Origin of the sequence: Hydrogenophaga sp. (genome assembly GCF_030158645.1) — a bacterium.
GTDB lineage: Bacteria > Pseudomonadota > Gammaproteobacteria > Burkholderiales > Burkholderiaceae_C > Hydrogenophaga.
In genome coordinates, this window is record NZ_JAOASO010000159.1 from 1 (window position 1) to 53667 (window position 53667).

A 53667-nucleotide genomic window follows, 5' to 3' on the forward strand; every position below is an offset into this window, starting at 1 on the left:
GCTTGCTGCCGCTGTTCTGGGGCATGGGCACCGGCAGCGAGGTGATGCAGCGCATTGCAGCGCCCATGATCGGCGGGATGATCAGCGCGCCGCTGCTGTCTTTGCTGGTGGTGCCGGTGGTCTACCGGTTGATGCGCAGGCCGCAGCGCTGATGAAGGAGCGCACATCTGGACCTGAACCAATGAGAATGCTCTTCATCCACATGCAGCGGCAGCAGAATTTATCGGTGTCGCCTTCAAGGGTGTAATCACGCGCATCACCTGCGTGATCTCACCATGTTGAAGTGCTCACACCACATTGCGGGGCCACCCATGGCCGGACAATGGAAAGCGATTCACCTGCACTTGCGAAACATTGTGCTGCGACTGACAAATGTCCAACGGTAGCGCGTCGTCGTCTGCAAAAGCGATTTCGTTGAACCGTTCAGGCAACGTCTGGCCCTGCTGTAGCTGAGGCAGCTGAATGTCCGCCTTTCTGGAATACAGGCCAACGACTGCAATGGGCCCAGCTGACAGTACCTTGAGGCTCGTTCCGTTCCACCGAGGGGGCAGGGGGAAAGGCAGCAAAAGAACCAGACGCAGGCTTGAACGAATCTCGGATGAAGGCAGTTTCTGCTGTTCCTTTATGGGGACGCGACTGCCCGAGAGTCAGGGGATTGGTCGAGCATCAAATTGCTAACTAGGCCCGATCGGGCAGCTTCGGTCCACTGTTGAGAGAGGAAATGCTTGCCCACCAAATCTCTTATTTCGATCTCAAAGTCAACGAGATGACTTGCCGTCTGTGACGAACTGGGGGCGCGCTGATGGTAGCGCGGACATGCGTCCTCGGTTCAACCCGTTGTTGTGCAACCGATGCCTCAAACCTTACGATGCCGTTCGACCTTAGCAACTTGAAAAAGCAGAGCAGAGTGTCTCCTCCTTCGAGCCCTTTCTTGGCCACGATAAGATATAGTTATTAACACTTATCTCCCCGACAGCTCAGAAGGAGCGAGCGCATTTTTGTCGCTTCACAACTCTCACCGGGCGACTGCTCACGCTACAGAAAACGTCTGCGCCCCGTTCGCAGAAATTGGTCGATGTGTCTTCGCACGCAATTTCTCTGCGGGACTTTTGCGGGACTGGGCTCTGAAATACATGTCTAAACAGGGTAGTTTTGGTACAATGAGCGGTCACAGAGCCTATATAAATCAACAACTTACAGATGATCTGGTAGCTACGAACCAAGGGGTCGTGGGTTCAATTCCTGCCAGCCGCACCAAACAAAAAACCCTGTAGCCACAAGCTGCAGGGTTTTTTCATTTCTGCCCCTGAAAACGCGCAGGCCGCCAGCGAAAGGCTCACCATGAGCAAGGCATTCACCAAAGAATCGGATCAGGACGAAGACGACGAGCTACCCGCACCGCCGCCGGTGCCGGGAGGGAAGAACTACATCACCCGCACCGGCTACGACCGCCTTCGTGCCGAGCTTTTCACCCTGATCGACGACGAGCGGCCCAAGATCGTCGAGATCGTGCACTGGGCTGCCAGCAATGGCGACCGGTCGGAAAACGGTGACTACCTCTATGGCAAGAAGCGCCTGCGCGAGATCGACCGGCGCATCCGCTTTCTCACGCGTCGGCTGGAAATGGCCGAGGTGGTCGATGCCTCGCTGCACCACGGTGGCGACCAGGTGTTTTTTGGCGTGACCGTGACCTACGCCGACGACACCGGCCTTGAAACCACCGTCACCATCCTCGGCGTGGACGAAGCCGACAGCTCTCAGGGTCAGATCAGCTGGGTGTCGCCCGTGGCGCGCGCCCTGCTCAAGGCCAAGGTGGGCGAGGTGGTTCGCCTGGTTGTGCCCGGCGGCGTTCAAGAGCTGGAGGTGCTGTCGGTGAGCTACCCCGCACCCCTGAGCAGCACCTGATCAGGCTTTGACGGGCTTGAAGCGCTGTGCCTTGATCACCGAGGCGGTGCGCTTGAGGCTGCGCAACACATCGGCCAGGTGCTGGCGGTCTCGCACCGAGACCGAGAAGCGGATGTCGGTGGCGGTCTGGGCGGGTTCGTCGCCCATGTCCACGTGCGTGATGTCGGCCTCGGCTGCCGCAATGCTGGAAGCCACGCGCGCCAGCACGCCTTTGCCGTTGGTGACAGTCACCACGACCGTGGTCTCGAACGAGCGCACAGGTTCGTCGGCCCATTCCACCTCCAGGAACCGCTCACTGTCGCGCAGCAACAGGCGCTTGCCGGTCGGACAGTCTTCGGCGTGCACGACCAAGCCTTCGCCGCGGCCCAGGTAGCCCACGATGCGATCGCCCGGAATGGGCTTGCAACAGGGCGCGTACTGCACCGACAGGCCTTCGCTGCCATCGAGCGTGACCACGCCTTGTGAGGCCGATTCGTCTCGGCCACTCGCGTAGCGCTCGGTGCTGATCAGCAGCGCATCGGGCTTGAGCCCCATTTCAGACAACAGCACCGCCAGTTTCTTGCCCACCATGCTGGCGATGCGTTTGCCCATGCCGATGTCCGACAGCAGCTCATCGCGTGTCTTGTTGCCGGTGAACCGCAGCAATTTTTCCCAGGTGCTCTGGTATTCGCCGTCTTCGGCTGGCAGGGCGGAGAGACCCTCGGAACGAAGCGCCTGGCTCAGCATGCGCTCGCCCAGCTCGTGCGACTTCTCCTGCGCCAGGGTTTTGAGGTGGTGGCGGATCTTGGAACGCGCCCGCCCGGTCTTCACGAACGAAAGCCAGGCCGGGTTGGGTTCGGCACTCTCGGCCGTGATGACTTCCACCACGTCGCCGTTGGCCAGCTCGGTGCGCAGCGGGCGCTGCTCGCCATTGATTCGGGCCGAGACCGTGCGGTTGCCCACGTCGCTGTGGATGGCGTAGGCGAAGTCCATCACCGTGGCCCCGCGAGGCAGCGCCATGATCTTGCTCTTGGGTGTGAACACGTAGACCGCATCGGGGAAGAGGTCGATCTTGATGTGGTCCCAGAACTCGCCGGCGTCGTGCGTTTCCTGCTGGATGTCGAGCAGCGACTGCAGCCATTGCGTGCCCAGGCGTTGCGACATGTCGCTGCCCGGTTCGCTGGCCTTGTAGAGCCAATGCGCCGCGACACCGGATTCGGCCACGACATCCATGGCGTGCGTGCGCAACTGGAATTCGATGTTGGTGCCGAACGGACCGATCAAGGTGGTGTGCAGCGACTGGTAGCCATTGACCTTGGGAATCGCCACGTAGTCGCGGAACTTGCCGGGCAACGGTTTGTACAACTGGTGCAGCACGCCCAGCCCGGTGTAGCAGTCGGTCAGATCGGGCACGACGATGCGAAAGCCGTAGACATCGGTGACCTGCGAGAACGACAGGTGCTTGTTGTCCATCTTGCGGTAGACGGAATACAGCGTCTTCTCGCGGCCCATGATGCGCACGGTCATGCCCTGCTGTGCGAACACGGCTTCCACTTCTTTTTGCACCCGCGAGATCAGGTCGCGTCGGCGGTTGCGCGACTTGTTGAGCGCCTTGGACAGCACCTCGTAGCGCCAGGGATGCAGGAAACGAAATGCCAGGTCCTGCAGCTCACGGTAGGTGAAGTTCAGGCCCAGACGGTGCGCGATCGGAGCGTAGATTTCCAGCGTTTCGCTGCTGATGCGCTGCCACTTGCTGCGGGGCATGTCGCCCATGGTGCGCATGTTGTGGGTGCGGTCGGCCAGCTTGATCAGGATGACCCGCACGTCCTTGGCCATGGCCAGCAGCATCTTGCGAAACGACTCGGCCTGGTTCTGCTCGCGGGTGTCGAACTCCAGCTTCTCCAGCTTGGTCAGACCGTCCACCAGATCGGCCACCGGTGCGCCGAAACGCTCCACCAGTTCTTCTTTGGTCACGCCGCAGTCTTCGATGGCGTCGTGCATCAACGCCGACATCAGCGCCTGTGCATCCAGCTTCCACTCGGCGCACTGGGCCGCCACCGCGATCGGGTGCGTGATGTATGGGTCACCGTTCTTGCGCAGCTGCCCGAGGTGCGCTTCGTCGGCAAACCGGTAGGCCTGCCGAATGTTCTCGATATCGCCTGCGCTCAGGTAGTCAAGCTTGGCCAAAAGCCCGGCGAAGCTGGCCGCGGCTGCGCTGGCGGCTGGGTGCGCCTGATCGTCAGAAGACAAAAGTGAGCCGGTCTCGGCTAGGCTGGACATTCGGGTACTTTAGCCTGTGATGGCACATGCCGTGGAGCGCAAGGCCCACGATGTGCGCTTTGCTGTGTGGGAATGATGACAGGCCGACTCGCAGGCGAAAAAAAACACCGCGGTGCGGTGTTTTTTTTGAGGTCCAGGCTCGGATCAGAGCGGAACCTTCTTGAGCATTTCCAGGCCAACCTTGCCTTCGGCGATCTCGCGCAGCGCGGTCACGCCGGGCTTGTTCTTGCTTTCGATCTTCGGGGCATGACCCTGGCTCAGCATGCGCGCGCGGTACGTGGCAGCCAACACGAGTTGAAAGCGGTTGGGGATTTTTTCCAGACAATCTTCGACGGTGATGCGTGCCATGGGCGGGCTCCAGTAAACGGGCTTGGGGTCAGAGGATGTTGAGCGCTTTGAAGGTATCGCCGCGGGCGATACGCTGGGCGGCGAACTTGAGCCGCTGGGCATGGACGATGGCCTTGAGGTCAAACAGGGCCCGCTCGAACAACTCGTTGATTATAACGAAGTCGAACTCCCGGGCATGGGCCACCTCGGATGCGGCGTTCTGCAAGCGGAGTTCGATCACCTCGGCGCTGTCTTCTGCCCGGCGCTCCAAGCGCGACCGCAATTCTTCCCAACTGGGCGGCAAGATGAAAACCAGCACCGCGTTGGGGAAGATGCGCTTGACCTGGATGGCCCCCTGGAAGTCGATCTCCAGCACCACATCCGCGCCCTGCGCCATGCGCTGCTCAATGGCCATCTTGGAGGTGCCGTAGCGGTTGCCGTGGACCATCGCCCACTCAAGGAAGGACCCCTGGATGACCATGTGATCGAAGGTTTCCTTGCTCACAAAGTAGTACTCGCGTCCGTGCAGCTCCTGTCCCCTGGGTGGGCGGGTGGTGTGTGAGACCGACGGCGCGACGCGCGAGTCGAGTTCCATCAAAGCCTTGACCAGGCTGGACTTGCCGGCCCCGCTGGGGGCTGCGACGACGAACAGGTTTCCGGGATATTCCATGCTCACTCGATGTTTTGTACTTGTTCGCGCATCTGCTCAATGAGCACCTTCATGTCCACCGAAATGCGCGTCAGCTCCAGATTGGACGACTTCGAACCAAGGGTGTTGGCCTCGCGGTGCAGTTCCTGGATCAGGAAATCCAGCCGCTTGCCCACCTCGGCCCCTTTTTTGATCAGCCGCTCGATTTCGGTGAGGTGCGAGTCCAGTCGCGTCAGTTCTTCGGCCACGTCGATGCGGATCGCGAACGCGGTGGCTTCGGTGAGCGCACGGTCGTTGGCCATGTCGGACGTGACCGTGTTGCCCGTGGCCGATGGGCCACCGGCGGCCAGTGCCTCGTTCCAGCGGTCGATGAAGCGCTGACGCTGCTGGGCGACCAGTTGCGGAATGAGCGGTTGCGCATCCTTGGCCAGTTGACGAAGCTGACCCAGTCGGTCGAGCAGCATCGCAGCCAGGCGTTTGCCTTCGCGCTCGCGCGCTTCGATGAGGTTGTTGATGGCCGTTTCGGCCAGCGCCTGAAGTCCTTCGTTGAGCTCGCCGGCATGGCCCTGCTGGCGCGAGGTGAGGCCCAGCACTTCGGCCACCGACAGCGGCGCTGCGGTGGGGAGCCAGGCGCGCACGTTGTCTTGCAGGCCCACGAGCTTCTGCAGTTCGAGTGCGCTGGGTGAGCGAGGGCTCGCGTCGCTGCGGCCTTCGATCCACGCGCGAACCTCGACCTTGCCGCGTTTGAGGCGTGCGCCCAGAAGCTCACGGAGCGCGGGCTCCGAACCCCGAAGGTCGTCCGGCAGCTTGAATGTGAGGTCGAGAAAGCGGCTGTTGACGGATCGAATTTCCAAACCCAGGCCAGGCTTGGAATCTCGCGCCGGCTCTGCGTTTGGGGCCGTGGACGGGCCACCCAACTGGGCCGTCGCATAGCCGGTCATGCTGTAAACTGCCATTGCACTTTGCCCGTCTGGTTGAGTGGTCCAAAACGAGGCGTTCCGGAAACCATCCGAATTATGTCAAAGGTCAAACCCGCTCCGCTCCCGCCGGACACCGTGATCGGTGGTTACCGCATTGTTCGCAAACTGGCGGCCGGGGGATTCGGTGTTGTTTACCTGGCGGTGGACACCGAAGGCCAGCAGGTCGCCGTCAAGGAATACCTGCCTTCATCGCTCGCTTCGCGCGGTCCCGGCGAACTGTTGCCGCAGGTACAGCCCGAAAAACTTTCCCTGTATCGCCTGGGGTTCAAGAGCTTTTTTGAGGAAGGTCGGGCGCTCGCCCAGATCTCACACGCTTCCGTGGTGAGCGTGCTCAATTTCTTCCGCGAGAACGAGACCGTGTACATGGTCATGAACTTCCTGGAAGGCGCCTCGCTGCAGGAATTCATCATCACCGCGCGCGAGCAGAAGAAGCAAAAGGTCTTCCGCGAATCGACCATCCGCTCGCTGTACGACGAAGTCTTTCGCGGATTGCGCATCGTGCACCAGCACAAGATGCTGCACCTGGACATCAAGCCCGCCAACATCTTCGTGACCGACGACAACCGCTCGGTGTTGATCGACTTTGGCGCCGCGCGCGAAGTGCTGAGCAAAGAAGGCAATTTCATCCGCCCGATGTACACCCCAGGCTTCGCCGCACCCGAGATGTACCGGCGCGACTCCAGCATGGGCCCCTGGACGGACATCTACGCCATTGGCGCCTGCATTTACGCGAGCATGCAGGGATATCCCCCGAACGACGCGCCCCAGCGTCTGGAAAAAGACCGCCTGTCGTTGGCGCTCTCCCGCTTGCGCGGCGTCTACTCCGACAACCTCATCGAGGTGGTCGAATGGTGCATGTCGCTGGATCCTTTGTCGCGTCCGCAATCGGTGTTTGCGCTGCAGAAAGAGCTCAGTCGCGAAACCGAGCGCAGTTACACCAAGCTCACGGTGGCTGAAAAAATGCGGCTGCAGTTTGACAACATCGTGTCGGATAACAAGAAATCCCTGCGCAAATCCACCAACGCCGGCACCAAGTTTCGATGAAATTTTCGGTCTATCAGATCAGCCGCCAAGGTGGGCGGGAGCGCAATGAAGACCGCATGGGCTATGCCTACACCCGGGAGTCCGGCCTGTTCGTGCTGGCCGACGGTATGGGTGGACACCCTGAAGGCGCCATGGCCGCGCAGCTGGCCTTGCAAACCTTTTCTGCTTACTTTCAGAAGGCGGCCAATCCCACCGTGCGGGAAGTGCCCGAGTTCCTCTCCAGCGCGCTCATGGCCGCGCACCACCAGATCATTCGCTACGCCGCCGAGAAAGGCATGCTGGACACGCCCCGCACCACGCTGGTGGCGTCCGTCATGGAGCGGGGTCACGTGTACTGGGTGCATTGCGGCGACTCGCGCTTGTATGTGGTGCGCAACGGCGAAATGCTGACACGCACACGCGACCACTCCTACATGGAGCAGCAAGCCCATCTGGGCAGGGCCACCGAACACATCAACCGCAACATCCTGTTCACCTGTCTGGGCTCACCGGCCAAGCCGGTGTTTGACCTGTCGGGCCCGGTGCAACTGATGCGGGGTGATCGCGTGCTGCTGTGTTCCGACGGCCTGTGGGGCACGGTGGCCGACGAGGAGATCACCGCTGAGTTGTCCAAGCGCCCGCTGGAACAGGCCGTGCCCGAGCTGGTGGAGCTGGCGCTCAAACGTGGCGGCCCGCGTTGCGACAACGTGACCGTGCTCGCCATGGAGTGGGAGACGGCCGACGAATTCCAGAGCACCCGCGTGTCCACCGAGGACATCGAGGACGGTGTGTTCGCCTCCACCATCCAGTCGGGCACACCCGACTCGACCATGGAAGATCTGGACGACGCGGCGATCGAAAAATCGATTGCCGAGATCAACGAAGCGATTCGCCGCACGGCCGAACGCAACACCTGAGGTTTCCCCATGAGCGATGTTTCCCGACCCGGCCAACGGGCCGTTGATGCCCTGCGCCCTGTGCGCATCACCCGCAGCTACACCATGCACGCCGAGGGCTCGGTGCTGATCGAGTTTGGTCACACCAAGGTGCTGTGCACCGCGTCGGTGGAAGAGAAGGTGCCACCGCACAAGCGCGGCAGTGGCGAAGGCTGGGTGACGGCCGAGTACGGCATGCTGCCGCGCGCCACGCACACCCGCAGCGACCGCGAAGCCGCCAAAGGCAAGCAGAGTGGCCGCACGCAGGAAATCCAGCGCCTGATCGGCCGCTCGCTGCGCGCGGTGTTCGACCTCAAGGCGTTGGGCGAGCGCACGATTTCGCTGGACTGCGATGTGATCCAGGCCGACGGCGGCACCCGCACCGCGAGCATCACCGGCGCCTTTGTGGCTGCGCACGATGCGGTGAGCAAGCTGATCGCCGACGGCAAGATCGCAGCGTCGCCCATCAAGGACCACGTGGCCGCGATCTCGGTGGGCATTCTGCAAGGCACGCCGCTGCTCGACCTGGAGTACGTGGAAGATGCCGCCTGCGACACCGACATGAACGTGGTGATGACCGGCGCCGGCCATTTCGTGGAAGTGCAGGGCACGGCAGAGGGCGCGGCCTTCACGCGCCGTGAGATGGACGCGCTGCTGGCATTGGCCGAAAAGGGCATTGGCGAACTCGTGACCCTGCAGAAGCAAACGCTGGGTACCAACAAGGCATGAAACTCGTCCTGGCGTCGAACAACAAGGGCAAGCTGGCCGAGCTGCAGGCCCTCTTTGCGCCGCTGGGCATCGAGCTGGTCCCGCAAGCCGACCTGAACGTTCCCGAAGCCCCCGAGCCGCATCGCACCTTCGTGGAAAACGCGCTGGCCAAGGCCCGCCACGCCGCGCGGTTGAGCGGCCTGCCGGCGCTGGCCGACGATGCCGGTTTGTGCGTCGAAGCCTTCGGCGGACTGCCCGGCGTCGACACGGCGTTTTATGCCACGCAGTTTGGCTATGAAAAAAGCGACGACAACAACGTGCGCGCCCTGCTCGAACAAATGCAGGGCATTCAGGACCGCCGCGCGGCGCTGGTGAGCACGCTGGTGGCCCTGCGCAGCGCCGACGATCCCGAGCCGCTGGTGGCGACCGGTCGCGCGCCCGGCCTCATCACGCCGCAGCCCATCGGTGAACAGGGTTTCGGCTTTGACCCGGTCATGTTTCTGCCGGCCTTTGGCAAAACCTTCGCCGAGTTGCCCACCGAGGTGAAGAACGCCAACAGCCACCGCGGGCGCGCAGCGCAACACATGCTGGAACTGATGCGCGAGCGCTGGTTCGCGCCGGCACCATGACCCCCGGCCAGCCGGTGTCCTGGCCGGGCGGCTTGCCCGGTGAAAAGCCTGCCCAGCCCGCAGCGCCCTGGAACGACGTGCGCCACTGGATGCGCCCCGGCACGCTGCAGCTGCAAAGCCTGCCCCCCCTCTCGCTCTACATCCACCTGCCTTGGTGTCTGAAGAAATGCCCGTATTGCGATTTCAATTCGCACGAGTGGAGCGCCACATCCGAGCCGGGCCAACCCCTGCCCGAGACGCGCTACCTCGACGCCCTGCGCGCCGACCTCGAGGCTTCCTTGCCCCTGATCTGGGGCCGCACGGTGCACAGCGTGTTCATCGGTGGCGGCACACCCAGCCTGTTTTCCCCCGCAGCCATCGACCGCTTGCTGGGTGATGTGCGCGCGCTGCTGCGGCTCGATGCCGATGCCGAGGTCACGCTGGAAGCCAACCCGGGCACCTTCGAGAAAGACCGTTTCCGCGCGTTTCGCGAGGCGGGTGTGACGCGTCTCTCCATCGGCGTGCAGAGCTTCAACGACGCACATCTCAAAGCTCTGGGCCGCGTCCATGACCGTGACCAGGCCATGGCCGCGGTGGAAGAGGCCGCGCAGGCCTTCGACACCTTCAACCTCGACATCATGTACGCCCTGCCCGGGCAGACGCTGGCCGACTGCGAGGCCGATGTGCGCACCGCGCTGTCGTTTGCGCCGCCGCACATCTCCATCTACCACCTCACGCTGGAGCCCAACACCTACTTTGCCAAGTACCCGCCGGCCCTGCCGCCCGAGGATGAGGCATGGGACATGCTCGACCGCATCACCGAACTCACGGGCGACGCCGGGCTGCAGCGCTACGAGGTATCGGCCTATGCGCGCGCGGGGCACCGCAGCTGGCACAACACCAATTACTGGCAGTTCGGCGACTACCTGGGCATTGGCGCGGGTGCGCACAGCAAGCTGAGCTTTGCCCACCGCGTGGGGCGCCCGGTGCGTGTGCGCGAGCCGCGCCTGTACATGGAGCGCGCGCTGGCGGGCGACGCGGTGGTGAGTGCCGACGAGGTCCCGCGCAAAGCGCTGCCGTTCGAGTTCATGCTCAACGCACTGCGCCTCAAGGAAGGCTTCGGCCTGCAGCAGTTCATGGAGCGCACCGGCCTGCCGCTATCCAGCATCGAGGCCGGGCTCGCGCTGGCCGTGCAGAAAGGCTTGATCGAGCGCGATGCGGCCCGCGTGTGGCCCACCGAGCGCGGCTTCGATTTCCTCAGCGACCTGCAGGAAATCTTTCTCGCGGATTGAGGCCGCGGCGGCTCAGGCGGCGTTCAGGCCCGTGGTGCCGGTTGCTCGTCCACCACCTCAGCGGTTACCAGCGCCGCCGTCACATACCCGCCCGCTCCAACGGCACTGCCCCTCGGCGGTGAGCCACGGGTGGGCATGCCCCGCGCAACCGGTCTGGCAGATGGCCTGTCGGGCGGCTTCCATCTCGGGCGCAGGCCCCGTTCCCACCAGCTCAGAGGCCGAGTTGCGCTGGCGTTGAAACATGCGCACCGGTGGTGGCAACGCGCCCCACAGCAGGCAAGTCCGTGCCACCACGAGCTGCCCGCGCAACCGCACGACTTCGCTGGTCAGGGCCGTCAGCGCCTTGTCTTTCTCCAGCATGAGCCTGGACACCCGGTCCTGAACGCCGCCCAGGTGCCGGCACAGCGCCGCGTGTTCATGCGCCCCAACCGCCTGCAGGGCGCTCATTGCACCAGCGATGCCGTGGTGTGCCAGAGGCGCCGCTCGGGCAACAGGTCATCGGTGTTCAGCGCGGATCGCTCAGGCGGGCCATCACACGACTTCAGCAGCACGTCCCAGTGCTGGTGCATGCGTTGCACCACCGTGCGAAAGCTGGGCGAGAGCCCCGGGTGCTGGCCCAGAAAAAACAGGTTGGAGCGGATCTTGCGCCCCATCAGGTCACGCTGCGTGGCGCAGGTGCTCTGGGCGTGGCCCGTCATCAGCGCCAGCGTGCCCGCGAGCATGGCCTCGGCGCAGGGCATCACGTGTTCTTCGTCCTCGTGCGGTTCGGGTTGGGTGTTCACAGCGGTCTCCAGACAGGGGTGTGGATGTCGCGCCCGGGTGGGTGCGGTGCTGGCTACCGATCGGACCTGGTGTGTGGTGAAGGTCCCGGGCTGGCTTGCTGGCCCCATATTAAATGAGAATCGATCGCATTTGAAGGGGGTTGGCTCGAATGTTTGCAAGCGGGTGTTTCGGCGGGTCGTGACGCGCGCCGAGCGCGCAAGAAAAAAGGGCCTTGATTGCTCAAGGCCCTTGAATTCGTTGGCGGAGACGGTGAGATTCGAACTCACGGACCCTTGCGAGTCGGCAGTTTTCAAGACTGCTGGTTTAAACCGCTCACCCACGTCTCCGGATGCGGTTGCAACGCGTGGATTTTAGCCTGCGGTCTCAGGCGGGCAGCGCTGCCGTTTGGGGTTGTGGTTTGGGCAGCATGCCGCGCGTCTCGATGAAGCGCACCACTTCGTCCACGCCCGCGAGGGTCTTGAGGTTGGTCATGACCCAGGGGCGGCGCGCGCTGTCGGGGCGCATGCGCGCGGTGTCGGCCTTCATCACTTCCAGATCGGCGCCCACGTGCGGGGCCAGGTCGGTCTTGTTGATGACGAAGAGGTCGCTCTTGGTGATGCCGGGGCCGCCCTTGCGGGGGATTTTTTCGCCGGCGGCCACGTCGATCACGTAGATGGTGAGGTCGCTGAGCTCGGGGCTGAAGGTGGCGGCCAGGTTGTCGCCGCCGCTTTCGATGAACACCACATCGGCATCGGGGAACTCGCCGAGCATGCGGTCAATGGCTTCGAGGTTGATGGAGGCGTCTTCGCGGATGGCGGTGTGCGGGCAACCGCCGGTTTCCACGCCCATGATGCGTTCGGCCGGCAGCGCGCCGCTCACGGTGAGGATGCGCTGGTCTTCCTTGGTGTAGATGTCGTTGGTGATGGCGATCAGGTCGTAGCGCTCGCGCATGGCCTTGCACAGCATTTCCAGCAACGTGGTCTTGCCCGAGCCGACCGGGCCGCCGATGCCCACGCGCAGCGGAGGCAGGTGTTTGGTACGACGGGGAATGTGGTGCAGGGGGGTCATGAGCGGAACAGGCGTGAGTACTGGGTTTCGTGGCGGGCGGAGTGGATGGCGAGCAGGGGCGTGAAGGCTTGCCGGTCGTCGTCGTGCAGGGCGATGGCGTGGTCCACCGCAGCGGGGATGCGCTGAGCCAGGCGCGCGAGCATGCGCTGGCCGGCGCTCTGGCCCAGCGGCACCGATTTGATGGACGCCTGCACCATGTTTTCGCACCAGCCGAACGCATAGCCAACCAGGCTGTCGTGAACGCTGGCGCCGGTGCTCGCGGCGGCGCACGCGCAGGCCACCGGGTAAGTGGGTGGGTCCAGCCGGGCGCTGTGCAGCTGTTCGAACACGCCGGTGCCCAGCTCGCCGAGCTGGCGCGCCCACTCCATCAGCGAGCGGCCCATCTGTTCGCTCTGCAGGCGAAATTCGAGGGTCTCGCGGGTCTGCAGCACCCAGTGATTGAGGGCGGTGATGCGCGCCAGGTCGTTGGCGCGCCAGGCGGGGATGGCCTGCGCCACCACCGCCAGGTCGCTGCGCGCCAGGCTCAGGTGCAGCTGGTCGGTGAGCCAGGCGGCGGCGCTGGTTTCGTCGTGCACGAGTCCCGCATCCACCGCCGATTCGAGACCTTCGGAATACGAGAACCCGCCCACCGGCAGGGCGGGCGAGGCAAGCCAGAGGATCTGCAGCAGGCTGGCGGCCGTGCGGGGCGCCGCCAGGGCGACGTCACCCGTGGTCATGGTTGTGGTGGGTGTGACCGTGCCCATGGTGGTGGCCGTGAGCTTCTTTTGCGCCTGGCGCTTGTGCGTCGCCAGCGCCATGCACTCCATACGCTCCCGCCTCGGGCTCGAAGGGCTCGCGCACTTCCACCACCGTGAGGTGCATGGCGTGCAGCATCTCGGCGAGCACGTGGTCGGGTTCGATCTTCAGGTGGTCGGGTTTGAGCTCGATGGGCACGTGGCGGTTGCCCAGGTGGTAGGCCGCGCGCATGAGGTCGAAAGCCTGTTCGTGGGCCGGGTGGTCGGGGCAGGCGGTGATGCGCAGCACCGCCTGGGGGGCGGCCACCACGCGCAAGAGCGAACCGTCTTGCGTGATGAGCACGTCGCCCCCGCGCACCACCGTGCCGCGCGGCAGGAACACGCCCACGTGGCGCTCGTCGGACGCCACGGTGTCGAAGCGGCTCTTCTGGCGCACGTCCCAGTCCAGCTCCAGGTGCGCAGCGCGTTGCACCATGGTGCGGGCCAGGCCCTGACCTTGCGGGATGAGTTTGGAGGCTTGCAGCATGGGAACGTTGTTCAAAACAGGAAGTAGCGTTGTGTCATGGCCAGGCGTGTGGCGGGCTCGCAGGTGAGCAGCACGCCATCAGCGCGCACGGCGTAGGTCTGCGGGTCGATCTCCATTTTCGGCAGCAAGCTGTTGTGGACCATGCTGGCCTTGGTCACGCTGCGGCAGCCGCGCACCGCGTCCAGCGTCTTGCGCAGGCCGTAGCGCTCGCCCACACCGGCGGCCAGCGCAGCCTGCGAGACGAAGGTGAGGCTGCTCTTCGCCATGGCGCCGCCGAAGCTGGCAAACATGGGCCGGTAGTGCACCGGCTGCGGGGTCGGAATGGAGGCGTTGGGGTCGCCCATGGCGGCCAGCGCGATGCTGCCGCCTTTGAGGATGAGCGCGGGTTTGACGCCGAAGAACGCGGGCTTCCACACCACCAGGTCGGCCCACTTGCCGACTTCAAGCGACCCCACGATGTGCGAGATGCCGTGCGCAATGGCGGGGTTGATCGTGTACTTGGCGATGTAGCGTTTGACGCGGAAGTTGTCGTTGCGCGGGCCATCGCCGGGCAGGCTGCCACGCTGGCTCTTCATCTTGTCGGCTGCCTGCCAGGTGCGGATGATCACCTCGCCCACGCGGCCCATGGCCTGGCTGTCGCTGCTCATCATGCTGATGGCGCCCATGTCGTGCAGGATGTCCTCGGCCGCGATGGTCTCGCGGCGGATGCGGCTCTCGGCGAAGGCCAGGTCTTCGGGAATGCCGGCGTCCAGGTGGTGGCACACCATGAGCATGTCCACGTGCTCGTCCAGCGTGTTGACCGTGTAGGGCATGGTCGGGTTGGTGGAGCTGGGCAGAAAGTTGGCTTCGCCCACCACGCGCAGGATGTCGGGCGCATGCCCACCGCCCGCGCCTTCGGTGTGAAAGGCACAGAGGCTTCGGCCCTTGGTGGCCGCGATGGTGTCTTCCACAAAGCCCGACTCGTTGAGCGTGTCGGAGTGGATGGCCACCTGCGTGTCGGTGGCCTCGGCCACATCGAGGCAGTTGCTGATGGCGCTCGGCGTGGTGCCCCAGTCTTCGTGCAGCTTCAGGCCGATCACACCGGCGTTGATCTGCTCAAGCAGCGGGGCTGGCTGGCTGGCGTTGCCCTTGCCCAGGAAGCCCAGGTTCATGGGCAGGCCATCGGCGGCCTGCAGCATGCGTTCGATGTGCCACGGGCCGGGTGTGCAGGTGGTGGCAAAGGTGCCGGTGGCCGGGCCCGTGCCGCCGCCGAGCATGGTGGTGATGCCCGAGGTGAGTGCCTCGTCCACCTGCTGCGGGCAGATGAAGTGGATGTGGCTGTCGATGCCGCCGGCGGTGACGATGTTGCCTTCGCAACTGATGACCTCGGTGCCCGGGCCGATGACGATGTCCACGCCGGGTTGGGTGTCGGGGTTGCCGGCCTTGCCGATGGCGACGATGCGACCGTTTTTCAAACCAATGTCGGCCTTGACGATGCCCCAGTGGTCGACGATGACGGCGTTGGTCATCACCGTGTCCACGGCGCCTTCAGCGCGCGTGCGTTGGCTCTGGGCCATGCCGTCGCGGATGGTCTTGCCGCCGCCGAACTTGACCTCTTCGCCGTAGCCGCCCGCGGCCAGGGTGAAGTCTTTTTCGATCTCGATCATGAGACCGGTGTCGGCCAGGCGCAGCCGGTCGCCCACGGTGGGGCCAAACATGTTGGCGTAGGCGCTTCTTGAGATCGTGCTCATGCGAGCTTTCCTTGAACCAGGCCGCGAAAGCCGTACACGATGCGGTCGCCCGCGTAGTCCACGAGCTCCACCGTGCGCTGCTGGCCGGGCTCGAAGCGGACCGCGGTGCCGCTGGCGATGTTCAGTCGCATGCCCTGCGCTGCGGCGCGGTCAAAGTCGAGCGCGCCGTTGACTTCGGCAAAGTGGTAGTGCGAGCCGACCTGGATCGGGCGGTCGGCGGCGTTCTTCACCACCAGGGTGAGCGTGCGCCGGCCGGGGTTGAGGGTGTGCTGGCCCTCGTCGGTGAAGAGTTCGCCGGGGATCATGGGCCAGGCCTCAGTGCTTGCCGCTGGACCACCACAGCGCCACGGCGATGGCCAACACCACGCCGACGAAGCCCAGCGTGTCGGTGGCATGCCAGTGGGCGCCGAACAGACCGTGGCCTTCGTGGGCGAGGGCGGGCGCGCAGAAGGCAGCGGCGGCGAGGAGGACGGGGGTGATGCGCATGGCGTTCTCTCAGGGAATGGGTTGGTGCACGGTCACGAGCTTGGTGCCGTCGGGGAAGGTCGCTTCGACCTGGATGTCCGGGATCATCTCGGCGATGCCCTCCATCACATCGGCGCGGGTCAGCACGTTGCGCCCCTCGCTCATGAGTTGGGCCACGGTCTTGCCGTCGCGCGCGCCTTCCATCACGGCCGCGGTGATCAATGCCACGGCCTCGGGGTAGTTGAGCTTGAGGCCGCGCGCCTGTCGCCGTTCGGCCAGCAAGGCTGCGGTGAAGATCAGCAGCTTGTCTTTTTCTCGGGGCGTCAGTTCCATGGTGGTGCGTGCGTTCTCGGTGGTGCCTGGGTGGTCTGGTCAGCAATTCCCGTGCCCTGGGTGGGCTCAACCGGCAGCGTGGCACGAAAGCTGCAGAAATGCCGTGTGACAACCATCCCCATCGTCCCCATCAGAACCGCTGCCGCGCCCACCGCAGGGCAGGAGCCCGGGCTGGACGCACCCCAGCGCATCACCCGCGTGCGCCGCGACTACAACAGCTGGGTCGGCAGCGAGACGATGGAAGACTACGCGCTGCGCTACACGCCGCAGCGCTTTCGCAAGTGGAGCGAATGGCGCGTGGCCAACACCGCGTTCGGCGCGGCCTCCTTCCTCATCCTGGAGGCCGTGGGCGCCACCTTGTTGGTGCAGTACGGGTTTGTGAACGCCGCGCTGGCCATCCTCTGCACCGGGTTGATCATCTTTTTCGCGGGCCTGCCCATCAGCGTGTACGCCGCGCGCTACGGGGTCGACATGGACCTGCTCACGCGCGGCGCGGGCTTCGGCTACATCGGCTCCACCATCACCTCGCTGATCTACGCCACCTTCACCTTCATCTTTTTCGCGCTCGAAGCGGCGGTGATGGCCTATGCGCTGGAGCTCGCGCTCGACATCCCGCCCGCCTGGGGCTACCTCATCTGCGCGGTGGTGGTCATCCCGCTGGTCACGCACGGGGTGTCGGTGATCAGCCGCTTCCAGGTCTGGACCCAGCCGCTGTGGCTGGTGATGATGGTGGTGCCTTTTGGGGCGGTGCTGGTCATGGCGCCCGAAACTTTCACCAACGTGGTGCGTTATGGGGGCGAGTCCGGTGCGGGCACGCTGTTTGATTGGCACTTGTTTGGTGCGGCGCTGACGGTGGGCATCGCGCTCATCACGCAGATGGGCGAGCAGGCGGACTACTTGCGCTTCATGCCCGCCAAGGAGCCGGGCAAAGGGCTGCGCTGGTGGGCGGGCGTGCTGGCCGGGGGGCCGGGCTGGGTGGTGCTGGGCGTGGTGAAGATGCTGGGCGGCGCGGTGCTGGCGTATCTGGCCATCAGCCACATGGTGCCCCCCGAGCGCGCGGTGGACCCCAACCAGATGTACCTGGCGGCCTACGAATTTGTCTTTCCCGACTACGGCTGGGCGGTGGCCGCCACGGCCTTGTTTGTGGTGGTCTCGCAGCTCAAGATCAACGTGACCAACGCCTACGCCGGCTCGCTGGCCTGGAGCAACTTCTTCTCGCGCATCACCCACAGCCACCCCGGGCGCGTGGTGTGGGTGGTGTTCAACACCTTCATCGCCTTCATGCTGATGGAGATGAACGTGTTCCAGGCGCTGGGCCAGGTGCTCGGCGTGTACTCCAACATCGCGATCGCCTGGATCATGGCGGTGGTGGCCGACCTGGTGATCAACAAGCCGCTGGGCTGGAGCCCCAAGGGCATCGAGTTCAAGCGGGCGTACCTGTACGACATCAACCCCGTGGGGGTGGGCGCCATGGTGCTGGCCTCGGTGCTGTCGATCACCGCCCACATGGGTTTGATGGGGCCCACAGCCGAGGCGTTTTCGGCGGTGATTGCGATGGTCACGGCGTTTGTGACGGCGCCCTTGATTGCGTGGGGCACGCAGGGGCGGTATTACATCGCCAGAGCCGCCGGTCCCGAAGGTGCCGCAGGCAGTGCCACATTGCACACCTGCGTCATCTGTGAGCGTGAATACGAAGCGCCCGACATGTCGCACTGCCCCGCGTACCAAGGCCACATCTGTTCGCTGTGTTGCACGCTGGACGCGCGCTGCGGCGACCTGTGCAAACCGCACGCCAAGCTCTCCGAGCAATGGATGGGCGCGCTGCGGCGTGTGTTGCCGCGCTCCATCTGGCCCTATCTGGAGGCGGGCCTGGCGCACTACCTGCTGCTCATGCTGGTGATGGCGCCGGTGCTGGCGGCGGTGCTCGGGTTGTTGTACCGGCAGGAGGTGCAGGCGCTGGCGTCCCGCATGGGCTTGTCGGCCAATGCCGGCTTGCTCGACGCCGCGCTGCGTTCCGGATTTGTGCGCGTGTACGCCGTGCTGCTGCTCATCACGGCCACGGTGGCCTGGTGGCTGGTGCTGGCGCACAAGAGCCGCGAGGTGGCGCAGGAAGAGTCGAACCGGCAGACACGCTTGCTCCTGCAGGAGATCGAGTCGCACCGCCTCACCGACGAAGCCCTGCAGCAGGCACGCCTGGCGGCTGAGCACGCCAACCAGGCCAAGACCCGCTACATCAGCACCATCAGCCATGAGCTGAGAACGCCGCTCAACAGCATCCTGGGCTACGCGCAGCTGCTGCAGGAAGACACCGGCATGGCGCCGCACCGCGCGCAGGCCATCCGCGTGATCAACCGGGGCGGCGAGCACCTGCTGTCGTTGATCGAAGGCACGCTGGACATCGCGCGCATCGAGTCCGGCAAGCTCGCACTCGATGTGCGGCCCATGGCCTTTGCCGGCGCCATGCAGGAGGTGGCCGGCATGTTCGAGTTGCAGGCCAGCGCCAAGGGCCTGCGCTTTGTGTTCGAAGCCGGCAGCCGCCTGCCCGACACGGTGCGCGCCGACGAAAAACGCCTGCGCCAGATCCTCATCAACCTGCTGGGCAACGCGGTGAAGTTCACGCAGGTTGGCCAGGTGCGGCTGCGCGTCACGCATGCGCGCGAGATGGCGCAGTTCGAGGTGCACGACACCGGCCCCGGCATGCGCGCGCAAGACCTGGAGCGTGTGTTTGAACCTTTCGCACGCGGGCAGAACGAAACGGCGCCCGGGCCCTCCACCGGCACCGGCCTGGGCCTGACCATTGCCAAGATGCTCACCGACCTCATGGGTGGCGAGATGACCGTGCGCAGCGCACCCGGCGAAGGCTCGGTGTTCACCGTGCGCCTGTTTTTGCCCGAGGTGCACGGCGCGGTGCTGCCGCGCCCACTGGCCCTGCCCGGCCACATCGGCTACGAAGGCGCGCGCAAACGCGTGCTGGTGGTGGACAACGAAGAGGCCGACCGCGAACTCATCCAGCGCTGGCTGGCGCCGCTGGGCTTCGAGGTGATGCTCGCCACCAGCGGGCTCGATGCGCTGGCCCTGCTCGAAGGGTTGCACCCCGGCGACGCGGGCGCGCCCGACGCCGTGTTCATGGACCTGGCCATGCCCGGCATCGACGGCTGGGAAACCATGCGCCGGCTGCGCGCCAGCGGCTGGGGCACGGTGCCGCTGGCCATCGTGTCGGCCAACGCGTTCGACAAGGGCCTCGACAACGATCTTGGTCACCGGCCACAAGACTTCTTTGTGAAACCGGTGCGCCGCGACGATTTGCTCGGCTGGCTCGGCCAGCGGCTGCAATTGGTGTGGATCGAATGGCCGGCGACCGAGCCAGCCACCGTTGCGGCACCTGCCGCCGCAGCCCGGCCGACGCACGCAGTCACCAGCGGTCGCGACTTCGAACCCCTGCTCGAACTCGTGCGCCTGGGCTACTACAAGGGCATCGTGCAGTGGCTCGACGAGTGGGTGCAAGACCACCCCGAGCAAGCGGCATTTGCCCAGCAACTGCGCACGCTCGCGCGCGAATTCCGCTTTGACGCCATCGAACAGCAGCTGCTGCAGCGCCATGTCTGAATTCATGCGGCAACAGGGCGACCAGCTCATCGTGCTGATCGTGGACGACGTGCCCGACAACGTGGCGCCGCTGCACGATGCGCTGGACGATGCTGGGTATACCGTGCTCGTGGCGCTCGACGGCGAAAGCGCCATCCGCCGCGCCACGCAGGCTCTGCCCGACGTGGTGCTGCTCGACGCGGTGATGCCCGGCATCGACGGCTTCGAGGTGGCGCGTCGCCTGAAAGCGCAGCCCGCCACCGCGCACATTCCCATCATCTTCATGACCGGCCTGACCGAGACCGAACACCTGGTGGCCGCGCTCGACGCCGGCGGTGCCGACTACGTGACCAAACCCATCAAGCCGCGCGAGGTGATGGCGCGCATGGGGGTGCACCTGCGCACCGCGCGCCACGTGCGCCAGGGCGCGGTGGAGCGCAGCCAGGCGCGCAACGCACTCGATGCGTTCGGCTACGCCACCATCACCGTGCGCGAGAGCGACGGCCGCCTGATGTGGCAAACGCCGCTGGCGCGTGACCTGCTGCGCAACTACTGCGGCACCGAATCGCCCACCACCCCACCGGCGGTCCTGCAGTGGTTGCGGCGCCACCTGGTGGACTTGGTCGGGGCCAGCGAACAGCGCGAGCCGCCCCGCCTGACGCTGGAAAACGGCCCGCGCCGGCTCACCTTCAGGCTGCACCAGCGCGTGGGCGACGAAGACGGCGAGGTGGATGCCGGCGGCGATTGGCTCATCGTGATGCAGGAAACCTCGGACGCCAGCGTGCTCTCCAGCGTGGCCGGCGCCTTCGGCCTCACTGCGCGCGAGGCCGAGGTCTTGTACTGGGTGGTCAAAGGCAAGATCAACCGCGACATCGGCGACATCATCGGCGCCAGCCCCGCCACGGTGAAGAAGCACCTGGAACGCATCTACGCCAAGCTCGGCGTGGAAACCCGTACGGCGGCGGCCGCCATGGCCATCAACCGCGTGCCACTGCTCCAGCCGCAGCACGGAGGCTGAGCGGGGCGGCGGCGCGAAACGGGACCTTCGCCGCGCTCATCCAGCTGTCCAAGAGAGCTTGGGATTTGGGTCAGAGTGCCACCAGCGCGGAGATCCCCAGCGTGCAGCCCACAACCGCGAGTGCTCCCACGTCTCGTGCTGCGTTGTGGTCGCGCCAAGAACCCCAGGCTCCCCAAAGGCATCCCGCGGCGATGGTCGCCAGGACTGCTGCGATCATGCGAGCCCCACTTTCCGGGACTCGGCGGGCACTCCCGGCCGCGGCCCCTTTGGCGGCAGACCCACCGCATGGCTGGCCGCCTTCCATGCGCGCTCGGTGGCCCGCCGCACCAGCGCGCCCAACTTGCGTTGGCGTTCGTTGATCACGGTCACCTCGCCATTGGGCAGGTGAATTTCCACGGTGCACTCTCTCGTGGTCGAGCCGTTGCGCGTTGCGTCGTCCACCCGCACGACCACGCGCGAAATGAGGTGGGTCATGCGTGCGAACGCCGCTTTCAGGCGCAGTGCCAGCTCGCGGCTTCGGGCTCGCGTCATGCCCGTGCTGGAAGGTCGGATTTCGATGTGCATCTGAATCTCCTTGGATGGGGTCGGCGGAAGCCGTGCTTGTGTCCCAAAGACACTTTAGGTCCTCGACGATTCGAGATAAATTCGCTTTTGACCATTCATTCATCGAATAAACCGCGTTGTTGCCATGAACTACAAGCACCTCCATTACTTCTGGACCGTCCTTCGCACGGGCAGCATCGCGCGCGCCAGTGCCGAGCTGCACTTGACACCGCAGACCCTCAGCGGGCAGATCAAGCTGCTGGAAGACCGGATCGGAAAGCCTTTGCTGCGCCGGGTGGGACGGGGTGTGGAACCCACCGACACCGGCAGGATGGTGCAAAGATTCGCCGACGAAATCTTCACGTTGGGCTCTGCCCTCACCGACGCCTTGAGAACCGACCAGCCGGCCGACGCCCACGGCAGTTTGCGGGTCGGCATCGTGGACTCGGTACACAAGTCCATCGCCTGCCATGTGCTGGAGCCTGCGTTGACGCATCCCGTGGGGCGCCTGGTGTGCCAGGAGGGCAAGCTGACCGCGTTGCTGGCCGAACTCGCCGTGCACCGGCTCGATCTCGTGATCTCGGATGTGCCCATGCCGCAAGGCCTGAGCGTCAAGGCTTACACCCACCTGCTGGGCTCGACGGATGTGAGTTTTTTTGCGGCGCCCGCCTTGCTGGGCCGCGAAGGGCTCACCGTGCGCAAGGCCCGCGCCCGTTTCCCGCATTGCCTGGAAGCCTTGCCCTTCCTGATGCCCTCCGAGGGCACCGCCTTGCGCCCGCGACTGGACGCCTGGTTCAGAAACACGGGCCTGGCCCCGCGCGTGGTCGCCGAGTTCGACGACGGCGCCCTGACCAAGGCCTTCGGACGGCAGGGCTGTGGCGTGTTTGCCGGACCGACCGTGCTGGCGCAGGAAATTGAAGCCCAGTACCAGGTGGCTGCGCTGGGAACAGCGACGAATCTCGTGGAAGAGTTTTACGCGATATCGATCGAACGCCGCATTTCCAACCCCGCCGTGGCCACCATCACGGCGGCAGCCCGCAGGGATCTTTTTCGCGTGGGATGAACGTGATCGCGCCTCATGGCGCGACCCGGGTTCACTCCGTGATGTTGTTGGCCTTGATGAAGGCCGACCAGGTGGTCATCTGCTTTTCCACGAAGGGTTTGAACACTTCGGGGCCGCCGCCCACCACATCGATGCCTTGTTCGTCGAGCTTTTTGGCCACGTCCGGGCTTTTCAGTGCGGCGGCCACAGCGGCGTGGATGCGGCTGGTGATGGCCGGTGGCAGCTTGGCCGGGCCGATCACGCCCCACCAGGCAGGTGCATCGAAACCGGGGAAGCCGCTTTCGGCGATGGTCGGCACGTTGGGCATGTCCTTGGCGCGTTTGCTCGTGCTCACCGCCAACGGGGTCACGTTGCCCGAGTCGGCGTGCGGCTTGATCAGGAACAGCGATCCCACCGCCAGCGGCACGTGCCCGCCAACCGCGTCGTTCATGAGCGGGCCGCCACCCTTGTAGGGCACGTGGGTCCAGTCAAAGCCGGCGTTCTTGGCCATCTGCGCAATCGCCAGATGCCCCAGGCTGCCGGTGCCGATGGTGCCGTAGCTGTTGCTTTTCTTGGCCTTGGCCTCGGTCACGAGCTGGGCAAAACTCTTGATGGGCGAACCTTTGGTGGCCGCCAGCACCATGGGTGCGGTGCCGATGAGCGTGATGTGCTCCAGGTCCTTCATGGTGTCAAACGCAATGCCGGGCTTGAGTGCCGGGTTCACCGCGTGGGTGTCGAACACCACGCCGATGGTGTAGCCATCGGGCGCGGCCTTGGCCACCGCCGCCGTGCCGATCACGCCCGACGCACCACCGATGTTCTCCACGATCACCGACTGGTTCAGCTGCACCCGCAGCGCCTCACCCAGGATGCGCGCGACCTGGTCGACCGAGCCGCCCGGCGGAAAGACCGCGATCACGCGGATCGGTTTGGCCGACGGCCATTCCTGCGCCACGGCCACCGAGGCCGAGGTTGCGACCACCGTGGACACGAGGGCGCCCACCACCAGTTTTTTCAGCATGCTTGTGTCTCCATCGGGTTGTTGCTTGTCTCATGGTAAGCATGCACACCACGGCTTGATCAGATCGCTAACCCTAGTGTGTGCTCGATGTTCAGACGCTCACGAGCAGCCGGCCGCGCAACTCGCGGATGCGCTTGTCGATGTAATAGCCACCGTATTCGGTGTAGCGCAGGAACGGGAATCCGCAGGCCTTGCAGGCCCACACCTCGCAGCGGTTGTACGGGTGGTGGGCGAGCGAAATGGGTGCCTCGGCCGACCAGGCATCCACGCCGGTCGGGCGGTGTTCTTCCAGCGTCGGCTCGTCGTCGCCCGGCAGCCAGAGTGCACCCAGCGGTTGCAGAGCAGCGCCGTCCTTTGATGCGGGGAACGACTCCCAACCCGGGCTGGCGTAGGGCCGGCACGTGGGGCAGGGGGCGGGTGCGGTGTGCGCCTGGGCGATCGCGGTCACCGTTGTGGGGCTCAGGCGTTCAAGGTCGGTTGGGGTGGACATGCGGTCGATGCTACTGGAGGAGCGGAACCGCGAGCCCCGGTCGCCGCTATGTTCGATACCGTACCATGTACATCCATGACCACCTTTGCCGATTCCCTCAAAAAAGAGATCGCCCGCGTGGCGCGCAAGGAACTGCGCGACGAGCTGGGTGCCATGCGCAAGACCGCCCTGACCCAGCGCGCCGAGATCGCTGCCCTGAAAAAGCAGCTCAAGGCCCTGCAGAGCCAGGTGATCAAGCTGGGCAGGTCGCAGCTGGAATCAGGGCGGGTGGCCACGGCCGCAGCCAGTGCGCCGGGCATGGCGCCTGCACGCGGCAAGCCGGGTCGCAAGGTGGTGTTCTCCGCAGAGCGGTTGAAAGCCCAGCGCGCCCGACTGGGCCTCACTCAGGAGCAGATGGCCAAGTTGCTGGGGGTGTCGTCCCTGTCGATCTGGAAATGGGAGTCGGGCGGCGCGACACCACGCGCTTCCCGTGTGCCCAAGATCCTGCAATTGCTCGCCCTGGGCAAACGTGAAGCGCTGGCCAGGGTCGAGCCCGAAGCTCCACCACCGACCTGATCAGCGAGCGTCAGGTCTTGCGGTTCAAGGCCTGCACCGGGACGTAAAACGCGCCGCCCGCGGCCTTGAATTCGGCCGACTTCGCAGCCATGCCGTCTGCCAGGGCATCGGCCTCGCTCAATCCCTTCTGCTGTGCGTAGTCGCGCACGTCCTGCGTGATCTTCATCGAGCAGAACTTCGGCCCGCACATGCTGCAGAAGTGCGCCTCCTTGCTGCTGTCCTTGGGCAGGGTCTCGTCGTGGAATTCGCGCGCGGTGTCCGGGTCCAGGCCCAGGTTGAACTGGTCGTGCCAGCGGAACTCGAAGCGCGCCTTGCTCATGGCGTCGTCGCGTGCACGGGCGCCGGGGTGGCCTTTCGCGATGTCGGCCGCGTGGGCGGCGATCTTGTAGGCGATCAGGCCCTGCTTCACGTCGTTGCGGTCGGGCAGGCCCAGGTGTTCCTTGGGTGTCACGTAGCACAGCATGGCCGTGCCCATCCAGCCGATCATGGCCGCGCCGATGGCCGAGGCGATGTGGTCGTAGCCGGGCGCGATGTCGATGGTCAGCGGGCCCAGCGTGTAGAACGGCGCCTCGTGGCAGTGCTTGAGCTGCTCGTCCATGTTGGCCTGGATCATGTGCATGGGCACGTGGCCGGGACCTTCGATCATGGTCTGCACGTCGTGTTTCCAGGCGGTCTGCGTGAGCTCGCCCAGCGTCTTGAGTTCGGCGAACTGCGCCTCGTCGTTCGCATCCGCCGCACTGCCCGGGCGCAGGCCGTCGCCGAGCGAGAAGCTCACGTCGTACGCCTTCATGATCTCGCAGATTTCCTCAAAGTTCTCGTAGAGAAAACTCTCGCGGTGGTGCGTGATGCACCACTTGGCCATGATGGAGCCGCCGCGCGAAACGATGCCGGTGCGCCGGTTGGCGGTGAGGTGGATGTACGCCAGGCGCACGCCGGCGTGGATGGTGAAGTAGTCCACGCCCTGTTCGGCCTGCTCGATCAGCGTGTCGCGGTAGATCGCCCAGGTCAGGTCCTCGGCCACGCCGCCCACCTTCTCCAGCGCCTGGTAGATCGGCACCGTGCCGATGGGCACCGGCGAGTTGCGCACGATCCAGTCGCGCGTGGTGTGGATGTTGCGGCCGGTGGAGAGGTCCATCACGTTGTCCGCACCCCAGCGGATCGCCCACACCAGTTTGTCCACCTCCTCCTCGATGCTGGAGGTGACCGCCGAGTTGCCGATGTTGGCGTTGACCTTCACCAGGAAGTTGCGACCGATCGCCATCGGCTCGACCTCGGGGTGGTTGATGTTGGCCGGAATGATGGCGCGTCCGCGCGCCACCTCGTCGCGCACGAACTCGGGCGTGATGCGGTCTGGAATGCGTGCGCCCATGGGGTTGCCGCGCAAGCGGGTTTCGCGCGCTGCGTCACCCAGGTACTCGGCCATCCATTCCCGTTGGCCGTTTTCGCGCACAGCCACGTATTCCATTTCGGGTGTGACGATGCCGCGGCGTGCGTGGTGCATCTGCGTCACGTTCATACCGCTGCGGGCACGGCGCGGTGTGCGCTGCAGGCCAGCGGCTTGCGCGCGCAAGGCTTCGATGCGTTCGATGGTCGTGTCGTTCTGGCGGGCTTCGTTTTTCACGCCATCGTCCAGCGCCTGGCGGGTGCGGCCTGCATAGGTTTCGGTGTCGCCGCGCGCTTCGATCCACGCGCCACGCACATCGGGCAGCCCACGCGTCACGTCGATGGCGGCCGAGGGCTCCGAGTACGGGCCCGAGGTGTCGTACACCACCACGCGCTCGCCATTGGTGAGCGCGATCTCGCGCATGGGCACGCGCACGCCGGGCAGCTCGCCGTGCACGTGGAGCTTGCGGGAAGCGGGGAAGGGTTCGCGGCTGAGGGCCAGCGTCGAGGCGGGGGCGTGATCGGGTGCGTTCATGGTGGCGGTCTCCGGTTCCGGTGGATGGGCAGTGAATGCTCCGGAGGACCGCCCCAGGGACCGCGACGGCGGGTGAGCCACCGGCGCCGTGTGAACGGCGTGAGGGCCTCACCCACATGCCGCGTGGGGCATGCGCTCTTCTTTCGCCGGTACTAACCGGATCAAGTTCACGGGTTCGGCGGGAAGGCCGTCTCAGCGCCCGACCTTCTCAGATCGGTGCACCCCGGAGCAACCGTGAGTCTATGCGAACGCGTCGAGCGCGTTGTTCACCGGCGCCGGGTGCGCGATCGGCCCCGCGTGAGCGCACGCGCCAGCAGCGGCAGGCACCATCACCGAGCCGATCGGCAAGCCTGACGCGCGCCCGGGGCCATCGCCGCGGCGTGCTCCACGAAAGAAGCACCGCCCATACGATGTCGCATCGCTTCCGTGATCAGGCCTGTCGGCCGTCGACCACGGCTCCCACCTGCAACGACGTGCCACCGCGGTGGCCAGGAGACCCCCTTGAAGATTGCACTGAGCACCGCCTTCGTTTTCGCGCTGGCCGGCTGCGCCAACCTGGTTCCGACGTCAACCACCCCATCGATCCTGGTGGACCTCGACCCCGCCAGCGTTGAGCGAACCGTGATCGTCGAGAGCATTGCCGCCAACAGCGCCGGCCTGCTCCATGTGGCCGACCGGGTGTCCGGCAACGTGATGCGCATCGATCCGAAGAACCCACGCCCGGTGGTCGTCGGCAGCCTGGCCGCGCGGTCGGTCAACGGTCAAACCACGAAACCCAATCCCTCGGGCATGGCGTTCAACGCGCAGGGTGATCTGCTGATCGTCGCCTCCGCCTTCGGCGAGATCGTGCGGCTGCGCGCGGCCGAGCTCGATCCGACCCGTCCCGGTGTGGCCCAGACCTTCGCCACCGGCGCGCCCGGCGCCAACGGCATCGACTTTGACCGCCAGGGCCGTCTTTACATCAGCGGCGGGGCCAGCGGCAACATCTTCCGGGTCGGTCCGAACGGTGGTGCGGTGGAGACCGTGGCGACGCTCGAGCGCTTCACGCGCACCCTGCCGGACGGACGGACCCAGCAACCCATCGTGGCCAATGGCCTGGCCTTCGACTCCTCGGGCGTGTTGCACGTCGCCGACTCGGCGCGCGGCGCGATATGGCGCATCGCTTTGGATGTCGAGGGCCGAGCGCAGCGACCGGTGCTGTGGGTTCAGAACCCGGCGCTGGAGGGGGCCGATGGCTTGGCCTTCGACGCGCGAGGCCAGCTCTGGGTGGCGGTCAACGAACTCAACGCCCTGGTGCGCATCAGCCCCGCAGGCGGGTTGACCGAGGTGGCGCGCAATGGCGCCGCCGGTCCGCTTGAATTCCCCGCGGCGCTGGCGTTCGTGGGCGACAACGCCTACATCGCCAACTTCGACACGCCACGGCGCGTCAACCTGGACCCTGGCAGCACAACCACCGCGCGAGAAGGGATCGGCGCGTCAATCGCGCGCGTGACGCGCTGAGCAGCTCGGCGTGAAGTTGCCCGTCAAGACAATTGCGCCGAACGGTTCATTTCTGGACAGGGGCTTCGACCCGCAGATGCCCCTGCTGTGATGCGAGCGTCCGGCCCAGCAGGCTGGTGGCGGCGTACATCGCTTCGATGGTGGGCGTCGGTGTGCCGGTGATGCGGCCGAGCTCGACCACCGAGCCGACCAGCGCTTCCAGTTCCAGTGCGCGGCCGTGCTCAACGTCCTGCAGCATCGAGGTCTTGTGTGCACCCACGCCTTCGGCGCCGGCGATGCGTTGCTCCAGCGAGATCTTGAAGCGCACGCCCAGGGCCTCGGCCACCGACTGGGCCTCGGTCATCATGCGGGAAGCGAGCGCCCGGGTGGGTGGAAAGCGGCAGATGTCTTCCAGCGTGGCATGGGTCAATGCGCTGATGGGGTTGAAGCTGAGGTTGCCCCACAACTTGACCCAGAGCTCGCTGCGGATGTCCTTGGACACCGGCGCCTTGAAGCCCGCGCGCATCATCACCTCGGACAGCCCGGCGATGCGTTCGCTGCGCGAGCCGTCGAGTTCGCCCAGGGTGAACCGGTTGCCCTCGATCAACCTCACCACACCCGGCTCCACCAGCTCCGCGGCCGGGTAAACCACACTGCCGATGATGCGTTCGGGCTCGATGGCCGCGGCCAACCGACCGCCCGGATCGACACTTTCCAGGCCCATCCCCTCGTGAGCGCCGGGCAACTTGTGGAAGTACCACCACGGTATGCCGTTGATCATGGTGACGACCATGGTGTGAGGGCCGAACAGCTCGCGCAGGTCGGGCAGTAGATCACCGACCTGGTGGGCCTTCACGGTGAGCAGAACCACGTCTTGGGGCCCGGCCTCGGCCATGTGTTGCACCGCCTTGGCGGTGGGGGCGTGCTCCTCGCTGCCGTCTTCCAGGATCAGCTTGAAGCCGTTGGCGCGGATCGCCTCGAGGTTGCGATTGCGCGCGATGAAGGTCACGTCTTCGCCCGCTCGCGCCAGCTTGGCGCCCAGATAACCGCCGATAGCACCGGCGCCGACCACGGCAAATTTCATCCAGCAACTCCCCTATTCAAGTCTGTGCAATCGAACTCAGGCGGCTTCAGCCCTGGCCTCGCTGGCGCGCGCCAGATTTTTGGCAGCGCCCCACAAAGGCCAGACCAGCAAAGCGATGGCCACGAAGGTCAGCGAACCCACCAGCGGGTTGGACCAGAAGATCGCCATGCTCCCCTGGCTGAGCAACATCGATTGGCGGAAACTGGTCTCGGCCATGTCGCCCAGCACGAGTGCCAGGACCAAGGGCGCGAGGGGATATCTTAGTTTCTTGAACAGGTAACCCATCACGCCGAAAACCATCATCATCACCACGTCGAACATCGAATTGTTGACGGTGTAGGCGCCGATCGCACAGATCACGATGATCACCGGGGCGATCACCGAGAAGGGAACGCGCAAGATGGCGGCCCACCAGGGCACGGTCGTGAGCACGACGATCAGGCCGACGATGTTGCCCAGGTACATGCTGGCGATCAGTCCCCACACAAAATCTTTCTGCTCGACGAAGAGCATCGGTCCGGGCTGCAGTCCCCAGATCAGCAGACCGCCCAACAGCACGGCAGCGGTGGGCGAGCCCGGAATGCCCAGCGTGAGCATCGGCAGCAGCGCCGCCGTGCCGGCGGCATGCGCGGCGGTTTCCGGCGCGATCACGCCCTCGATGTTGCCCTTGCCAAAGCTTTCCGGGTCTTTGGAGAGGCGGCGCGCCATGCCGTAACTCATGAACGAAGCCGGCGTGGCGCCACCGGGCGTGATGCCCATCCAGCAGCCGATGGCGGTCGAGCGCAGGAAGGTTTTCCAGTGTTTGAAGATCTCGCCCCAGGTCTCCCACACCACCTTCGGACTGATCTTCGCCGTCTTGCCCTTGAACGACAAACCTTCTTCCATGGTCAGCAGGATTTCACCGATGCCGAACAGGCCGATCACCGCGATCAGGAAGTTGAAGCCCTTGAGCAGCTCGGGCATGTCGTAGGTCATGCGCAGCTGGCCCGTGACCATGTCCATGCCCACCGCTGCCAACGCGAAGCCCAGCATCATCGACACGATCGTCTTGGCGGGAGGCTCCTTGCTCATGCCGATGAAACTGCAGAAGGTGAGCAGTTGCACCGCAAAGAACTCGGCAGGCCCGAACTTCAAGGCGAATTTGGCCAGCAGCGGCGCGAGGAACGTGATCAACGCGACGGCAAAGATCGCGCCGACGAAAGAGCTCGTGAAGGCCGCCGTCAGCGCCTGCGCAGCGCGTTGCTTCTGGGCCATCGGGAAACCGTCGAAGGTGGTCGCCACCGACCAGGGCTCACCCGGGATGTTGAACAGGATCGATGTGATGGCCCCGCCAAACAGCGCACCCCAATAAATGCAGCTGAGCATGATGATCGCCGAGGTCGGGTTCATGCTGAAGGTCAGCGGCAGCAGGATCGCGATGCCGTTCGCACCGCCCAGTCCGGGGAGCACACCGATCAGGATGCCCAGGGTGATGCCGATCAGCATGTAGCCCAGGTTGGGCAAGGTCAACGCGACCGAAAAGCCGCTGGCGAGATTGGAGAGTTCTTCCATGTTGATGCTGCCTCACAAACCAAGCAAAGTTTCGATGGGGCCCTTGGGCAGCATCACAAGGAACCAGCGCTCGAAAACCACGTAGAAGAAGAGCGGAACGCCGATGGCCACCGGCAAGGTGATGGCGTAGCGGTAGCGGCCATGACGCAGCATGAAATAACCGATCAGCACCGCCGAGGAAAAGTAGATGCCGATGCCGAAGATCAGCACCACGTACAGCACCATCGGAACGAACACGGCCATCACCAGGCGCAGTTGCTCGTGTTCGGCAAAGACCTCGGTGTCCCGGCTCCAGCGGCGCAACTGGCTCACCAGGATCCAGCCGCTCGCCATGGCCAGCATGAGGCCGATGTAGAAAGGGAAGTACCCCGACTTGGGGCCGTCATCGCCCCAGTCGGTGCCGACCCGCCGGCTGTCGATGATGACCAGCAGCGACACCGCCAGCATGAACGCCGCCATCAACAACTCGGGCCAGCGCATGCCCAGACTGCCTGGGGACCCGTCTGCGCCTGATGCGCTGGACTCGCTCGGTTCGACACTCATGATCCGTCTCCCGCGCACGGCACGAGGCGGCGCACTGTTCTTCAAACACGTGGAATCGTCTGCTGTCGACGACAAGAACGCAGACGCCGGTCCGGCGCCTGCGGTGGACATCCGTCCGATGGGATCACTGGGCTAGGAAGCCGGCGTCCTTCATCAACACGCGGTGCATCTGCTCGTTTTTGCCGAGCCAGTCCACGAACTCGGCGCCACTCAATGCGGTGGTGTTGAAGGCGCCCTTGTCCATGAAGTCTTTCCACTCGGGCAACGCCCGCACCTTCTTGAACAGCTCGTTGTAGAAGGCGACCTGGTCGGGTGTGGCGCCCGGCGGCATGAAGATGCCGCGCAGCATGACGTAGTCAACCGGCAGGCCAGCGCTGGCGCACGTGGGCACGTCGGCCCAGGCCTGGGTGGTGGTCAGTTTGGTTCTGTAAGGCATGGGCGCCTTGTCGAACACGCACAGGGCGCGCAGCTTGCCCGCGCGCCAGTGCGACTCCGCCTCAATCGGGTTGTTGACCGTCGAGTTGATGTGGTTGCCCACCAGCTGCACGGCCACGTCACCACCCCCCTTGAACGGGATGTAGGTGATCTTTTTGCCAGCGGCTTTTTCGATCATCGCGGTGATGATCTGGTCTTCCTGCTTGGAGCCGGTGCCGCCCATCTTCATGCTGTTGGGCGGTGCTGCCTTGACGGCATCAAAGTAATCCTTGGCCGTCTTGTGTGGCGAGTCCGCGTTGACCCAGAGCACGAACTGGTCCAGCGCCAGCATCTGCACCGGTGTCAGGTCGCGCCAGTTGAACGGCACGCCGGTGGCCAGCGGCGTGGTGAACAGGTTGGACAAGGTGATGACGATCTTGTGCGGGTTGCCCTTGTCGCCTTTCACGTCGAGAAAGCCCTCGGCACCGGCGCCGCCCGACTTGTTGACGACGATGATCGGTTGCTTCATCAGGTTGTTTTTGGCCACCACGCCCTGGATGAAGCGCGCCATCTGGTCGGCGCCACCGCCCGTGCCGGCAGGCACCACAAATTCGACCGGTTTGGTCGGCTCCCACGCGGCCGAGGCCGGTGCTGCGGTGGCCAGGCCAGCCAGCGAGGCTGCCAGGAAAGCCCAGGGGTGCAATCTGACGCGAGACGGGATGGTGTTCATGGAGGCTCCTCGGTGTGGTGGGCTGGGCGGCACTTGCTTGGCCAGCACCTTGGAGTCTCAAAAATCCGCAGACTTTAGTAAATTGATATTTGCTGTACCTATGATTAAGTAAAAGCTTAATCAGTGCACGGCCGACCTCAACCCAACCCGAGTTTCTGCGCCAGCCCGATGCGCTGCAGCTTGCCCGTGGCGCCCTTGGGAATCTCGTCCATGAAGAGGATCTTTTTGGGCACCTTGTAGTCCGCTGCCCGTGCGCCGACGAAGGTCTGCAACTCGCGTTCCGTGGCCTGCTGGCCCTCGCGCAGCACGACCACCGCCGCCACCTCCTCGCCCAGCTTGGCATGCGGCATGCCGAAGCAGACCACCTGTGCCACACCCGGGTGGTCCATGAGAATTTCATCGACCTCGCGCGGGCTGACCTTCTCGCCACCCCGGTTGATGATTTCCTTCAAGCGGCCGGTGATGCTGATGTAGCCGTCCTCGTCCATCACCCCCTGGTCGCCGGTGCGGAACCAGCCGTTGAGAAAACCTTCGGCGTTGGCCTTGGGGTTGTTCTCGTAGCCCGCGGTCACGTTGGGGCCGCGGATCACGATCTCGCCCGTGTTCTCCAGCCCGGTGCCGCGTGGCAGCAAGGTGCCGTCCTCGGCCATGATGGCCACCTCGGGACCCGCCGCCTTGCCCACCGTGCCCGGCTTGCGCAAGGCCGGCGGCAAGGGGTTGCTGGCCATCTGGTGGGTGGCTTCGGTCATGCCGTAACTCTCGATCAGGGGTGCATGGAAAACGGCTTCCAGCTCCTTGATCACCTGGGGCGGCATCGACGACGACGACGAACGCAAGAAGCGCAGCGGGTGCCGGGCAATGATGTCTGCATTCTTCGAGGCGCGCGAAACGATGGCCTGGTGCATGGTCGGCACGGCCGTGTACCAGGTGGGGTGCGCTTCGTCCATCCAGCCGAAAAACTTCAGCGCATTGAAGCCAGGCGTGCAGTACACCTGCGAGCCCGCCGCCAGCGGCGCCAGCACGCCGGCGATCAGCCCGTGGATGTGGAACAGCGGCATGATGTTCAGCCCGCAGTCGGCGGCGGTGAACTGCAAGGTGTTGCGGATGTGGGTGGCCGAGGCCGCGAGGTTGCGCTGGGACAGCGGCACGATCTTGGGCCGCGAGGTGGTGCCCGAGGTGTGCAACACCATGGACACATCGTCGGGCTCGGCAAAACCGGGATGTGAAGCGGGCGTTTCGACCCGCGCATCGCGCGCCACCAGCGTGAAAGCGCCGGCGGGCGCGCCCTCCGGCACCACCAGGTCGATCAGGCGAACGCCGAGCTTGACGGCCACCTCGATGGCCGGCGACGCGCTGCCCTGCTCGACGATCAGCGCCTTGGCGTTCAGATCGGACAGGTAGAACTCGAATTCGTCGGCGCGGTAGGCCGGGTTGAGTGGCGCGCTGGTCACGCCACTGGCGCAGGCCATGTAGCAGGCCGCCATCTCGGGGCCGTTGTTGAGCACGATGGCCACGCGGTCGTTGCGTCCGATGCCCAGCCCATTCAGGGTGGCGAGCGTGCGCTGGATCAGCGCCCGCAGTTCGCCATGGCTGATCGGCTGGCGACCCGGGGCTGACAAAGCTGGAGACGCGTCAGCGCCGGCCGCAAGCAAATCTTTCAAAGTGGGCGTCATGGAAATCCTCGGTGTGGATGGGGTGCGAACCGCGCAGGTGGCACAGATGAAAGTGGCCGGTCCGAAGGATGTCGGACAAAAATTTGCCCTCGTAGCCCAAGGGCGACCCACTGTTCTCCAAAAAGTATGGCATCGGAAAAAATGCCCGAACCTCGGGCTTTCCCTGATGTGGTGAACTGGACTTTTCGTGGGCTCTCGCTGCGTTGCTGCGGGTGCGTCGTGCAAGATCGGCGCTTCGGCGCGCCGGCGGGGCGGGCCAGGTTCACCCAGGAGTGATCTATGAAATGGCTTCGTTTCGAGCACCAAGGCAGGGTTGGTTTCGGCACCTTGGAGGGCGACCGTGTGCACCTGCACACCGGCGACATGTTCGCCTCCCCCTCGGCCAGCGGCGAGACCCTGCCGCTGGCCGAGATGGCATGGCTGGCGCCGTGCGTGCCCGGCAAAGTCGTCGGTCTTTGGAACAACTTTCGCGCCGCTGCTGAAAAGAACGGCTGGGCGCAGCCCTCCGAGCCGCTGTACTTTTTGAAATCACCCGCCAGCGTCATCGGGCATCTGCAGCCGATTCCTGTGCCGGGGACATACGACGGTCGGGTGGTCTATGAAGGTGAGCTGGCGGTGGTGATCGGTCAAAAAACCCGCGCCGTGTCCGTTGATGACGCGCCGTCGCACATCCTGGGTTACTGCTGTGCCAACGATGTCACCGCCCTCGAACTGCTGCAGCGAGACCCCACATTTCCCCAGTGGACACGGGCCAAAAGCTTCGACGGGTTTGGCGCCATCGGCCCCTTCATCGACACGGACTTCGATCCCTCCAGCGCGCACCTGCGCACGCTGGTCGGGGGCCGTGAACGCCAGAACTACGCGCTGTCCGACATGTTCTTCAGCCCGGCCGAACTGGTCTCGCGCATCTCACACGACATGACGCTGGAGCCCGGCGATGTGATCCTGTGCGGCACCTCGCTGGGTGTGCTCCCCATGAAAGCGGGCAGCACGGTCGAGGTGGTCATCGAAGGGCTGGGCACGCTGTCCAACACCTACGGCTGAAGCAGGTAGCCTGAGTTCGCCACAGCGGCGCGCCCCTCCGAAAACCGCTGCAAGACGACTGGCTTCAGCGGTACAGCCGCTCTTGGTGCACTGCTGCGTGTTGTGCAGTGGGGCATTGCACCCGCCATGCGCAGCTGCTGCGAGCGCGCCGACTTGTCCCCATGCACTTTCGTTTCAGCAGGGGTGCGCATTCCAGGCCAATTGCAACCCACGTGCGCTCTAGATCACACCTTGAGCCAGCATGGCGTCAGCGACTTTGACAAAGCCCGCTATGTTTGCGCCGTCCACATAGCTGACCCGGCGGTCCGGCCGGTGTCCGTGCACGAGACAAGCTTCGTGGATGCCCACCATGATGGCGTGCAGACGGTCATCGACTTCGGCGCGCGGCCATGAGAGGCGCATCGCGTTCTGGCTCATCTCAAGCCCCGAGGTGGCGACACCGCCAGCGTTGCTGGCCTTGCCGGGCGCGTAGAGGACGCCCGCTTCCTCGAAACGACGCACCGCCTCCATGGTGGTCGGCATGTTGGCGCCCTCCGCCACGCAAATGACGCCGTTCCTGATGAGCGTTTCGGCATCGGTCGCATCGATTTCGTTCTGTGTTGCGCAAGGAAGTGCCAGATCCACCGGCACCGCCCAAGGACGCGCGCCGGGTTCAAACCGGCTCCCCGTGCGTGTGGCGTATTCGCTCACGCGGCCGTAGAGGTGGTTCTTGACCTCCATCAGCTCGGCCAGCTTCGCTGTTGTGAAGCCGTCCTCGTCGATCACCGTGCCGCTCGAGTCGGACACGGTGACGACCTTCGCGCCCAACGCCATGGCTTTTTCCACCGCGTATTGGGCGACATTGCCCGAGCCCGACACGCTCACGCGCAGACCGTCAAAACTGCGGCCTTTGTGCTTGAGCATTTCCTGCGCGAAGTACACCGTGCCGTAGCCAGTGGCCTCGGGTCGCCCCAGCGAACCGCCAAACGACAAGCCCTTGCCGGTGAACACGCAGTCGGATCGGTTGCTGAGCTTTTTCATCATGCCGGCCATGAAACCGACTTCGCGGCCACCCACGCCAATGTCGCCCGCCGGCACGTCGGTGTCGGCGCCGACATGGCGGAACAGTTCACTCACAAGGGCCTGGCAAAAGCGCATCACCTCGCCCGGGCTCTTGCCCTTGGGGTCGAAATCAGAGCCCCCTTTGCCGCCGCCCATGGGCAGGGTCGTCAATGCGTTCTTGAAGGTCTGCTCGAAGGCGAGGAACTTCAGGATCGAGAGGTTGACCGAGGGATGAAAACGCATGCCGCCCTTGTACGGTCCGATGGCCGAGCTGTGCTGGATGCGGTAGCCGCGGTTGACCTGCACATCGCCATGGTCGTTGACCCACGAGATGCGGAACATCACCACGCGCTCGGGCTCCACGAGCCGGTCCAGCAGACCCTGTTCGGCGTATTTGGGGTGTTTCTGGATGAAGGGCCAAAGGCTCTCCATCACCTCCGAGACGGCCTGGTGGAATTCGGCTTGACCCGGGTTGCGATGGATGACGTGTTCGAGGAACTGGTGGGCAGATGCGTATTTCATCGTGTTCTGATTTAAAACGGTGCAGGCGCTTGTTCGCAGACCGCATTGCATGAAAAAGGAATGGGTCAGATGGGTGAGCCTTCCGCTCGGGAGGGCAGCAAGCCGGCCGCCCTCCGGTCTGCGGTCACATCAAGGGGTGATCGAGCCAACGTTTCAACCTTGGTCTCCCACCCTTTCCCCAACAACACCATGCGGGTCTGCAGTCGGTCGCGCGTCTTCGGATCCACTGGCGATGCCAACCAGTGAAGCTCCTTGTTTCGAAGCTCGACGTATTCCAGTCGATGACGTCTTGCGAGGGACGCCCACAGCGCATGGGCGCTGTGAGATTGGCGGGCGCCGCTGACCAGCCAGAACCCCTGGGAAAGCGCCCACTCATACACCGCGGTGGCAATGCCTCTGCGCTGATACCCCACCGCATATTTGGAATGCGGTGCCCGGACCAATCGATCCAGCGAGCGATTGACTTCGATCAGGCGGTTGAAGACCGTGTAGCCGGCCAGACATCCCCGATCCACGTCCTCCACGTAGATGTAGTGCTCTCCATCGGCTTCGCGGTGGCGAAGAACCAGGCCTGGAAGTTGGGTCGAGATGGTGCTGGTGCCGCCTTTGAGCAGGCCCGTGCGCTCAAGGCGCGCGTGCAGCGACTTCAACTCATCGTCAACGGATGCCGCGCTCCACTGCACGTCGACGCGCAGTTCCACGGTGTGCCGCTGCTCACCAGTCCGCGCACCTCGGTGCGTAGCCGGTCGCTTGCCGAGAGCGGCTGGTCGAGGGGTGATCAAGGGCAGTGCCAGCAGGGCACACATCCATGGTTCAAACATCGCGCGCTCCCGCCCACCAACCGCTCATCAAGCTGTCGGGCTTCTGGCTGGCGCACACGCGGGCGCTCGCCTCCCAAGCCTCCATCTGAACATTCAGACCGGCAAAAACGCCGTAGCCAACCCCTGCACGGATGGTCCTGAACGTGCCCAGGCTTTCACCGGCGCGGATCGCACCGCGCGCCTCAACAGCACCGCCCGCCTTGATGCCCCAACCTGCCTCCAGGTGCATGCCGCACTGGATGTTCAGGCCAACCGAGATGCCTTCGACGGCGTGGACACTGTCGGTTGAAACCAGACTGCCACCACACACGAGACTCTTCGAGCAGGTGATGGAGCCCCGCACCGAGATGTCCTGCCCCACCGATGCCTGACCACCCAGGCGCAGGTGGCCTGCGCATTGAACATTCCACGCAGCTTGCAGGGCTGCCTTGGCGGTGATGCCACCGTTGGCTTCGATGCCCCAGCCAGCCTTGAGACGCCCGCCCGATTCCAATCGACCGTTGATTCGAACAATCCCTTCGCAGCGGATGTCGTCGCCCGACACCAGCGATTCACCGACCACGATGCTGCCACCCACATCGATGCGCCGACCCACCCGCACCACCGAATCCACGTCGATGTTGCCGCGCACCCGCAAGGAGCCTGCGAAGACGATGGTGTCGGCAAAGAGGTGATCCAGGATCAAGGTCTCATTGGTGGGGCCGAACTGGTCCAACAGCCAGCAGGCGTCGCTGACGCGACCTGCCTGCACCAGGGCGTCCAGCAGGTCCTGGTAGTTGCTCCCTTCGTGGTGGTGCCGCAGGAACCAGCGGAAACCATCGGCGCAAGGCCGCTTGGTCTTGATGAAGTCTTTGGTGAGGTCCATGTCGTTCTCACACCCGGTCTGCGGCCGTGGCCACGTTCAGACGATCCAGCGGAGCGATCAACACGTCGCCTGCGGCCCACTTCGCCAGGCGTTGGGCCACGCTGCCGGTGAAAAACCGTGCCAGTGGCGAGCTTTGGCGCTTCCCCACCACGACCAGCTCGGCCTGCGAGGACAGCTGGTGCAACGCGGTTGTGTAGGCCGGATCGCCATTGCCGACTTCAAAGGCCAGCGGCGGGTCTTTCGAGCCAGCTGATGCAAGGTCAACTGCGCCGATCACCTGCGCCAGCCGGTCCCTGGCGTGCTGGCGCGAGTTGAGCCGATTGGCCTGTATGGCTTCTTCCGACGTCTGAACCGACCGCAGCTTGCTTTCTTCGATCGTGTCGATGGCGTGAAACAGTTTCAGCGCCGTGGGCCTTGAGAACCGGGTGGCAAAGTCGATCAGTGGCTCGGTTCGTGGTGACAGGTCAACGGCCACGAGCGCATCCTTGTAAGCCTGCCGGGGCTCCTGCTTGACCACCAGCAGCGGACCCAAGCTGCCGTGCACGGCTTGGTCCAGCGTCGTGCCGCGATGAAACCTTTTCCAGCTGCGTTGCAGCAGCGGGGACATCACCAGCAGGGTGGAAGCTCCCGCCTCTGCCAGCACCGCTTCGAGCGGCGCTGAGCGTTCGATCGCAAGCACCGATATCTCGTGGCGCCTGGCCAGTTGGCGTGCCCGCTGTCCCAGGCGCGAGATCGGATCCGGGGGGTGGATGTTCGACCCCTCGTCGAGGTGGATCAGACGCAACGGGATCTGGTGCTGTCGCGCCAGCAGGGCTGCGCGTTCCAGAGCGTGGGCAGAGAGGGCCGAGAAATCAGAGACGGCAAGGATGGAGTCAAAGTGCATGGGAATTCCTGGACGAACGGGGGCCAACCCCGCAGCGCAATCGCTGGGGGACGTGATCGATGGCATGGAGGCGGCTAGGTGGTGTAGTCGCCGCTGGCTTCGGGCTGAAACAGCAGCGAGACAATTTCCGCCGCGCAGGCATCCCCATTGGGCGTGCGCCAGCGGGCAGTGGCACCCACGCGCTGCCCGAGCAGGCTGGCTCCCACAGGGGAAAGCACAGAGATGAAGCCCAGGTGTGGCTCGGCGTCAGCGGGGTAGCACAACGTGAGCTTTTGCCGCTGGTGGGAGTCGAGGTCTTCGACGATCACCTGCGAGTACATGGTGACGACGTCGGGTGGGATCTCGCGCGAGGGAACGAGGTCCAGGGAATCGAGCGTGTCGATCAGTTCGCGCGGAAGTTGCGCGCAGTGCAGCTTGTTCAGGCGTGCGTGGTCAATCTCGGTGAGCAGCCGCTCACCCACAGGGTTCTTGTGCATGTGGCACTCCAACAGGTGCAGACCTGCCTGAGAAAGGCAGCGCCCGCTATCGCGCTGGCTTGGGGCCCGGCGATGGTTGGATTGCGCAAAAAGGAGGTAGGGGTATCGCCGGGCTTAGGAATGTGCGGCCGGCTGGCGCAGTCCCGCCGAGCCCATCAGCCTGCGACCGGCCACAGCGCGGCTGACCGCGAAGGGCAAGCGCGCTGCTGTGAAGGCAGAGATGGTTGGGTGGGAGGCCATGGTGCAAATTATAGGACGCATCATGGAATCCTTGGCGCCACAGGCGAGCGAGGTTGTGGCGCCAAAACGGTGCTCCTTTGTGCAGCAGCCATTCGAGCCAGCGCTGCACGCCGCCCGCGCGTGGCTTCGTGGCATCCGTCGTGATCTGGAGCGATCTTCGAACTTGAGAAAGTCCTTCACTGAGAGCACGCGAGCGAGAACCCTGTCCGTTTGCCATGCTAAGTTGGCATCGGAAAACTCAGAACAAACCGGGTGCTGTCTGCGTCGCTTTGAACCGACACCTCGCCACCGTGCAGCAACATGATGGAGCGAACGATGGCCAATCCCAAGCCCCCTGAGTCGCCGGGCTCGGCGCGCGACGAGTCACAGCGGTAAAAACGATCAAAGAGGCGTGGCAAGTGCTCGGGGCCTATCGGCGAGCCCTGATTGCTCACCGTGACGTTGACGTATCCAGTCAGCCGTTGACTTGAAATGCTGATGGCACTTTCGGCATCGCCATAACGCAAGGCGTTGGCCAGCAAGTTCGCAAGAGCTCGGCGAAGCAACTCGGGATCGGCCAACAAGTTTCCGCTGACCTCGTTGACCAGCAACATACCGCGCTCTTCAGCCGTCCCCTCGAAGTACTCACACAGCTGCGCTACCGTGTTGTGAAGCCCGATGTTCTCTCGCCGAATGGATGCGTTGACCTGATCGGCGCTGGCCAGGAACAACATGTTGGAGATCATTCGCGCCAGCCGCTCGTAGTCCTCTTGGTTGGAGGCCAACAGCGCCTGATAGTCCTCTACCGCCCGATCTTTCTGAAGCGCGAGTTGTCCTTGACCCATGAGATTGTTCAGGGGTGTTCGCATCTCGTGCGCCAGGTCTTCCGAGAAACGGGACAACTGGCCAAATCCGTCCTCAAGGCGTGTCAGCATGAGGTCCAGCGCATCACCCAGCTGACGCAACTCGCCAACCTGTCCGGAGCCTTTCAGCCGCAGGTGAAGATGTGCCGCGTCGATGGATGCAACACGAGCCGCCAGTTCACGCACAGGACGAAGACCACGGAAGCTCACTGCCCAGCCCAGCAAGAAGGACAAACACGCGCCCCCAGCCAGCGAAAGCCAGAGTTTGAGCTGATACGCCGAGAGCATCTGATCGCGTTGGGTCAGCAGCTTGCCGGCCACCAAGGTCAGCTCCCGCCCATCCTGGCTGACATGCAGCCAAGCCAACCGCGATGCTTCAGCGCCATCTCCATTTCTGAGCTGTACGCCCTGGCCTCGAGGCAAGCGAGGTATCGGCAGTTGCATCGGGTTGATCTCAATCAAGGCGTTGCCTGTGCTGTCCAGCACCCAGAGCAGGCTCTCCTGGTTGCCCAGCATGTTGGCGTAGAGCTGCGGACGCTGTTGCAGCGCTTCGACGCTCTGGCTGTCTCCGATCAGGGCACGCATGTGTTCAATTCGCCCCATCAACGCCACGTCGTCGCGCCAGGTGATCTCACGCGCCAACGACTGATAGAGAAACACGCCCAGAGCGCCCAGCAACACCACGCTGACCCAGGCAAACATCAGCGCCAAGCGCAGGCTCAGCGTTTGCGGCCACATCTTCATTCGGCCACTTCCAGCTTGTAGCCCATTCCTCGAACCGTATGGATCAATTTGGGCGCGTAGGGATCGTCAATCTTGGCGCGCAGGCGGCGTATGGCCACGTCGACCACATTGGTGTCGCTGTCGAAGTTCATCTGCCACACGTGTGAAGCGATCTGCGGTCGGGAGAGCACTTCACCTTCACGAGCGAGCAGCAAGTGCAGCAGCGAAAACTCCTGGTTGGTCAGCGTTATTCGGTCACCACCGCGAGTCACGCGACGGCTCAGCACCTCAAGCTGAAGGTCTGCCACCCGGAACAGCTCGACCTCGCGTGGCGGTCCCCGGCGCAGCAGTGTGCGCACGCGCGCCAGCAACTCGGCATAAGAAAAAGGCTTGACCAGGTAGTCATCGGCGCCGAGTTCCAGGCCCTTGACGCGGTCATCCACGGAATCGCGCGCGGTCAGGAACAGCACTGGAACCGCGCTCTTTCGGCGGATGGATCTGAGCAGCTGCCAGCCGTCCAGCCCAGGGAGCATGACGTCCAGGATGATGAGATCGAAATCGCTTTCCTGAGAGAGGAATTGACCGTCCAAACCATTGTGCGCAACCTCGACCAGGTACCCAGATTCGCCCAATCCTTTGCGTAAATAGTCAGCCGCTTTGGGCTCGTCCTCAACAACCAGTATCCGCATCGATCTTCTCCTGCGCCCGAGCGTATACGCAAAGTGGGTGAGTTCACATGACGACTTTGTCATGTGTTCGCCATCGTTTTGTTTCCAGCAGAACCTCATCATCGAGTCCTTCGCTACACGAAGCACGATGGAAACCCCAAGGAGAACACATGCAAGCTTCAATTCGATCCGCGGCGCAGGCGCTGACTTGTCTGGCGATGTGGACAGTCGCAGCATCATCGGCCGCGGCGGCCACACCCCCCCCGTTGCTCAAGCAGGAAAACGTCTCGCTCGCCCTGGCCAATGAGCTGATCGGCGCCACGCTGGCCGCCTGTCACGCAGATGGGCGCTCTGCCGTGGTGGTGGTCGTGGACCGCGGCGGCAACTTGTTGGCTGTGCAGCGCGACGACAGCGTGGGTCCGCACAACACGCAAGCCGCTCAGCGAAAGGCCTACACGGCACTGTCAACCAAGACGCCGACTCGTCAGCTTGCCGCCAATGCCCGAGCCAATCCAGATGCCCAGAACCTCAACACGGTTGAATCACTGCTTCTGATCGGTGGCGGCGTGCCGCTGTTCTCGGGGAAAGAGGTCATTGGTGCGATTGGCGTTGGAGGTGCCGGGGGCGCCTCCCATGACGAGGGCTGCGCGCTCAAAGCGATTGCTCAAGTACTGTCCCCCTCCCCTGAAAACCAAGTCTCAAACTGAAAAGGAAATCTCGACATGACCCAACTGAAATCACTCGTCGCCGGTATTGCGCTTTGTGGTGCCTCTGCCATCGCGTCGGCGGCCGGGAACCCGCTGAGCGTCCACGTCCTGAACCTGGAGAGTGGATTGCCCTCGCCGGGCGTCAAGGTTCTGCTGGAGAAGCAGAACGGCGACCAATGGACGGTTCTGAACAGCGGCACGACCAACGAGCAGGGGCGGATCACAGCGCTGTATCCGCAGGACATGACGCTGCAGAAGGGGAACTACCGCGTGACCTTCAAAACCGGTGACTGGTTTGCACAGCACAAGACGGCGTCGTTCTTCCCGGAGGTGCCGGTGATCTTTGCGGTTGACGGCACGGTGCCGCACTACCATATTCCGCTGCTGCTCAGCCCATTCGGATTCTCGACGTACCGCGGTAACTGAACGGGTCGGCACTTCGCTCGATGTGCGAGCGAAGTGCTGACCTGTGGAAAACTTGAACGGCCGGGAGCTGGTCAAGTGGTCAACGATGACACGGTCCGTCGGATGCGCAGGAGTCCGGATCAGAAGGCGCTGCCTCCGTTCGAGCGTGGCTTCCTGCCATGACCGGCTTGGGGCAGACTGAAGGCGGTATCAGCGTGACGCCGTCAGTCCAACCTCAGCCCGCTGAGACCGCGCGCCCCTCCGAGAACCGCTGCAAGAACTGACGCCCCCGCTCGGTGCTCGGCGCCTCGAAGAACGCCTCGGGCGTGCCCGTCTCCACCACCACGCCGTGGTCCATGAAGACCACGCGGTGGGCGGCTTCGCGGGCGAAGGCCATTTCGTGCGTGACCACCAGCATGGTCATGCCCTCGGATGAGAGGTCGCGCATCACCGCCAGCACCTCGCCCACCAGCTCGGGGTCGAGCGCGCTGGTGGGCTCATCGAACAGCATCAGCGCGGGCTTCATGGCCAGCGCGCGTGCAATGCCCACGCGCTGCTTCTGTCCGCCCGAGAGGCGCGCCGGGAAAACGTCGCGTTTGTCGAACAGCCCCACGCGCTGGAGCAGCGCCTCGGCCTCGGCGCGCACGGCGTCTTTCGGCCGGCGTTGCACGTGCACCGGCGCCTCCATCACGTTCTGCAGCACGGTGAGGTGGGGCCACAGCGCGAACTGCTGGAACACCATGCCGATGCGGGTGCGCACCTGCGCGAGCTGCTGGTCGTTCATGACCACGCCGCCGCTGGTGACGCCGATGGGCTGGCTGTCGATGAGGATGCGGCCGCTGTCGGGGCGCTCCAGCCAGTTGATGCAGCGCAGCAGCGTGGACTTGCCCGAGCCCGATGGGCCGAGCAGGCACACCGTTTCGCCGCGTGCGACGGTGAACGAGATATCGTCGAGCACGCGCAGGCTGCCAAAGCTCTTGCTGAGCGACTGCACGCTGAGTAGCGGAATGAGTTGGGGCATGTTGAGGGCGGGTGTTGGATCAGCGCCGCGCGTCGGCCAGGCGGCCCACGGCGGCCACGCCGGCTTCCACCACCAGGCACAGCGCCCAGTAGAGGATCACTGCGGTGAGGAAGGCGGCGAACGGGATGAAGTGGCGCGACTGGATGGAGTTCACCGCGTGCGTGAGTTCGGGCAAGGTGATGATGGTGAGGAAGGCGCTGTCCTTGATGATCTGGATCAGCTGGTTGCCCAGCACCGGCGCGCTGGACAGCGCCAGCGGCGGCAGCACGATGCGCCGGAACAGACCCAGGCCGCTGTAGCCGAAGGCCACGCCGGCTTCGATGGGTGCGCGCGGTTGCGTGGCCCAAGCGGCCCGCAGGATTTCGGCCATGTAGGCCGCGTGGTACGCGGTGAGCGCGAACAGGCCCGCACTCCACGCGTCGAACTGCAGGCCCATTGACGGCAGGCCGTAGTAGACGATGTAGGCGAACAGCAGAAACGGCGTGCAGCGCGCCAGGTCGACCAGCCCCTTGGCCGGCAGGCTGAGCAGCTGGCGCGGCGACATCAGCAGCGTGGAGAGCAGGGCGCCGAGCACCAGCGCTGCGAGGCCCGCGAGCACCGACAGCAGCACGGTGTTGCCCAGGCCCGAGAGCAGCAGCCCGCGTTCCGACCACACGGTGGCGAAGTCATTCATCATGCGGCGGCCTCGCGCAGCGTCGTGCGCCGCTCCACCCAGCGCTGCACGCTCACCAGCGCATAGACGATGGGGATGTAGATGGCCAGCGCCACCAGAAACGGTGGCAGGGGTTCGTAGGTTTGTGCGCCGATGCGCACGGCAGCGCGCGTGATGTCGACCACGCCCACCACCGCGAGCACGGGGGTGAGCTTCACCAGTTGCGACATTTCGTTGATGAGGCCGGGCAAGGCGGTGCGCCACACCTGCGGCAGCACGATGCGGCGAAAGCGCAGCGCCTGGCCCATGCCCACCGATTGCGCCGCTTCGATCTGGTCTTTCGGCAGATCGAGCAGCGCGGCGCGCCAGACCTCGCAGTTGAACGCGGCGGTGTTGAGCACGAGCGCGATCAGCCCGGCGGTGACCGGGCCGACCGAGATGCCCGCCGTGGGCAGGGCAAAAAAGATCAGCAGCACCAGCGTGATGAGCGGCGTGGCGCGCAGCAGGCTCACGTACACCGCCACCACTTGGTTGAGCAGCGGCACCTTGGCCCAGCGCGCCAGCGCCAGGCCCAGGCCCAAGGGCAGGCCCAGCGCGATGCCCGCAATGGACAGCAGCAGCGTGGTCAGCGCACCGCTGAAGATCGACAGGACATCGGCATGGCTCATGCGCTGAACGGTGTCACTGCTCGGGCGTGTAGCTCACCGGCAGCGTGAACGCTTCGCCGAACCACTTCTTCTGCAGCGCCGGCATGACGCCGTTGGCCTTCTGCGCGGCGATGAATTCGTTCATGAATTTCAGGAGGTCGGTGTTGCCCTTCTTCACCGCCCAGGCCGGGTACGAATTCCCCGAAACCGGCTGGCCGAGTTCGAACACGTTGGGCCGCTCGGCCACCAGCGCCTTGAGGTTGATGACCGTGTTGACCACGAAGTCGGTGCGCTTGAGCGCGAGGTCCTGGTAGGCCTCGGGGTACGACGAATACTCGACAACCTTGCCGAGCTTGCCGCCTTCCTTGGCCAGCATGGCCTGCAGCTCAGGCAGGCGGCTCAGGAAGGCGCTGCCGGTCTGCACACCCACGGTCTTGCCGTTGAGGTCCTTGATGCTTTTGATGCTGCTGTCGTCCTTGCGCTTGACGTAGTAGTGCGTGGCGTCGGCAATGGGGCTGGTGAAGTCCAGCGATTGCGTGCGCTCCTTGGTCATGAGGACCGCGGTGATGGCGATGTCGTACTTGCCGGTCGCCACGCCTGCGAGGATGCCGGGCCAGGGCAGGATCTCCTGGCGGATCTCGAAGGGTGCGTACTTGCGCAGCGCATCGACCATCTCGTTGTTGAAGCCGGTGGGCTTGCCGTCTTTCACGAACTCAAACGGGCGGAAGTCGTCTTCGGTGACCACGGTCATGTAGCCGCGCTTCTTGATCTCGTCGAGGTTGGCGGCGTGTGCAGTGCCGGCCCACAAAGCAATCGGCAGCAGCGCGGCAGCGAGCACGCTGCGGCGGGTGAACGTGAAGTTGGATGGCATGGTGAAGCTCCTGGAGGTTGATGGAGTTGATTTGGGCCGGAGGTGTTGAACGCATCCTCTGCAGCGCAAGTTGCATGCCCATGCAGGAGTGGTCCCCGTGAGTTCAAAGCCGCTTGTGGAGGCGAGCCCGACCCACCCGCTGACAAGGCGGTGCATGCGCCGCCCGTTGCACGGGCGCGGTGCGTGGACGCGCTTCAGTCGGGTGCGTGCCACTCCAGCACACGCCAGTTCGGCGGCAGACCTTCGCAACCCACGATGGCATCTGAGAGGCTCAGGCGTTGCATCGTGCAGGCCAGCGCGCCGCCTTCCAGCGCCGGCAACGTGGCGCGTTCGATGTTCCACACACCTGCTTCGAGCACACCGAAAGCGATGACGAAGTCGAGCCAGGCGTCGGTCTGCTGCGGGTGGCGCGCCACCACGTCGGCCAGGGTGTCATCGGGTGCGGTGTCTGCGGGCCAGGCGGCGCTGCGCGGGCGCAGGTGCATCAGGTAACGGCCGCTCACCAGCAGGCGCTCTGCGGTGGTTTCGCCAGTGGCGTCAACGGCGGCCAGCGCGATGCGTGTACCCGTGGAGCCGGGCAGGCGTTCCCACACTTCGAGGTAGCGGCCATGAATGCCGGTTTCGATCACGCGGTCGCGGGTCTCGAACACCATGTGGCCAGCATCGGGTGTGCTGCGCGGCGGCTGCAGGTCGATGGCGCGCTGCCAGGTGCAGACCTCGGGAGCGCTGGCGTCGGGCTGCGTGATCAGCGTGGTGCCGCCAAAGCCTTGCTGCATCGCGCGGCCCGCCGCCGTGTGGCGGTCGGCCTCGGCGGGCACGCGAAGGTCGCCGTGCCACAGGCCGGTTTGCAGCCAGCGCACCCAGGTGGTGGTGTCTCGGCCGTCGGGGGTTTCGAGCAGGGTGCGTTGCCACACGCCGTGGTAGCGGTCGGGGATGGGGGCGGTGGCGCTCATGGGTGTGTGGATGGGCTTCGACAAGCTCAGCCCGAACGGAGAGGCGTTCGGTCCAAACCGGTGGACTGGGGCAGGCCTCGGTAGAAGACCATGTCGTGGTTGGGCCAGAGATGCGCGCCGGTGTCCCGGGCCAGCGCCTTGAGCTTGCGGATGCTCTCAACGGCCTGTTGCTCGCGGCCTTGCCACAGGGTGCCCGGTGCCACCTCGTCGTCGATGTTTTCCTGCAGGTCGGCCGCATCACCCGCCAGCAGCACCGGGGCGCCGGTGGGCAGTTCGATCAGCATCGACATGTGGCCAGCGGTGTGGCCGGGTGTGGCCACGGCGTGCACGCCCGGCAACACGCTGTATTCGCCGTGCTTCAGGCAAAACTGGAACGCCCGGCCTTCGTCGTCCAGCAGGTCGTCTTCAAACACCGCACCGTCCAGGCCGCTGCAGGCGGCGTTCCACTCGTCGCGCTGCAGGTGGATCTCGGCACCGCAGCCGCAGCGTTTGAGTTCCTTCAGCCCACCCGCGTGGTCAAAGTGCAGGTGGCCGATGAAGATCACGTCCACGTCCTTCGCGCCCAGCCCCAGGCGCGCGAGGTGTTGGGGAATGCGGTGCTCTTCGCGCATGTCGGGCGCGCCCATCTCGAAGGTGGCGGGGTTGTAGTGGCGTTCCCGCAGCGCGGGCGTGTGGATCTTGGCGTGGTCGCAGCCCACGTCGTAGAGGATGCGGCCGTGCTTCGTTTCGATCAGGTAGGCCAGGATGGGCGCCTCGATGGTCTGGCCATGGCCCCGGTTGAAGGTGGAGATGGTCTTGTCGTAGCGGTGGGTCGCGGTGAGCAGCGGCCAGATGCGCAGGGCTTGTGTCATGGTGAATCCTTGGGTTCAGGCGCCGGTGAAGGCCTGCACCCAGGTGTTGACCCGATCGGGTTCAGCCGCGTGCAGGCCTTGCAGCGAGGCCACCACCTCGTCGGTGCTGCGCACGCGCCCGAAGATGCCGCCCTCCACGCCGATCATGGCCAGGGCGGCGGCCTGCAGCGCGGGGTTGCTGGCGGCGGTGGCGTCGGTCACGGTGGTGCAGGCAAAGCCCCGGTCCACCGCTTCGCGCAGCGTGGAGTGCACACACACCTCGGTGGTCACGCCGCAGACGATGAGCTGCTCGATGCCGCGTGCCGCGAGCACCTGCGCCAGCCGCGTGCGGTGGAAGGCACCGTAGCCCGGCTTGTCGATCACCTCTTCGCCGCTCAGGGGGCGCACCGCGTCCACGAAGTCGTGGCCCTGCTCGCCGCGCACCAGCAAGCGCCCCAATGGCCCCAGGCTGCCGATGGGCGCGCCCGCGTCCACGCTGCGCTGCAGCTTGGTGGCGGGGCAGTCGCTCAGGTCGCTCAGGTGGCCTTCGCGCGTGTGCACCACCAGCAGGCCGGCCGCACGCGCGGCCTTCAGCAGCCGCACGGCGTTGGCCACCACCGCCTGCATGGGCGCGATGTCGATGCCGGCCTGGTGGGCGTAGCCACCGGGGCTGCAGAAATCGCGCTGCAGGTCGATCACGACCAGGGCGGTGCGGCTGGGGTCGGGCGCGGTGTCCATGCTCAGACGCTGTTCGATCGGGTGAAGCCGGTGGTGATGGCCTCGGCCATGCGGCGCGCCACCTCATCAGCCAGCAACTTGCCCTTGATGGCGTCCGACCCTTTGGCCGACGAGAGCACGCCCGAGGCCGGCACCCAGTCGGTGCGCGGCGGGTACATGTCGTAGGGCGGGAAGTCGGCCGGGCCGTCGTCGGGCAGCAGGTCCATGCGCACCAGATGCGGGTGGTAGTGCAGCATCATCGAGGTCTCCAGCACGGCCGCGTGCTCCAGCGCGAAGCCGGGGAAGCCGTCGGGGAACACATCGCCCAGGGTCTCGGGCGTCATGAAGTCCCAGTATTCGAGGCGCATCACCTGCAGAGGGTTCGCCGGGTCGGCGGCCTTGGCGTCGCGCAGGCCAAGGTCGATGCCCTCGATCAGGAACCACTGGTTCTCGTAGTGGCCGTTCACGACCACCAGTTTGTGCAGACCGTGGCGCGCAAATTCACGCACTGCGTCGCGCACCTGGCCCACCAGCGTGGCGGCGTCCACACTCGTGGTGCCGCAAAAGTGCTGGCCACCGCCGCACTTGGGTTGCGACTTGTAGCCGTAAGAGAGCGTGGGCGCCACCAGCCCACCCACCAGCGCAGCGGTGTCGGCCGCCACGGCACTCGACAGCAGGCCGTCGGTGCCCAGCGGCAGGTGCGGGCCGTGCTGTTCGAGCGCACCCACCGGCAGCAGCACAGGCGGTTGGTCGCGCTGCACGCGCGACTGGTAGTCCACCCACGAGAGTTCGTTCATCCACACGGTGGTGTTCATTCAGGTTCCTTGGGGTTGGGGTGTGGGTGAGGCGTCGATGGCCTCAACAAAAGCGGCGAGGGTGATCAGCGCACCACCGGCCCACTCCAGGGCGGTCATGGATTCGTCGCCGAACCACACGGCGGTCAACACCGCCACCACCAGCTCGGCCAGCAAAATCACGCCGGCCTTGCTGCTCTCGATGTGGGTCACGCCGAACTGCCAGGTGGCGGTGGCCAGCAGCAGCCACACGAAGCCGTAAGCCAGCACCGCGATCCACACGCCCAGGCCCATGGCCGTTGGCACGCTGTGACCCAGCGCGGTGGTGGCCACCAACGAAATGACGCCGCAGCCGGCAAACACCGCGAAGGTCTTGCTGACCATCGGCACCTGTTGGGCAGCGCGCGCGATCACGTTGTTGGCCGCGAAGCAGAAGCCGGCGGAGAGTGCGAGGAAGTCCACGAAGGTGAAGGCCAGGTCCACGCCGCCCGTGCCGCCCAGGAAGAGCCACAGCCCGACGAGAGCCATCACCACCGCGGCCCAGCGCAGCGGCGGAATGCGTTCTTTCAAAAACAGCCAGCCGCCCAGCACCGACCACACCGGCGAGAGGTAGAACAGGAACATCACCCGCACCACGTCGCCCAGCATCAGCGCGTTGACAAACGAGGTGTTGGCCCAGCCACCCACCACGGCCAGCGCCAGCAGCAGGCCCCACTGCGCGCGCCAGGCGGCGCGCTGGCGCCAGATGAAGACACAGGTGAACAGGCCCACCACGCCATACGACAGCAGCGACACCATGGGGCCGGTGAGGCCCTGCGCGATGAACCACTTGAGCGGCATCCACGACAGGCCCCAGAGCGACGCCGAGAACAGCAGCACGCCGGTGGCGAGGCGGTTGGAAGGGTGAGAGAGCAGGGACATCGACGGCAATCAGGGCATGACCGAGCCACCGTTGGGCCCCAGCACCTGGCCGCAGTAAAAGCGCGACAGGTCGGAGGCGAGGAACAGCGCGGTGGCCGCGATCTCGTCGGGCTCGGCCACGCGGTGTTGCGGAATGGCGAGTTCCTTTTCCATCCACTCGGGGCTCATGCTGTCCAGCGAGACCATGGCGGTGTTCACCGGCCCGGGCGCAATGGCGTTGACGCGGATGCCGTGCGGCGCGAACTCGCGCGCCAGCGATTTGGTGAGCCCGATCACGCCGGCCTTGGCCGCGCAGTAGGGCGCGTAGTTCTCGCGGCCGAGAATGCCGAGGTCGGACGCGAGGTTGACGATGACGCCACCGCTGCGCGCCACCATGCCGGGCAGCACCGCGCGCGACATCAGAAACACCGACTTCAGGTCGGTGGCCAGCATGCGGTCCCAGTCGGCCTCGGTGGTGTCCAGGAACGGCTTCTCCTGGATGATGCCGGCGTTGTTGACGAGGATGTGGATGTCGCCCACGGTGTGCAGGGCTTCTGTCACCAGGCGCTGCACGGCCTCGCCGTCGCTCACGTCGGCGCTGATGGCCACGGCCTGCCCGCCCGCGTGCTTGATGGTCTGCACCAGGGTGGCGGCCTCCTGCGGCTGGTTCAAGTGGTTGACGACCACGCGTGCGCCCGCTTGCGCGAACTTCAGCGCGATGGCACGTCCTATGCCGGTGGCCGCTCCGGTGACCAGCGCGGTCTGGCCTACGAGCGACAGCTGCACGCTCATGGGGTACCTTCGCTCTGCGGGCTGCGGTGCGAGCTTGCTTGGGAGCGGCCCGGCGCGGCGCTCATGCCATCACCTCGCCGTGGCTGGTCACCAGACACTGGCCCGTGAGCGGTCGCGCCGCTTCGCTGGCGAGGAACAAAAACACACCGGCGAGATCTTCGGGCGTGAGCATCTCGGGCACGGCCTGCTTCGACAGGATCTCGCGTTCCACCTCGGCCTCGCTGCGACCCTGGGCTTGCGCCATGGCCGTGAGCGAGCGCAGCGCGGCGTCGGTGCGCACCCAGCCGGGGCACACGGCGTTCACGCGGATGCCGCGTGGGCCGAGTTCCAGCGCGAGCGAACGCGTGAGCCCCACCACCGCGTGTTTGCTCGCGGCGTAGGCTGAAAAGCCCGCCACGCCGATGCGGCCCCAGATGGAGCTCTGGTTGATGACGCTGGCGCCACGCGGCAACAGGGGCAGCAGCGCCTGCGTGAGCCGCACCATGGAGGTGACGTTGTTGTCGAGCAGGCCGGCCCAGCGGGTCATGGATTCGGGTGCGGTGTCGTCCAGCGGTGTGGGGTACTCGGTGCCGGCGTTGTTGACCAGCACGTCGAGCGTGCCCCAGTGTTCGCGCAAGTGCGCGGCAACGGCTGCGACCTGTTGGGGGTCGCTGAGGTCGCACGTGATGCAGAAGGCTTCGACAAGCTCAGCCCGAACGGAAGTGGACTCAGCCCAACCGGAGGTGGAATCAGCCCGAGCAGAGATGGGCTCGGCTTGAACGGAGGTTTGGTCTTGGCGGATCAGTTCCAGGGTGTTGCCTGAATCGACGCGGTCCAGCAGCATCAGCCGCACGCCCTGCGCCGCAAAGGCCCGCGCCAGCGCCTGGCCGATACCCCCGGCCGCGCCGGTGATGAGCACGGTCTTGCCCTGCAGGCCGTGGTCGGCAGGCATGTCAAACGGCGGTGAGGAAGGACACGCCGACAGCGCCGAGGAAACCGTCTGCGCGGCCCGGTGTGCCGGGTGGTTGCACCACCCCGTAGTTGCTCGCGAGCACCCGCTTGACGCGGTTGATGTGAAAGCTCTTGAGCAGTTCACCCACCGTGATCACCTGCGGGTAGCTGTCGGCGTACAGCTCGCGGTGGAAGGCGGGCAGGCGGTACCAGGGCGCGGTGGGGCGCTCGTGGTGGGCGTTGTGGAAACCGAAGTTGAGCCAGATCAGGTTGAACCACTTCGCGTCCAGGCTCACCACGTCGCTGTAGGTGTTGGCCTGTTCGTAGGCGCGGTCGCGCAGCTTGTCTTTCGGGATCGGCGTGTCGTCGAGGATGGGGTAAGCGTCGTAGGTGTGCTGGAAGCAGTCGGCAAAGCGCAGCACCGTGATGAAGACCAGGAACGCCACGAAGTACAGGGCGAGCGCCTTGAGCGACCACCAGCCCAGCAAGGCGAGCGCCGTGATGCGCACCAGCGCGGTGGCGACCACGCGCACGCGGGCGTCTTTTTTCTGTTCGCTCAGGAAGGGCAGGGCGATCACGTAGCCGCGCATGACGAATTCCACCGCCGGGAAGTGGGCCCACTCCAGGGCTAGTACCACGCGGCGCACCACCGGGTGGGCGCGCAGGAAGGACTGCGCATCGAAGGTGATCACGTCGGCACGCTCCACGTGGTGGCGCATGTGCTTGCGGCGCATGTCGGCAAAGCTGGCGTAGCAGCTGCCGTTGATCCAGCTCATCAGCGTGCCCCAGCGCTCGTTGGCCTGCGGCGTGCGAAAGATGGCGTTGTGCGCGAACTCGTGGATGAAGTAGGCCGACCACACCAGCGTTTGTGCGACCAGCAACACGCCCAGGGCGTTCAGCAGCCAGCTCGCCTGCCCCAGCAGGGCAATGCCCACCGGCCAGCCCAGCACGGTGAAGCTGATGGCGGCGACGTTGGGCCACACGCCGTCCTCGTAACGGAAAACCGGTTTCATGGGAGTGCCTTCAATGGGGGGAACGCTGTCGTCACCGCACCGATGCCCGAGCGGGCACCGGTGAAGCCAACTGGGTCTTACTTCAGGCCCTTGACCAGGCTGGCGTCGAAGGTGGCTTCGATCGGCGGGATCGTGGTGATCTGGCCCTTGGCCTTGAGCAGCTCGCCAATGATTTCGCCGCTGGCGTAATACGAGGTGGTTTCCTTGGCCTTGGTGAAGGCCTTGGGCATCTCGGCCACGGGGATGTTGTAGACGCCGGTGAGCTGCTCCTTCACCTCGGCGGCGGACACGCCCATGAACTTGCCGATGATCTTGTGCGCTTCCGCGGGCTTGGCCTTCATGTAGGCCAGACCGTCCAGA

59 protein-coding genes, 1 tRNA gene and 1 riboswitch (1 of these 61 only partly in view) are annotated in these 53667 nt (G+C 65.0%); of the genes, 17 read left to right on the plus strand and 43 right to left on the minus strand.

The features are described 5' to 3' along the window. Positions 1 to 2: 2 nt before the first annotated feature. Both Q1W68_RS18455 and greB read left to right on the plus strand, forming a co-directional pair. Entirely contained in the window at positions 3 to 152 is a 150-nt protein-coding gene (locus tag Q1W68_RS18455) for an efflux RND transporter permease subunit (protein ID WP_366146719.1), read from the plus strand. Positions 153 to 1341: 1189 nt separating this feature from the next. Further along, positions 1342 to 1905 (plus strand): transcription elongation factor GreB, encoded by a 564-nt coding sequence (gene greB, locus Q1W68_RS16710; protein WP_300659047.1) that lies wholly within the window; start codon positions 1342 to 1344, stop codon positions 1903 to 1905. Here the strand turns inward: greB and Q1W68_RS16715 are convergent, their stop codons facing one another. From Q1W68_RS16715 to Q1W68_RS16730, 4 genes are all read right to left on the minus strand, one after another. Beyond that, positions 1906 to 4164: a bifunctional (p)ppGpp synthetase/guanosine-3',5'-bis(diphosphate) 3'-pyrophosphohydrolase gene (locus Q1W68_RS16715; protein ID WP_300717135.1), complete on the minus strand. Its 2259-nt coding sequence runs from the start codon at positions 4162 to 4164 to the stop codon at positions 1906 to 1908. A gap of 144 nt (positions 4165 to 4308) precedes the next feature. Then, complete coding sequence (rpoZ, locus tag Q1W68_RS16720; protein WP_069047262.1) at positions 4309 to 4512, minus strand: DNA-directed RNA polymerase subunit omega; 204 nt, start codon at positions 4510 to 4512, stop codon at positions 4309 to 4311. A 28-nt stretch (positions 4513 to 4540) separates the two neighbouring features. After that, positions 4541 to 5161: a guanylate kinase gene (gmk, locus tag Q1W68_RS16725; RefSeq protein WP_069047261.1), complete on the minus strand. Its 621-nt coding sequence runs from the start codon at positions 5159 to 5161 to the stop codon at positions 4541 to 4543. Between the two features lie 2 nt (positions 5162 to 5163). Further along, complete coding sequence (locus tag Q1W68_RS16730) at positions 5164 to 6096, minus strand: YicC/YloC family endoribonuclease (RefSeq protein WP_300651701.1); 933 nt, start codon at positions 6094 to 6096, stop codon at positions 5164 to 5166. Positions 6097 to 6156: 60 nt separating this feature from the next. Here Q1W68_RS16730 and Q1W68_RS16735 point away from each other — a divergent pair, with 60 nt between their 5' ends. The 5 genes from Q1W68_RS16735 to hemW all read left to right on the plus strand — a co-directional run bounded on the left by Q1W68_RS16735 (position 6157) and on the right by hemW (position 10686). Next, positions 6157 to 7164, plus strand: a complete 1008-nt coding sequence (locus Q1W68_RS16735) for a serine/threonine-protein kinase (RefSeq protein WP_300717136.1) — start codon at positions 6157 to 6159, stop codon at positions 7162 to 7164. Next, complete coding sequence (locus Q1W68_RS16740) at positions 7161 to 8060, plus strand: protein phosphatase 2C domain-containing protein (RefSeq protein WP_300651698.1); 900 nt, start codon at positions 7161 to 7163, stop codon at positions 8058 to 8060. Before Q1W68_RS16735 ends, Q1W68_RS16740 begins: the two co-directional genes overlap by 4 nt. A gap of 9 nt (positions 8061 to 8069) precedes the next feature. Beyond that, on the plus strand, positions 8070 to 8807 hold the full coding sequence (gene rph, locus Q1W68_RS16745) for a ribonuclease PH (RefSeq protein ID WP_300660594.1): 738 nt from the start codon (positions 8070 to 8072) through the stop codon (positions 8805 to 8807). Continuing rightward, complete coding sequence (gene rdgB, locus Q1W68_RS16750; RefSeq protein WP_300652926.1) at positions 8804 to 9415, plus strand: RdgB/HAM1 family non-canonical purine NTP pyrophosphatase; 612 nt, start codon at positions 8804 to 8806, stop codon at positions 9413 to 9415. The genes rph and rdgB overlap by 4 nt, the downstream gene beginning before the upstream one ends. Positions 9416 to 9504: 89 nt before the next feature. Beyond that, on the plus strand, positions 9505 to 10686 hold the full coding sequence (hemW, locus tag Q1W68_RS16755; protein WP_300652930.1) for a radical SAM family heme chaperone HemW: 1182 nt from the start codon (positions 9505 to 9507) through the stop codon (positions 10684 to 10686). 57 nt (positions 10687 to 10743) lie between these two features. On the opposite strand, the gene Q1W68_RS16760 is transcribed toward hemW, so the two are convergent. The 10 genes from Q1W68_RS16760 to Q1W68_RS16805 form a co-directional block, all read right to left on the minus strand. Further along, entirely contained in the window at positions 10744 to 11133 is a 390-nt protein-coding gene (locus tag Q1W68_RS16760; protein WP_300652924.1) for a hypothetical protein, read from the minus strand. Further along, positions 11130 to 11468: a hypothetical protein gene (locus tag Q1W68_RS16765; protein WP_300652921.1), complete on the minus strand. Its 339-nt coding sequence runs from the start codon at positions 11466 to 11468 to the stop codon at positions 11130 to 11132. Before Q1W68_RS16765 ends, Q1W68_RS16760 begins: the two co-directional genes overlap by 4 nt. 239 nt (positions 11469 to 11707) lie before the next feature. Next, positions 11708 to 11795, minus strand: a tRNA-Ser gene (locus tag Q1W68_RS16770). 37 nt (positions 11796 to 11832) lie between these two features. Next, entirely contained in the window at positions 11833 to 12516 is a 684-nt protein-coding gene (gene ureG, locus Q1W68_RS16775) for an urease accessory protein UreG (protein ID WP_300660597.1), read from the minus strand. Next, positions 12513 to 13232, minus strand: a complete 720-nt coding sequence (locus Q1W68_RS16780) for an urease accessory protein UreF (RefSeq protein WP_300660626.1) — start codon at positions 13230 to 13232, stop codon at positions 12513 to 12515. The genes ureG and Q1W68_RS16780 overlap by 4 nt, the downstream gene beginning before the upstream one ends. Further along, the gene (gene ureE, locus Q1W68_RS16785; RefSeq protein WP_300660600.1) at positions 13219 to 13776 is read right to left on the minus strand and encodes an urease accessory protein UreE; all 558 of its coding nucleotides are present in this window, start codon (positions 13774 to 13776) and stop codon (positions 13219 to 13221) included. The genes Q1W68_RS16780 and ureE overlap by 14 nt, the downstream gene beginning before the upstream one ends. Positions 13777 to 13787: 11 nt before the next feature. Next, a complete protein-coding gene (gene ureC, locus Q1W68_RS16790; protein WP_300717137.1) occupies positions 13788 to 15506 on the minus strand; it encodes an urease subunit alpha in 1719 nt (572 codons plus the stop codon). Beyond that, positions 15503 to 15811: an urease subunit beta gene (locus tag Q1W68_RS16795; RefSeq protein WP_300652228.1), complete on the minus strand. Its 309-nt coding sequence runs from the start codon at positions 15809 to 15811 to the stop codon at positions 15503 to 15505. Before Q1W68_RS16795 ends, ureC begins: the two co-directional genes overlap by 4 nt. Before the next feature lie 10 nt (positions 15812 to 15821). Further along, positions 15822 to 15992: a hypothetical protein gene (locus Q1W68_RS16800; protein ID WP_300652225.1), complete on the minus strand. Its 171-nt coding sequence runs from the start codon at positions 15990 to 15992 to the stop codon at positions 15822 to 15824. A gap of 9 nt (positions 15993 to 16001) precedes the next feature. After that, entirely contained in the window at positions 16002 to 16304 is a 303-nt protein-coding gene (locus Q1W68_RS16805) for an urease subunit gamma (RefSeq protein WP_300660606.1), read from the minus strand. Positions 16305 to 16433: 129 nt separating this feature from the next. Here Q1W68_RS16805 and Q1W68_RS16810 point away from each other — a divergent pair, with 129 nt between their 5' ends. Continuing rightward, positions 16434 to 19910: an ATP-binding protein gene (locus Q1W68_RS16810; RefSeq protein WP_300717163.1), complete on the plus strand. Its 3477-nt coding sequence runs from the start codon at positions 16434 to 16436 to the stop codon at positions 19908 to 19910. Continuing rightward, positions 19903 to 20907: a response regulator transcription factor gene (locus tag Q1W68_RS16815; protein ID WP_300717138.1), complete on the plus strand. Its 1005-nt coding sequence runs from the start codon at positions 19903 to 19905 to the stop codon at positions 20905 to 20907. Before Q1W68_RS16810 ends, Q1W68_RS16815 begins: the two co-directional genes overlap by 8 nt. A gap of 213 nt (positions 20908 to 21120) precedes the next feature. On the opposite strand, the gene Q1W68_RS16820 is transcribed toward Q1W68_RS16815, so the two are convergent. Then, the gene (locus Q1W68_RS16820) at positions 21121 to 21471 is read right to left on the minus strand and encodes a hypothetical protein (RefSeq protein WP_300660608.1); all 351 of its coding nucleotides are present in this window, start codon (positions 21469 to 21471) and stop codon (positions 21121 to 21123) included. Positions 21472 to 21595: 124 nt separating this feature from the next. Between Q1W68_RS16820 and nhaR the strand changes: the two genes are divergently transcribed. Continuing rightward, on the plus strand, positions 21596 to 22513 hold the full coding sequence (gene nhaR, locus Q1W68_RS16825) for a transcriptional activator NhaR (RefSeq protein WP_300652216.1): 918 nt from the start codon (positions 21596 to 21598) through the stop codon (positions 22511 to 22513). A 31-nt stretch (positions 22514 to 22544) separates the two neighbouring features. Here the strand turns inward: nhaR and Q1W68_RS16830 are convergent, their stop codons facing one another. Further along, the gene (locus tag Q1W68_RS16830) at positions 22545 to 23513 is read right to left on the minus strand and encodes a tripartite tricarboxylate transporter substrate binding protein (protein WP_300652213.1); all 969 of its coding nucleotides are present in this window, start codon (positions 23511 to 23513) and stop codon (positions 22545 to 22547) included. A 91-nt stretch (positions 23514 to 23604) separates the two neighbouring features. Continuing rightward, entirely contained in the window at positions 23605 to 24003 is a 399-nt protein-coding gene (locus Q1W68_RS16835; protein WP_300652211.1) for a hypothetical protein, read from the minus strand. A gap of 75 nt (positions 24004 to 24078) precedes the next feature. Between Q1W68_RS16835 and Q1W68_RS16840 the strand changes: the two genes are divergently transcribed. After that, positions 24079 to 24558: a helix-turn-helix transcriptional regulator gene (locus tag Q1W68_RS16840; RefSeq protein ID WP_300652208.1), complete on the plus strand. Its 480-nt coding sequence runs from the start codon at positions 24079 to 24081 to the stop codon at positions 24556 to 24558. A gap of 10 nt (positions 24559 to 24568) precedes the next feature. Here Q1W68_RS16840 and thiC read toward each other — a convergent pair whose 3' ends face one another. Then, positions 24569 to 26476 carry a phosphomethylpyrimidine synthase ThiC gene (gene thiC / locus Q1W68_RS16845; protein ID WP_300717139.1) on the minus strand — a complete coding sequence of 636 codons (1908 nt, stop codon included), beginning with the start codon at positions 26474 to 26476 and terminating at the stop codon, positions 24569 to 24571. A 121-nt stretch (positions 26477 to 26597) separates the two neighbouring features. Beyond that, positions 26598 to 26712: riboswitch (TPP riboswitch) on the minus strand. Between the two features lie 265 nt (positions 26713 to 26977). On the opposite strand from thiC, the gene Q1W68_RS16850 reads away from it, so the two are divergent. Continuing rightward, positions 26978 to 27976: an SMP-30/gluconolactonase/LRE family protein gene (locus tag Q1W68_RS16850; RefSeq protein ID WP_300652203.1), complete on the plus strand. Its 999-nt coding sequence runs from the start codon at positions 26978 to 26980 to the stop codon at positions 27974 to 27976. Between the two features lie 46 nt (positions 27977 to 28022). Here Q1W68_RS16850 and Q1W68_RS16855 read toward each other — a convergent pair whose 3' ends face one another. The 3 genes from Q1W68_RS16855 to Q1W68_RS16865 are packed head-to-tail and all read right to left on the minus strand — an operon-like array spanning position 28023 to position 31133. Beyond that, positions 28023 to 29039 carry a 2-dehydropantoate 2-reductase gene (locus tag Q1W68_RS16855; protein ID WP_300652201.1) on the minus strand — a complete coding sequence of 339 codons (1017 nt, stop codon included), beginning with the start codon at positions 29037 to 29039 and terminating at the stop codon, positions 28023 to 28025. Between the two features lie 36 nt (positions 29040 to 29075). Then, the gene (locus Q1W68_RS16860; protein WP_300652199.1) at positions 29076 to 30590 is read right to left on the minus strand and encodes a tripartite tricarboxylate transporter permease; all 1515 of its coding nucleotides are present in this window, start codon (positions 30588 to 30590) and stop codon (positions 29076 to 29078) included. Positions 30591 to 30602: 12 nt separating this feature from the next. Next, a complete protein-coding gene (locus tag Q1W68_RS16865; RefSeq protein WP_300652195.1) occupies positions 30603 to 31133 on the minus strand; it encodes a tripartite tricarboxylate transporter TctB family protein in 531 nt (176 codons plus the stop codon). On the opposite strand from Q1W68_RS16865, the gene Q1W68_RS16870 reads away from it, so the two are divergent. Further along, complete coding sequence (locus tag Q1W68_RS16870) at positions 31132 to 31269, plus strand: hypothetical protein (RefSeq protein WP_300652193.1); 138 nt, start codon at positions 31132 to 31134, stop codon at positions 31267 to 31269. The genes Q1W68_RS16865 and Q1W68_RS16870 overlap by 2 nt on opposite strands. Here Q1W68_RS16870 and Q1W68_RS16875 read toward each other — a convergent pair. Together Q1W68_RS16875 and Q1W68_RS16880 are read right to left on the minus strand one after the other, a co-directional pair. Further along, positions 31258 to 32277, minus strand: coding sequence for a tripartite tricarboxylate transporter substrate-binding protein (locus Q1W68_RS16875; protein WP_300660617.1), 1020 nt, complete (start codon positions 32275 to 32277; stop codon positions 31258 to 31260). The two genes, Q1W68_RS16870 and Q1W68_RS16875, sit on opposite strands and share 12 nt — an antisense overlap. A 137-nt stretch (positions 32278 to 32414) precedes the next feature. Then, positions 32415 to 33950, minus strand: coding sequence for an acyl--CoA ligase (locus Q1W68_RS16880; RefSeq protein WP_300660620.1), 1536 nt, complete (start codon positions 33948 to 33950; stop codon positions 32415 to 32417). Between Q1W68_RS16880 and Q1W68_RS16885 the strand changes: the two genes are divergently transcribed. Together Q1W68_RS16885 and Q1W68_RS16890 are read left to right on the plus strand one after the other, a co-directional pair. Then, positions 33949 to 34125: a hypothetical protein gene (locus tag Q1W68_RS16885; RefSeq protein WP_300660623.1), complete on the plus strand. Its 177-nt coding sequence runs from the start codon at positions 33949 to 33951 to the stop codon at positions 34123 to 34125. The genes Q1W68_RS16880 and Q1W68_RS16885 overlap by 2 nt on opposite strands. Before the next feature lie 104 nt (positions 34126 to 34229). Next, complete coding sequence (locus Q1W68_RS16890; protein ID WP_300654640.1) at positions 34230 to 34994, plus strand: fumarylacetoacetate hydrolase family protein; 765 nt, start codon at positions 34230 to 34232, stop codon at positions 34992 to 34994. 219 nt (positions 34995 to 35213) lie between these two features. On the opposite strand, the gene gdhA is transcribed toward Q1W68_RS16890, so the two are convergent. The 7 genes from gdhA to Q1W68_RS16925 form a co-directional block, all read right to left on the minus strand. Beyond that, the gene (gene gdhA, locus Q1W68_RS16895; RefSeq protein ID WP_300654637.1) at positions 35214 to 36557 is read right to left on the minus strand and encodes an NADP-specific glutamate dehydrogenase; all 1344 of its coding nucleotides are present in this window, start codon (positions 36555 to 36557) and stop codon (positions 35214 to 35216) included. A 65-nt stretch (positions 36558 to 36622) separates the two neighbouring features. Next, positions 36623 to 37258 carry an N-acetyltransferase gene (locus Q1W68_RS16900; RefSeq protein ID WP_300654635.1) on the minus strand — a complete coding sequence of 212 codons (636 nt, stop codon included), beginning with the start codon at positions 37256 to 37258 and terminating at the stop codon, positions 36623 to 36625. A 112-nt stretch (positions 37259 to 37370) separates the two neighbouring features. Continuing rightward, entirely contained in the window at positions 37371 to 38243 is an 873-nt protein-coding gene (locus tag Q1W68_RS16905; protein WP_300654632.1) for a hypothetical protein, read from the minus strand. Positions 38244 to 38250: 7 nt separating this feature from the next. Continuing rightward, positions 38251 to 39126: a universal stress protein gene (locus Q1W68_RS16910; RefSeq protein WP_300654629.1), complete on the minus strand. Its 876-nt coding sequence runs from the start codon at positions 39124 to 39126 to the stop codon at positions 38251 to 38253. Between the two features lie 74 nt (positions 39127 to 39200). Continuing rightward, on the minus strand, positions 39201 to 39602 hold the full coding sequence (locus tag Q1W68_RS16915) for a GreA/GreB family elongation factor (RefSeq protein ID WP_300654626.1): 402 nt from the start codon (positions 39600 to 39602) through the stop codon (positions 39201 to 39203). 458 nt (positions 39603 to 40060) lie between these two features. After that, entirely contained in the window at positions 40061 to 41428 is a 1368-nt protein-coding gene (locus tag Q1W68_RS16920; RefSeq protein ID WP_300654623.1) for a heavy metal sensor histidine kinase, read from the minus strand. Beyond that, positions 41425 to 42096, minus strand: a complete 672-nt coding sequence (locus Q1W68_RS16925) for a heavy metal response regulator transcription factor (protein ID WP_300654620.1) — start codon at positions 42094 to 42096, stop codon at positions 41425 to 41427. The genes Q1W68_RS16920 and Q1W68_RS16925 overlap by 4 nt, the downstream gene beginning before the upstream one ends. A 149-nt stretch (positions 42097 to 42245) precedes the next feature. Between Q1W68_RS16925 and Q1W68_RS16930 the strand changes: the two genes are divergently transcribed. Both Q1W68_RS16930 and uraH read left to right on the plus strand, forming a co-directional pair. Beyond that, positions 42246 to 42782, plus strand: a complete 537-nt coding sequence (locus tag Q1W68_RS16930; protein ID WP_300654617.1) for a heme-binding protein — start codon at positions 42246 to 42248, stop codon at positions 42780 to 42782. 15 nt (positions 42783 to 42797) lie between these two features. Beyond that, entirely contained in the window at positions 42798 to 43208 is a 411-nt protein-coding gene (gene uraH / locus Q1W68_RS16935) for a hydroxyisourate hydrolase (RefSeq protein WP_300654615.1), read from the plus strand. Between the two features lie 214 nt (positions 43209 to 43422). Here uraH and Q1W68_RS16940 read toward each other — a convergent pair whose 3' ends face one another. The 13 genes from Q1W68_RS16940 to Q1W68_RS17000 form a co-directional block, all read right to left on the minus strand. Next, on the minus strand, positions 43423 to 44208 hold the full coding sequence (locus tag Q1W68_RS16940; RefSeq protein WP_300717140.1) for an amino acid ABC transporter ATP-binding protein: 786 nt from the start codon (positions 44206 to 44208) through the stop codon (positions 43423 to 43425). Positions 44209 to 44227: 19 nt separating this feature from the next. Then, complete coding sequence (locus Q1W68_RS16945) at positions 44228 to 44884, minus strand: ABC transporter permease subunit (RefSeq protein ID WP_300717141.1); 657 nt, start codon at positions 44882 to 44884, stop codon at positions 44228 to 44230. Beyond that, positions 44881 to 45528: an amino acid ABC transporter permease gene (locus Q1W68_RS16950; protein WP_300658274.1), complete on the minus strand. Its 648-nt coding sequence runs from the start codon at positions 45526 to 45528 to the stop codon at positions 44881 to 44883. Before Q1W68_RS16950 ends, Q1W68_RS16945 begins: the two co-directional genes overlap by 4 nt. Positions 45529 to 45541: 13 nt before the next feature. Continuing rightward, on the minus strand, positions 45542 to 46378 hold the full coding sequence (locus Q1W68_RS16955) for a transporter substrate-binding domain-containing protein (protein WP_300717142.1): 837 nt from the start codon (positions 46376 to 46378) through the stop codon (positions 45542 to 45544). A gap of 194 nt (positions 46379 to 46572) precedes the next feature. Continuing rightward, positions 46573 to 47331 carry a hypothetical protein gene (locus Q1W68_RS16960; protein ID WP_300717143.1) on the minus strand — a complete coding sequence of 253 codons (759 nt, stop codon included), beginning with the start codon at positions 47329 to 47331 and terminating at the stop codon, positions 46573 to 46575. Between the two features lie 26 nt (positions 47332 to 47357). Next, entirely contained in the window at positions 47358 to 48182 is an 825-nt protein-coding gene (locus tag Q1W68_RS16965) for an N-acyl homoserine lactonase family protein (RefSeq protein WP_300717144.1), read from the minus strand. Positions 48183 to 48197: 15 nt separating this feature from the next. Continuing rightward, positions 48198 to 48899 carry an isochorismatase family cysteine hydrolase gene (locus tag Q1W68_RS16970; RefSeq protein WP_300717145.1) on the minus strand — a complete coding sequence of 234 codons (702 nt, stop codon included), beginning with the start codon at positions 48897 to 48899 and terminating at the stop codon, positions 48198 to 48200. 2 nt (positions 48900 to 48901) lie between these two features. After that, positions 48902 to 49693, minus strand: coding sequence for a creatininase (locus Q1W68_RS16975; RefSeq protein WP_300717146.1), 792 nt, complete (start codon positions 49691 to 49693; stop codon positions 48902 to 48904). Continuing rightward, positions 49694 to 50593 carry a DMT family transporter gene (locus Q1W68_RS16980; protein WP_300653693.1) on the minus strand — a complete coding sequence of 300 codons (900 nt, stop codon included), beginning with the start codon at positions 50591 to 50593 and terminating at the stop codon, positions 49694 to 49696. It lies immediately after the preceding gene. 9 nt (positions 50594 to 50602) lie between these two features. Further along, the gene (locus Q1W68_RS16985; protein WP_300717147.1) at positions 50603 to 51364 is read right to left on the minus strand and encodes a 3-oxoacyl-ACP reductase family protein; all 762 of its coding nucleotides are present in this window, start codon (positions 51362 to 51364) and stop codon (positions 50603 to 50605) included. A 61-nt stretch (positions 51365 to 51425) separates the two neighbouring features. Next, complete coding sequence (locus Q1W68_RS16990; protein ID WP_300717148.1) at positions 51426 to 52295, minus strand: SDR family oxidoreductase; 870 nt, start codon at positions 52293 to 52295, stop codon at positions 51426 to 51428. Between the two features lies 1 nt (position 52296). Continuing rightward, on the minus strand, positions 52297 to 53307 hold the full coding sequence (locus Q1W68_RS16995) for a fatty acid desaturase (protein WP_300648609.1): 1011 nt from the start codon (positions 53305 to 53307) through the stop codon (positions 52297 to 52299). A 77-nt stretch (positions 53308 to 53384) separates the two neighbouring features. Beyond that, positions 53385 to 53667: the final stretch of an ABC transporter substrate-binding protein gene (locus Q1W68_RS17000; protein ID WP_300717149.1), read on the minus strand. Its footprint extends 734 nt past the window's final position; only the last 283 of its 1017 coding nucleotides appear in the window; the start codon falls outside the window, past its right edge; the stop codon is at positions 53385 to 53387.

Excerpts from the sequence above, each read along its gene's own strand:
- greB (WP_300659047.1), top strand. The coding sequence starts at position 1,342 with ATGAGCAAGGCATTCACCAAAGAATCGGATCAGGACGAAGACGACGAG.
- Q1W68_RS16715 (WP_300717135.1), bottom strand. The coding sequence starts at position 4,164 with ATGTCCAGCCTAGCCGAGACCGGCTCACTTTTGTCTTCTGACGATCAG.
- rpoZ (WP_069047262.1), bottom strand. The coding sequence starts at position 4,512 with ATGGCACGCATCACCGTCGAAGATTGTCTGGAAAAAATCCCCAACCGC.
- gmk (WP_069047261.1), bottom strand. The coding sequence starts at position 5,161 with ATGGAATATCCCGGAAACCTGTTCGTCGTCGCAGCCCCCAGCGGGGCC.
- Q1W68_RS16730 (WP_300651701.1), bottom strand. The coding sequence starts at position 6,096 with ATGGCAGTTTACAGCATGACCGGCTATGCGACGGCCCAGTTGGGTGGC.
- Q1W68_RS16735 (WP_300717136.1), top strand. The coding sequence starts at position 6,157 with ATGTCAAAGGTCAAACCCGCTCCGCTCCCGCCGGACACCGTGATCGGT.
- Q1W68_RS16740 (WP_300651698.1), top strand. The coding sequence starts at position 7,161 with ATGAAATTTTCGGTCTATCAGATCAGCCGCCAAGGTGGGCGGGAGCGC.
- rph (WP_300660594.1), top strand. The coding sequence starts at position 8,070 with ATGAGCGATGTTTCCCGACCCGGCCAACGGGCCGTTGATGCCCTGCGC.
- rdgB (WP_300652926.1), top strand. The coding sequence starts at position 8,804 with ATGAAACTCGTCCTGGCGTCGAACAACAAGGGCAAGCTGGCCGAGCTG.
- hemW (WP_300652930.1), top strand. The coding sequence starts at position 9,505 with ATGCGCCCCGGCACGCTGCAGCTGCAAAGCCTGCCCCCCCTCTCGCTC.
- Q1W68_RS16760 (WP_300652924.1), bottom strand. The coding sequence starts at position 11,133 with ATGAGCGCCCTGCAGGCGGTTGGGGCGCATGAACACGCGGCGCTGTGC.
- ureG (WP_300660597.1), bottom strand. The coding sequence starts at position 12,516 with ATGACCCCCCTGCACCACATTCCCCGTCGTACCAAACACCTGCCTCCG.
- Q1W68_RS16780 (WP_300660626.1), bottom strand. The coding sequence starts at position 13,232 with ATGACCACGGGTGACGTCGCCCTGGCGGCGCCCCGCACGGCCGCCAGC.
- ureE (WP_300660600.1), bottom strand. The coding sequence starts at position 13,776 with ATGCTGCAAGCCTCCAAACTCATCCCGCAAGGTCAGGGCCTGGCCCGC.
- ureC (WP_300717137.1), bottom strand. The coding sequence starts at position 15,506 with ATGAGCACGATCTCAAGAAGCGCCTACGCCAACATGTTTGGCCCCACC.
- Q1W68_RS16795 (WP_300652228.1), bottom strand. The coding sequence starts at position 15,811 with ATGATCCCCGGCGAACTCTTCACCGACGAGGGCCAGCACACCCTCAAC.
- Q1W68_RS16800 (WP_300652225.1), bottom strand. The coding sequence starts at position 15,992 with ATGCGCATCACCCCCGTCCTCCTCGCCGCCGCTGCCTTCTGCGCGCCC.
- Q1W68_RS16805 (WP_300660606.1), bottom strand. The coding sequence starts at position 16,304 with ATGGAACTGACGCCCCGAGAAAAAGACAAGCTGCTGATCTTCACCGCA.
- Q1W68_RS16815 (WP_300717138.1), top strand. The coding sequence starts at position 19,903 with ATGTCTGAATTCATGCGGCAACAGGGCGACCAGCTCATCGTGCTGATC.
- Q1W68_RS16820 (WP_300660608.1), bottom strand. The coding sequence starts at position 21,471 with ATGCACATCGAAATCCGACCTTCCAGCACGGGCATGACGCGAGCCCGA.
- nhaR (WP_300652216.1), top strand. The coding sequence starts at position 21,596 with ATGAACTACAAGCACCTCCATTACTTCTGGACCGTCCTTCGCACGGGC.
- Q1W68_RS16830 (WP_300652213.1), bottom strand. The coding sequence starts at position 23,513 with ATGCTGAAAAAACTGGTGGTGGGCGCCCTCGTGTCCACGGTGGTCGCA.
- Q1W68_RS16835 (WP_300652211.1), bottom strand. The coding sequence starts at position 24,003 with ATGTCCACCCCAACCGACCTTGAACGCCTGAGCCCCACAACGGTGACC.
- Q1W68_RS16840 (WP_300652208.1), top strand. The coding sequence starts at position 24,079 with ATGACCACCTTTGCCGATTCCCTCAAAAAAGAGATCGCCCGCGTGGCG.
- thiC (WP_300717139.1), bottom strand. The coding sequence starts at position 26,476 with ATGAACGCACCCGATCACGCCCCCGCCTCGACGCTGGCCCTCAGCCGC.
- Q1W68_RS16855 (WP_300652201.1), bottom strand. The coding sequence starts at position 29,039 with ATGAAATTTGCCGTGGTCGGCGCCGGTGCTATCGGCGGTTATCTGGGC.
- Q1W68_RS16860 (WP_300652199.1), bottom strand. The coding sequence starts at position 30,590 with ATGGAAGAACTCTCCAATCTCGCCAGCGGCTTTTCGGTCGCGTTGACC.
- Q1W68_RS16870 (WP_300652193.1), top strand. The coding sequence starts at position 31,132 with ATGATCCGTCTCCCGCGCACGGCACGAGGCGGCGCACTGTTCTTCAAA.
- Q1W68_RS16865 (WP_300652195.1), bottom strand. The coding sequence starts at position 31,133 with ATGAGTGTCGAACCGAGCGAGTCCAGCGCATCAGGCGCAGACGGGTCC.
- Q1W68_RS16875 (WP_300660617.1), bottom strand. The coding sequence starts at position 32,277 with ATGAACACCATCCCGTCTCGCGTCAGATTGCACCCCTGGGCTTTCCTG.
- Q1W68_RS16885 (WP_300660623.1), top strand. The coding sequence starts at position 33,949 with ATGGAAATCCTCGGTGTGGATGGGGTGCGAACCGCGCAGGTGGCACAG.
- Q1W68_RS16880 (WP_300660620.1), bottom strand. The coding sequence starts at position 33,950 with ATGACGCCCACTTTGAAAGATTTGCTTGCGGCCGGCGCTGACGCGTCT.
- Q1W68_RS16890 (WP_300654640.1), top strand. The coding sequence starts at position 34,230 with ATGAAATGGCTTCGTTTCGAGCACCAAGGCAGGGTTGGTTTCGGCACC.
- gdhA (WP_300654637.1), bottom strand. The coding sequence starts at position 36,557 with ATGAAATACGCATCTGCCCACCAGTTCCTCGAACACGTCATCCATCGC.
- Q1W68_RS16905 (WP_300654632.1), bottom strand. The coding sequence starts at position 38,243 with ATGGACCTCACCAAAGACTTCATCAAGACCAAGCGGCCTTGCGCCGAT.
- Q1W68_RS16910 (WP_300654629.1), bottom strand. The coding sequence starts at position 39,126 with ATGCACTTTGACTCCATCCTTGCCGTCTCTGATTTCTCGGCCCTCTCT.
- Q1W68_RS16915 (WP_300654626.1), bottom strand. The coding sequence starts at position 39,602 with ATGCACAAGAACCCTGTGGGTGAGCGGCTGCTCACCGAGATTGACCAC.
- Q1W68_RS16920 (WP_300654623.1), bottom strand. The coding sequence starts at position 41,428 with ATGAAGATGTGGCCGCAAACGCTGAGCCTGCGCTTGGCGCTGATGTTT.
- Q1W68_RS16925 (WP_300654620.1), bottom strand. The coding sequence starts at position 42,096 with ATGCGGATACTGGTTGTTGAGGACGAGCCCAAAGCGGCTGACTATTTA.
- Q1W68_RS16930 (WP_300654617.1), top strand. The coding sequence starts at position 42,246 with ATGCAAGCTTCAATTCGATCCGCGGCGCAGGCGCTGACTTGTCTGGCG.
- uraH (WP_300654615.1), top strand. The coding sequence starts at position 42,798 with ATGACCCAACTGAAATCACTCGTCGCCGGTATTGCGCTTTGTGGTGCC.
- Q1W68_RS16940 (WP_300717140.1), bottom strand. The coding sequence starts at position 44,208 with ATGCCCCAACTCATTCCGCTACTCAGCGTGCAGTCGCTCAGCAAGAGC.
- Q1W68_RS16945 (WP_300717141.1), bottom strand. The coding sequence starts at position 44,884 with ATGATGAATGACTTCGCCACCGTGTGGTCGGAACGCGGGCTGCTGCTC.
- Q1W68_RS16950 (WP_300658274.1), bottom strand. The coding sequence starts at position 45,528 with ATGAGCCATGCCGATGTCCTGTCGATCTTCAGCGGTGCGCTGACCACG.
- Q1W68_RS16955 (WP_300717142.1), bottom strand. The coding sequence starts at position 46,378 with ATGCCATCCAACTTCACGTTCACCCGCCGCAGCGTGCTCGCTGCCGCG.
- Q1W68_RS16960 (WP_300717143.1), bottom strand. The coding sequence starts at position 47,331 with ATGAGCGCCACCGCCCCCATCCCCGACCGCTACCACGGCGTGTGGCAA.
- Q1W68_RS16965 (WP_300717144.1), bottom strand. The coding sequence starts at position 48,182 with ATGACACAAGCCCTGCGCATCTGGCCGCTGCTCACCGCGACCCACCGC.
- Q1W68_RS16970 (WP_300717145.1), bottom strand. The coding sequence starts at position 48,899 with ATGGACACCGCGCCCGACCCCAGCCGCACCGCCCTGGTCGTGATCGAC.
- Q1W68_RS16975 (WP_300717146.1), bottom strand. The coding sequence starts at position 49,693 with ATGAACACCACCGTGTGGATGAACGAACTCTCGTGGGTGGACTACCAG.
- Q1W68_RS16980 (WP_300653693.1), bottom strand. The coding sequence starts at position 50,593 with ATGTCCCTGCTCTCTCACCCTTCCAACCGCCTCGCCACCGGCGTGCTG.
- Q1W68_RS16985 (WP_300717147.1), bottom strand. The coding sequence starts at position 51,364 with ATGAGCGTGCAGCTGTCGCTCGTAGGCCAGACCGCGCTGGTCACCGGA.
- Q1W68_RS16990 (WP_300717148.1), bottom strand. The coding sequence starts at position 52,295 with ATGCCTGCCGACCACGGCCTGCAGGGCAAGACCGTGCTCATCACCGGC.
- Q1W68_RS16995 (WP_300648609.1), bottom strand. The coding sequence starts at position 53,307 with ATGAAACCGGTTTTCCGTTACGAGGACGGCGTGTGGCCCAACGTCGCC.